The following is a 57671-nucleotide window of genomic DNA, read 5'->3' on the forward strand; positions in this document are numbered from 1 at the left end:
TTCCCCGCGCCCCTTCGGTGCGCACTTCGTGCGCTACCTCTATCGGGGGAGGCTGGGGCGAAGCCCCGCCTCCAGGGGCGCGGGGAACTGCGCGATCAGCCACGACGAGAGTCGAGGATCTCCACCGGCGGAGCCACCCACCTACCTAGGGGCGCGGGGAACTGCGCAACCGGAGGTACAGCGGGGGCTTCGCTGGATGACTCCTCAGGGGCGCGGGGAACTGCGCGAGCGGCCACGACGAGAGTCGAGGAGACCCAGCGGCCGGAGCCACCCACTCACCCGGGGCGCGGGGAACTTACATCAGGGCCGCCCGTTCGACGGCTCGGGGTGCTTGGGGCAACAGGCATGCGCGGCGCGTCGTACGCTGGAGGACCCGGCCCGTGCCACGTGTCGGGCCGTTCGCGTTGCCCCCGCCGCCCCCGCCAAGGGCCCCGCCAGGAAAGGCCAAGGCCCCATGAGCCTGCACGGACTGCTCGACGCCGTAGTCAAGGACGCGGCCCTCGCCGAAGCGGTGAAGGCCGCCGCCGACGGCAACCGGACGCACGTCGACCTGGTGGGCCCGCCCGCCTCCCGCCCCCTGGCGATCGCCGCCCTGGCCCGCGAGACGGACCGCCCCGTCCTGGCCGTCACCGCCACCGGCCGTGAGGCCGAGGACCTGGCGGCGGCGCTGCGCTCCCTGCTGCCCCCGGACACGGTCGCGGAGTACCCGTCCTGGGAGACGCTGCCGCACGAACGCCTCAGCCCCCGCTCGGACACGGTCGGCCGCCGCCTCGCGGTGCTGCGCAGGCTGACGCACCCGAGGGCGGACGACCCGGAGACGGGCCCGGTGTCCGTCGTCGTCGCCCCCATCCGTTCCGTACTGCAACCGCAGGTCAAGGGCCTGGGCGAGCTGGAGCCCGTGAGCCTGCGCACGGGCGAGAGCGCCGACCTGAACGAGACGGTGGAGGCGCTCGCGGCAGCCGCGTACGCGCGCGTGGAGCTGGTGGAGAAGCGCGGCGAGTTCGCGGTGCGCGGCGGCATCCTGGACGTGTTCCCGCCCACGGAGGAGCACCCGCTGCGGGTGGAGTTCTGGGGCGACGACGTCGAGGAGATCCGTTACTTCAAGGTCGCCGACCAGCGGTCCCTGGAGATCGCCGAGCACGGCCTGTGGGCGCCGCCCTGCCGCGAGCTGCTGCTGACCGCCGACGTACGGGCCCGCGCCGCCGACCTCGCCGAGCGCCACCCGGAGCTGGGCGAGCTGCTCGGCAAGATCGCGGAGGGCATCGCCGTAGAGGGCATGGAGTCGCTGGCGCCCGTCCTCGTGGACGAGATGGAGCTGCTGCTCGACGTGCTGCCCGAGGGCGCGATGGCGCTGGTGTGCGACCCGGAGCGGGTGCGGACGCGGGCGGCGGACCTGGTGGCGACCTCGCAGGAGTTCCTGCAGGCGTCCTGGGCGGCGTCGGCGACGGGCGGCGCGGCCCCCATCGACGTGGGCGCGGCCTCGCTGTGGTCGATCGCGGACGTCCGGGAGCGGGCCCGTGAGCTGGGCATGATGTGGTGGTCGGTGTCGCCGTTCGCGGCCGACGCCGAGGGGGACGCGGACACGCTGCAACTCGGGCTGCACGCCCCGGAGACGTACCGGGGCGACACGGCGAAGGCGCTGGCCGACACCAAGGGCTGGCTCGCGGACGGCTGGCGGACGGTGTTCGTCACCGAGGGCCACGGGCCGGCGAGCCGTACCGTCGAGGTGCTGGGCGGCGAGGGCATCGCGGCGCGGCTGGAGAAGGACCTCGGGCAGCTCACGCCGTCCGTCGTCCAGGTGGCCTGCGGCTCGCTCGAACACGGGTTCGTGCACCCCGCGCTGAAGCTCGCCGTGCTCACCGAGACCGACCTGACCGGGCAGCGCAGCGCCGGCAAGGACGGCCAGCGGATGCCGGCCAGGCGCCGCAAGACGATCGACCCGCTGACCCTGGAGTCCGGCGACTACATCGTGCACGAGCAGCACGGTGTGGGCCGCTACATCGAGATGGTGCAGCGCACGGTGCAGGGCGCGACCCGCGAGTATCTGGTCGTCGAGTACGCGCCCGCCAAGCGCGGCCAGCCCGGCGACCGGCTGTACATCCCGACCGACCAGCTGGAGCAGATCACCAAGTACGTGGGCGGCGAGGCCCCCACCCTGCACCGGCTCGGCGGCGCCGACTGGACGAAGACGAAGGCGCGCGCGAAGAAGGCCGTCAAGGAGATCGCCGCCGACCTGATCAAGCTGTACTCGGCGCGCATGGCGGCCCCCGGCCACGCGTTCGCGCCGGACACGCCCTGGCAGCGGGAGCTGGAGGACGCGTTCCCGTACGCGGAGACGCCCGACCAGCTCACGACGATCGCCGAGGTCAAGGACGACATGGAGAAGACGGTCCCGATGGACCGCCTGATCTGCGGCGACGTCGGCTACGGCAAGACGGAGATCGCGGTGCGCGCCGCGTTCAAGGCGGTCCAGGACGGCAAGCAGGTCGCGGTGCTCGTGCCGACGACGCTGCTCGTGCAGCAGCACTTCGGCACGTTCTCCGAGCGCTACGCGCAGTTCCCGGTGAACGTGCGGGCGCTCAGCCGCTTCCAGACCGAGACCGAGGCGAAGGCGACGCTGGAGGGCCTGCGCGACGGCTCGGTCGACATCGTCATCGGCACGCACCGCCTGTTCTCCTCGGAGACCAAGTTCAAGGACCTCGGCCTGGTCATCGTCGACGAGGAGCAGCGCTTCGGCGTCGAGCACAAGGAGCAGCTCAAGAAGCTCCGCGCCAACGTCGACGTGCTGACCATGTCGGCCACGCCCATCCCGCGCACCCTGGAGATGGCCGTCACCGGCATCCGCGAGATGTCGACGATCACGACCCCGCCCGAGGAGCGCCACCCGGTCCTCACGTTCGTCGGCCCGTACGAGGAGAAGCAGATCGGCGCGGCCATCCGCCGCGAACTCCTGCGCGAGGGCCAGGTCTTCTACATCCACAACCGCGTCGAGTCCATCGACCGTGCCGCGGCGCGGCTGCGGGACATCGTGCCGGAGGCGCGGATCGCCACGGCCCACGGCCAGATGTCCGAACAGGCCCTGGAGCAGGTCGTGGTGGACTTCTGGGAGAAGAAGTTCGACGTGCTGGTCTCCACGACGATCGTCGAGTCCGGCATCGACATCTCCAACGCCAACACCCTCATCGTCGAGCGCGGCGACAACTTCGGCCTCTCCCAGCTGCACCAGCTGCGCGGGCGCGTGGGCCGAGGCCGCGAGCGCGGCTACGCCTACTTCCTGTACCCGCCGGAGAAGCCGCTGACGGAGACCGCCCACGAGCGCCTGGCGACGATCGCGCAGCACACGGAGATGGGCGCGGGCATGTACGTGGCGATGAAGGACCTGGAGATCCGCGGCGCGGGCAACCTGCTCGGCGGCGAGCAGTCCGGGCACATCGCGGGCGTCGGCTTCGACCTGTACGTACGGATGGTCGGCGAGGCCGTCGCGGACTACCGGGCGTCCCTGGAGGGCGGCGTGGAGGAGGAGCCGCCGCTGGAGGTGAAGATCGAGCTGCCGGTCGACGCGCACGTCCCGCACGACTACGCGCCCGGCGAGCGGCTGCGCCTGCAGGCGTACCGGGCCATCGCGTCGGCGAACTCCGAGGACGACATCCGGCACGTGCGCGAGGAACTGGCCGACCGCTACGGCAAGTTGCCTGAGCCCGTGGAGAATCTCCTGCTGGTCGCGGGCCTGCGGATGCTGGCGCGGGCCTGCGGGGTGGGGGAGGTCGTGCTCCAGGGCACCAACATCCGCTTCGCGCCGGTGGAGTTGAGGGAGTCGCAGGAGCTGCGCCTCAAGCGGCTCTACCCGGGCACGGTGATCAAGCCGGCCACACACCAGATCCTCGTACCGCGCCCGAAGACGGCGAAGGTCGGCGGCAAGCCGCTGGTCGGGCGGGAACTGCTGGCGTGGGTGGGGGAGTTCCTCACCTCGATCCTCGGCTCCTGACCGCCCCGGGCCCCGCGCGAGCCCTTGTGATCACCCGCCCCCCGGACGCGCGCCGGGGGCGGGTGATCTTGGTTCGGGTACCGTGGTCGGGCCCGGGCGAAGGCCCCGGAACGTGAGCGAAGGGGAGGAAGCGCCGTGCTGCGTGGTGCTGGTCGGATCGCGGGTGCGGTGCTGGTGGCGGTGGTCGCCGTCACCGGGTGCGAGGGGCTCGACGCCGCCGGGCCGGGGGACTCCGGCAGCGGCCCGCAGGGGTCGGCGGGCAGCGCGCTCGCGGCCGTCGACTCCCTGACGGTGAAGGGGCGCGCCCCGAAGACCGGCTATGCGCGGGAACGTTTCGGCAGTGCGTGGGCCGACACCGACTCCAACGGCTGCGACACCCGCAACGACATCCTCAAGCGGGACCTCAAGAGCGTACGGTTCGCGGCCGGCGACGACTGCAAGGTCATCAACGGCCGCCTCGCCCCCGACCCCTACAGCGGCGGCGACGTCACCTACGTACGGGGACGCAGCAAGGTCGACATCGACCACCTCGTCGCCCTCTCCGACGCCTGGCAGAAGGGCGCCTTCCGGTGGGAGCCGAGCAAGCGCATAGCCTTCGCCAACGATCCGCTGAACCTGCTCGCCGTGGACGCCGGTCCCAACCGCAGCAAGGGCGACGGCGACGCGGCGACCTGGCTCCCGCCGAACAAGTCCTACCGCTGCGCGTACGTCGCCGGGCAGGTCGCCGTGAAGAAGAAGTACGAGGTGTGGGTGACGGCCGCCGAGCGCGACGCCATGAAGCGCGTCCTCGGCCGCTGCCCCGACGAGAAGCTCCCCACCGGCGGAAATCCGACTGCGGCCCCGCCCCGCTTCCGTGCACGATGACCCCATGGACACCGCGCCCGCACCAGCTTCCGCGCCCGCCCTCGGCACGCTGACCGTCACCACGCTCGCCGAGCGCCCCGAACTCGCCGGGCCGATGTGGACGATGCCGGACACCTGGCCGCGCTTCATCGGCCACGACCCCGTGGCCGCCTCGCTGCTGCCGCTGGTCGCCGACGTGTGGCCCCGGTACGTGCTCGTCGCCACGGACGAGCGCGGCGAGGTCGTCGCCAAGGGGCTCAGCGTGCCGTTCGCGCTCGCCGCCGAGGGCCGGGGCGAACTGCCAGACGGGGGCTGGGACCAGGTCCTCCAGTGGGCGTTCGCCGACCACGACGGCGGCCGCGAGCCCGACACGGTCAGCGCCATCGAGATCAGCGTGCACCCGGAGTTCCAGGGCCGGGGGCTGTCCGGGCGGATGCTGGCCGCGATGCGCGAGAACGCGCGCGCCGAGGGCTTCTCCACGGTCGTCGCCCCGGTCCGGCCGAGCGGCAAGCACCGGGAACCGGCCGCGTCCGCCGAGGAGTACGCGCGCCGGGTTCGCGCGGCGGACGGTCTGCCGCACGACCCGTGGCTGCGGGTGCACGTGCGGGCGGGCGGCGTCATCGAGAGGGTGGCGCCCGCCTCCATGGCCGTCTCCGGCTCGCTCGCGCAGTGGCGGGAGTGGACCGGGCTGCCCTTCGACACCGCCGGACTCGTCGAGGTCCCGGCCGCGCTCGTCCCCGTGCGCTGCGAGCCGGACGCCGGGTACGCGGTGTACGTCGAGCCGAACGTGTGGGTACGGCACGAGCTGTGAACGGGCCGCTGGCTGCGCGGGCGGGGGCGGAGGCGGGGGCCGGGGTTACAGCTTCAGGTCCCACTGCGTCGCGTCGTAGGAGAAGCTCGGGGTGACCTCCACCGTCAGGTTCTTCGCGTCGGCGGGGGCGTCGAACGCGTAGACGGCGGTGGCCTTCTTGCCCGGCAGGATCGTGCCGTCGAAGCCCGAGCCGACCTTCTCGTCGAAGACCTGCTCCGCGGTGATGTCCTTCTCACCGGCCCGCGCGTTCGCGCTCAGCAGCGAGGTGTCGAACTTCTCCTTGCTGTCGTTGGTGACCGTCACGGTGACCTTGTAGGCGCGGTGCCCGCGCGTGTGGCCGGCGGCGAACTGGCTCGGGCTGTACGCCACCGCGTTCGACACGGTGACGGTCAGGTCGTCGTCGTAGATCACGGAGTCGCCCGCGTCCAGGGCCTTGCCGGTCGGCTTCTTCTCGTCGGCCTTGCCGCCGGAGCCCTTGTCGTCGCTCTTGTCGCCGTCCTTGCCGGACGTGCCCTTGTCGGCCGTGCCCTTGTCGTCCGTCGCGCCCGCGTGCCCGGTGCCCTTGGCCTTGGTGTCCGACACGGACTTGTCGATCTGGTCGACCGCGTCACCGACGACCTTGAACGTGGTCACCGCTCCGAACACCGCGAGGCCCAGCGAGAGCACCGCGAGGATCACGCCGGTCAGCGCCACCCCCTTGTTCGTCGCCTCGCCGCGCCGGGCCCGGGCGTGCCCGGTCAGGCCGAGGATGAGGGCGACGACGCCGAGGATGCCGGCCAGCCAGAACATCAGCGGGATCAGCCCGGACAGGGCGCCGATGACGCCGAGGATCAGCGCGGCCGTGCCCAGCCCGTTGCGCGCGGTGTGCAGCGGCTGCTGCGGGGGGCCCGGCTGGAAGGGCGGGTACTGCGGGTGCTGCTGGGTCTGGGACATGGGTGTTCCTCCGAGATGAGAGACGCCAACCTCCCCCCGGCTTTCCATTGCTCCGGCGGTTGGCTGCGTCAAGAACACCATTGTTTGTGAACCGAGTCAACCCTGTTCACGCGAATCGTGAGGCGCGCGGTTGTGAACGCGGCTCTTACGTGAAAGTCGCTAGGCTCGCCCCCATGGACAACGCGACAGAGGTGACCGCCGCGGGTATCGCCCGGCTGGCCGGTGTCGGACGGGCCGCCGTCAGCAACTGGCGGCGCCGCCACGCCGACTTCCCCAAGCCGGTCGGCGGCACCGAGACCAGCCCCTCCTTCGCGCTCGCCGACGTCGAGGCGTGGCTGCGCGCCCAGGGCAAGCTCGCCGAGGTCCCGCTGCGCGAGCGCGTCTGGCAGCAGCTCGCCGGCCACCCCGCGGGCCCGGTCACCGCACTGCTGCACGCGGGCGCCACCTTGCTCCTCGTCCACGACCGGCCCACCGTGTGGCTCGCCCTCGCCGGTGAGCCCGACGACCAGCTCCTCGCCGAGCGGCTCTCCGGCTCCCTCGAAACCGTCCTCACCCCGCGCTTCGGGCCCGCGCACGAGCGCGCCCTGCCCACCCCGGCCGGGCCCGCCCTGCTGCCGTCCGTGCCCCTTCTGCGCGGCACCGGCGAACTCGCCGCCGAGCTGGGCGCCCGCGCCGCGTTCGCCTTCCTGCTCGGCCGTCACCTCGACGCCAACCCGCGCCAGTACACCCTCACTCCGCCCGGCCCCGCCGACCTCATGGCCGCCCTCGCGGGGCCCGCCGCCGTCGCCCTCGACCCCGCCTGCGGCACCGGCGCTCTCCTGCACGCCGTGCGCGCCCGCGCCGCCCGCCCCGGCCCCGACCTGTACGGGCAGGACGCCACCCCCGAGCTGGCCGCCCTCACCGCCCTGCGCCTCGCCCTGGACGGCGGCGCCGACGACGCGCGGGACGCGCCGCTCATCCGTACCGCCGCCGCCGACACCCTGCGCGCCGACGCCCTCGCCGACGTACGGGCCGACGTGGTCCTCGCGCACCCCCCGTTCAACGAGCGGGGCTGGGGCCACGACGAACTGGCCTACGACCCGCGCTGGGAGTACGGCTTCCCGGCCCGCACCGAGTCCGAACTGGCGTGGGTGCAGCACGCGCTGGCCCGCCTCAAGGACGGCGGCACCGCCGTCCTGCTCATGCCGCCCGCCGTCGCCTCCCGCCGCTCGGGCCGCCGTATCCGCGCCGACCTGTTGCGCCGGGGCGCCCTGCGCGCCGTCGTCGCCCTGCCCGCCGGCGCCGTACCGCCCAACAACGTGCCGCTGCACCTGTGGGTCCTGCGCCGCCCCGCGGCCGGCGCCCCCGCCGCGCCCGAGCTGCTCCTCGTCGACACCACCGCCGCCGTCACCGGCGACCCGCGCGAGAAGCGGGCCTGGGCCGCCGTGCAGGACGCCGTGCTCGACGCGTGGACCGCCTTCGACCGCACCGGCACCCTCGCCGAGCGCCCCGGGCTCGCCCGCTCGGTGCCCGTCATCGAACTCCTCGACGACGAGGTGGACCTCGCCCCCGCCCGCCGCCTGCCGCCCCCCGCGCCCGGCGGTGACGGAGGCGCCGATCTGGCCGCCGTCCGCGAGGAGTTGACGGCCACCCTGCGACTGGCCGCCGAGCTGACGCCGCGCGCCGCCGCCCCGGCCGCCGCCCCCGCCCGCTGGCCCCAGACGACCGTCGGCGAACTCGCGCGCGCGGGCGCCCTCACCCTGCACACCGCCGCGAGCGCGGGCCCCGGCGACCTCGCGGGCGCGGGCGGCCACGCGCGCGTACCGGTCCTCACCGACCACGACGTGCTCAGCGGCGGCGCCCCCTCCGGCGCCCCCACCGACGACGCCCCCGTGCTGCTCGCCGCCGGGGACGTCGTCGTGCCCGTCGCCGGGGGCGGCGCCGCCGTCCGCGTCGTCGACGAGGCCACCGCCGGCGCCGCCCTCGGCCGGGGCCTCGCCCTGCTGCGCCCCGACCCGGCCGCCCTCGACCCCTGGTTCCTCGCCGGGTTCCTGCGCTCCACCGCCAACAACCGGCAGGCCAGCAGCTACGCCTCCACCGCCACCAGACTCGACGTGCGCCGCCTCCAGCTGCCCCGCCTGCCCCTCGCCGAACAGGCGGGCTACGGCGAGCGGTTCAGGACGCTCGCCGCGTTCGAGGACGCCCTGCGCGGCGCCGGACGCCTCGGCGAGCGGCTGGTGCAGGGTCTGCTCGACGGCCTGACGGACGGCTCGCTCGCACCGGAGTGAGACCGCAGGGGGACCGGAGCGGGGCCGCGGGGGACCGGAGTGAGGCCGGAGCGAGACCGGAGTGAGCGCATCCCAGGGCCGGTTGTCCCCGCCTGCCTATACGCTCGTCGGAGCACAGCTTTCTCACGACGGCACGCACCCAGCAGGAGCAGTCATGCACGGCCACGGCTACGCGCCACCGCCCAAGCTCCCCTCCTCCGGAGGGCGCGTGGGCGTGCGCGTCCTGCTCGTCGCCGTCGCCGTGCTCACCCTCGGGTTCCTGTCGTTCGTGCCGGTGCTCAAGCACGCCGTCACCAGCAGCAAGAAGATCGACTGGCAGGTCTTCAGCGGCGTCGCCGCGCTCCAACTCGTCTCCTGGCTCCTGATCTTCACGGACCCCGGCGAGGACGAGTTCATCGCGCAGGGCAACACCGGCATGGTGATCATGATGGTCACCCTGGCGATCTCGGTGACGTACTTCCTCGTCGCCGACATCCGCCAGGCCGCCCTGGAGCGCCGCGCCACCGGCTACGGCACCCACCCGGCGCCCGGCGTCCTCGGCGCCCCCGGCCCCGGCCCCCTCGCCGTCCCGGCACCGCAGCCGCCCGCCTACGGCTACCCGCAGCAACCCGGCCCGCAGCAGCCCGCCCCGGGCCCGGCCGCCCCGCACACCCCGCCCGCGCCGGTGCCGCCCGCGCACACGGGCACGCCCGTGCCGCCCGCGAGCCCGCACACCCCCGCGCCGCACCGCATCGACCAGGTCCGCGCCGAGCTCGACGAGCTGAGCGACTACCTGCGCAAGCGGGACGAAGGCCGGTGACCGGCCGGACCCCGCTGCCCACGACCGGCGGACGCCTGGTCGCGGGCCGCTACGAACTGTCCTCGCTCATCGGCCAGGGCGGCATGGGCCAGGTCTGGACCGCCTACGACCAGCGCCTGGACCGCCGCGTCGCCGTCAAGCTCGTCCGCCCCGACCGCGTCGCGGGCGCCGAGGCCGAGGAGCTGCGCCGCCGCTTCCTGCGCGAGTGCCGCGTCACCGCCCAGGTCGACCACCCAGGACTCGTCACCGTCCACGACGCGGGCACCGAGGGCGAGCAGGACGACAGTGGCGGCTTCCTCTACCTCGTCATGCAGTACGTCGACGGGTCCGACCTCGCCGACCACCTCGCCGAGCACGACCCCTACCCGTGGCCGTGGGCGGTGTCCGTCGCCGCGCAACTGTGCGCCGTGCTCTCGGCCGTGCACGCGGTGCCGATCGTCCACCGCGACCTCAAACCGCGCAACGTGATGGTGAAGAAGGACGGCACGCTCACCGTCCTCGACCTCGGCGTCGCCTCCGTCCTCGACACCCACACCACCCGCCTCACCCACACCGGCACCCCCATCGGCACGCCCGCCTACATGGCGCCCGAGCAGGCGATGGGCGGCGCGGTCGGCCCGTACACCGATCTGTACGCGCTCGGCGTGCTGCTGCACGAACTGCTCAGCGGGGACGTGCCGTTCGCCGGGACGACCGCGCTCGGCATCCTCCACCGCCATCTGTACGAGGCGCCCGTCCCCGTGCGCCGGCTGCGCCCCGAGGTGCCCGAGGCGCTGGAACACCTCGTGCTGCGCCTGCTCGCCAAGGACCCCCAGCACCGGCCCGCCTCCGCGCACCAGACGTACGAGGAACTGCTGCCGCTGCTGCCCCCGCGCGGGGTGCCCAGCGGCCGCCCCCTCGACCCCACACGCCCCTTCCTGCGCCCGCACGCCCCCTGGCCCGACCGCGCCGCCGCCCCCGCCCCGCAGCCCGCGGGCGCCGAGATCCAGGGCGGCCCGGGCGAGCGCCCCGACGTGGCCCGCGCGGTCGACGAGGTCAAGCGGCTGCTCGGCGAGGGCCGCATCACGCAGGCCGTCGACATCCTCGGCGCGATCCTGCCCGCCGCCGCGGCCCAGCACGGCGAGCACTCACCCGTCGTACGGACCCTGCGCAAGCAGTACGCGGCGACCCTCATGGACGACGGCCAGTACCGCCGCGCCCTGCCCGAACTGCGGCGCCTCGCCGACGAGCGGGCCGCGGAGGCGGGCCACGCCGACCCGCAGTCCCTCCAGTTCCGCTACGAGGCCGCCCAGTGCCTCGAAGCCCTCGGCGAGCCCGCCGCCGCGCTCGCCGAGTACCGGGCGCTGCTGCCGTACTACGAGAACCAGTACGCGACCAGCGACCTCAGCCTCGCGCTCGATGTGCGGCGCCGCATCGGGCAGTTGCTGCTCGCGCTCGGCGACCGGGCCGCCGCCCACGACACGCTGCTGCGGCTGCTGCACGACTCCGAGCGGCTGCACGGGCCCGCCCACCCGTTCCCCGCGGAGGTCCGCCGCACGCTCCAGTGGCTCGGCCAGGTCCGAGGCTGACGCGGTCTTTGCGCGCCCTTGGGGCGGCGCCTGCGATGATCGTGCGCGCGTGACACGCTCACGACACACGCACAACAGCGACACACAACGGCACAGCGCGGAAGCAGGGGTGGGGACCATGGCGGGACACAAGCTGTCGAGAGGACGCAGGCGGCTGATCGGGGCCGGGGCGGGCGCGCTCGCCCTCGCGGGTGTCGTCACCGTCCAGCAGTCCCTCGCCACGACGACCGCGTGGCCGGCGGCCGCGTACTACAAGGGCCGCGCGTTCGACACCTGCGCCGCCCCCTCCGCCGCCGCCATGAAGGCATGGCACACCGGCTTCTACGGCGCCGCCGCCGTCTACATGGGCGGCAAGAACCGCGGCTGCGCCCAGGCCAACCTGACCGCGTCCTGGGTCAAGACCGTCACCGCGCAGGGCTGGAAGCTCATCCCCCTGTACGTGGGTGCCCAGCCGCCGTGCGCGAGCGGCTCCAATCCCGAGAAGATGACGTCCGCGACCGCCGCCTCCCTCGGCGCGGCCGACGGCGCCGACGCCGTGAAGAAGGCCGGCGCGCTCGGCATGAAGGCGGGCAGCGCGCTCTACCTCGACGTCGAGGCGTACGACCTGACGAACACCGCGTGCGACAAGGCCGTGCTCGACTACGTGCGCGCGTGGCAGAAGGCCGTCCACGCGCAGTACTACCGCACCGGCATGTACGGCTTCTCGTCGTCCAGCGCCAAGTCCGTCGCCACGACGAGCGACCGGAGCAACCTGCCGGGCAACCTCTGGTACGCCAAGTGGGACAAGGTGAACACGACGACGACCGACTGGCCGTTCAAGGCGACCCTGTGGACCGGGCACCACCGGGGCCACCAGTACATGGTCAACAGCAAGGAGACGCGCGGCGGATACACGATCACCGTCGACCGCGACGCGTGGGACGCGCCGGTCGCCGTCGTCGGCTGACGCGCGCTCGGCGGGGGTCAGTACCTAAGTCGAGGCGAATCGTTGTCGAAGAGGTGGCCGCGCGGGCGGCCACTGCCTAACATCGATCATCGCCGGACTTTGTGCACCGACGCACAAACTGCTCGCAGGGAGGCCCACCTTGCACCGCCGCAACAGCCGCCGCACCGCGCTCGTCCTGTCCGCCGCCGCCATCGCCGCGGCGCCCGCCCTCACCGCCTGCGGTAGCGACGCGCACCCCGGCGCCGCGGCCGTCGTGGGCGGCCAGCGCATCACCGTCTCCCAGTTGGAGAGCCGCGTCGACGAGGTCCGTGCCGCCCAGCAGGCGGCCACCTCGGGCGACGCCCAGTACGCGCAGGTCGTCGCCAAGTCCGGCGGCCTCACCCGCAACACGCTGCACTCGATGGTCCTCGACCGCGTCCTGCACCGGGCCGCCACCGACGCGGGCGTCAGCGTCTCCCGCAAGGAGATGCAGGACATGCGCGCCGGCCTCGAACAACAGGCGGGCGGGGCCCGGCAGTTGGAGACGGCCTGGCTCCAGCAGTACAACATCCCGCCCAAGCGGCTCACCGAGTCGCTGCGCACCGAGATCGAGGCGCAGAAGCTGGCGACCGCGCTCGGCGCCGACATGCAGACGCGCGCGGGGCAGGGCACGTTCTGGAAGGCGCTCGGCAAGGCGTCCAAGGAGCTGAACGTCGACCTGAACCCGCGCTACGGCGCGTGGGACGTCGCCAAGAAGGGCCGCGTCGACGCGAAGACGCCGTGGCTCAAGGAGGTCACCGCCCGCCAGGGCGCGCAGCAGAGCGCGTAGGCGGGCCTCGGGGGCGGGCCTCCGGGGCGGGCGATGTCGGTGGTCTGCGTTACGTTCGAGGCGTGAACGATCGAGAGGCGCCCTCCGCAGCCGCCGGCCCCGCCGGCCGCGTCGTCCTGCTCACCACCAGCCACCGGGTCGCCCCCGGGCTGCTGTCCTGGCAGGCGTGGCAGACCCTGCACGCGGCCGACGAGGTGCTGTGCGCCGACGCCGCGCACCCGCAGGTGCCGTATCTGAAGGAGGCGGGCGTCGCCGTCACCGTCGCCTCGCCCACCGCCCGCGAGCTGGTCGACCGGTGCGCGGCCACCGGCGCCACCGTCGTCGTCCTCGCCGGCGCGGACGGCGACCGGCGCCTGACCGACGGGCTGGCCGCGCTCGCCGGCTCGGGGCGCGAGACGATGCCGGCGCTGGAACTGCTGCCCGGCGCGTACGACCTGCCCGGGGCCCGGCTGCTCGACCTCGTCCAGGTCATGGACCGCATCCGGCGGGAGTGCCCCTGGTCGCGGCTGCGCACCCACGAGGACCTCGCCAAGTACGCCATCGAGGAGGTGTACGAGCTGGTCGAGGCGATCGAGGCGGGGGACCGGGAGGAGCTGCGCGAGGAGTTGGGGGACGTGCTGCTCCAGGTCGTCTTCCACGCGCGGATCGCGGAGGAGGCGGACGAGGACGCGTTCTCCATCGACGACGTCGCCGGGGGCATCGTCGACAAGCTCATCCACCGGCATCCGCACGTCTTCGGCGACGAGGTCGCGGCCTCTGCGGAGGAGGTACGGGAGATCTGGTTGCGGCGCAAGGGGGAGGCGAAGCGGCGGGAGTCCGTGACGGACGGGGTTCCGCTGGGGCAGCCGGGGCTGGCGCTGGCGGCCAAGCTTGGGGCTCGGGCGCGGGCCGGGGGGATTCAGGTTTCCGTTCCCTCGGGGGAGGGGGTCGGGCCCGAGCTTCTTGCGGTGGCCCTTCGGGCGGAGGAGCAGGGGGTTGATCCTGAGGCGGCCCTCCGGGAAGCGGCCCGCGCCTACCGCACGCAGATCCGCGCCGCCGAGGGCCTATAACTCCCTCGACCCCTACTCCCCTGGGCGGGGACGGCCCCGGTAAGTGGTCATCTGCGGGCCGGTGGGGCGTCTCGCGCAGTTCCCCGCGCCCCTAGCGAGTTCTCCAGCCGGAGGCTGCTTGTAGCTGAGGTTGCGCAGTTCCCCGCGCCCCTGACGGGGCGTTGCCCCTGGAGGTTGTCGTTCACCTGCGGGCCGGTGGGGGCTGGTCGCGCAGTTCCCCGCGCCCCTGAGGGAGCGGGGCTTCGCCCCAGCCCCCCAGGGGAGGAGGCGGCGACGCAGTCGCCCCGACAGGGGCGCGGGGAACTGCGCGATCAGCCACGACGAAAGTCGAGGAAATTCACCGGCCGGGGCCACCCACCTGCCTAGGGGCGCGGGGAACTGCGCAACGTTCAGGTCAGCGGGGCTCACCCGGAGAACTCCCTAGGGGCGCGGGGAACTGCGCGAGCAACCACGACGCAGCCGTGAGACGACGAACCCGCCCGAGAAGGCCCCCCGCGGAGCGGCCGGCGCTGGGGTGTAGGCCCGCCAAACAGGGGCCACCGGAGACGTTACCTTCGGAGGGTGACAACGCCCCCCGCCAGCCGAAACACCCCCACCCCCGAACTGTTCACCTGGGAGTTCGCCAGCAACCCGTACCCCGCGTACGCCTGGCTCCGCCACCACGCCCCCGTACACCGCACGACCCTCCCCAGCGGCGTCGACGCCTGGCTGATCACCCGGTACACGGACGCCCGCCAGGCCCTGGCGGACCAGCGCCTGAGCAAGAACCCGGACCACCACGCCGAGCCCAGCCACGCCAAGGGCAAGACCGGCATCCCGGGCGAGCGCAAGGCCGAGCTGATGACGCATCTGCTCAACATCGACCCGCCGGACCACACGCGCCTGCGCCGCCTGGTGTCGAAGGCGTTCACCCCGCGCCGGGTCGCGGAGTTCGCCCCGCGCGTGCAGGAACTGACGGACAGCCTGATCGACGGGTTCGCGGCGAAGGGCGAGGCGGACCTGATCCACGAGTTCGCGTTCCCGCTGCCCATCTACGCGATCTGCGACCTGCTCGGCGTCCCGCGCGAGGACCAGGACGACTTCCGGGACTGGGCGGGCATGATGATCCGGCACGGCGGCGGCCCGCGCGGCGGCGTCGCCCGCTCGGTGAAGAAGATGCGCGGCTACCTCGCCGAACTGATCCACCGCAAGCGCAGCGACCCCGGCGACGACCTCATCTCGGGCCTGATCCGCGCCTCCGACCACGGCGAGCACCTGACGGAGAACGAGGCCGCCGCGATGGCGTTCATCCTCCTGTTCGCCGGTTTCGAGACGACCGTGAACCTGATCGGCAACGGCACGCTCGCCCTGCTCACCCACCCCGAACAGCGCGCGCGGCTCCAGGAGTCGCTGGCGGCGGGGGAGCGGGGCCTGCTGGAGACCGGCGTCGAGGAACTGCTGCGCTTCGACGGGCCCGTGGAGCTGGCCACCTGGCGGTTCGCCACCGAGCCGCTGACCCTCGGCGGGCAGCACATCGCGGCCGGCGACCCGGTGCTCGTGGTGCTGGCCGCCGCGGACCGGGACCCGGAGCGGTTCGAGCGGCCCGACACCCTGGACCTGTCCCGGCGTGACAATCAGCACCTCGGCTACGGCCACGGCATCCACTACTGCCTCGGCGCGCCCCTCGCCCGCCTGGAAGGACAGACCGCGCTCGCCACGCTCCTGACACGCCTTCCGGACCTGCGACTTGCGGGGGAACCGACCGATTTGCGGTGGCGTGGAGGGCTCATCATGCGCGGACTGCGCACGCTGCCCGTGGAGTTCACACCCCACCAGAACTGACGCGGTGTCAAGAATGTGACTTTCACGTGATCTCCGCTGCATCGACTTGTGACGGATGTTCGAAGACCGCTACGTTCACCAGTCACCGCGACACGAGCACCACCGGTACCACCTGTCGCGCGCAGCAACTGTCTCCGCGAAAGGCATCCGCATGCTCTCCGGGAACGGCCGACACCGTCGCCCCCGTCAGGCCCCTGCCCTCGTCGTCGCCGCCGGAGTCACCGGCAGCGCCATAGCGATCCCGCTGCTCGCCGCGTCGAACGCGACCGCCGCGACCACCGCCACCTGGGACAAGCTCGCCGAGTGCGAGTCGGGCGGCCAGTGGAGCCTGGACGCGGGCAACGGCTACTACGGCGGCCTCCAGCTCTCCCAGGAGATGTGGGAGAAGTACGGGGGCCTCGACTACGCCCCGACCGCCGACCAGGCCAGCCGCTCGCAGCAGATATCCGTGGCCGAGAAGGTCCTCGACGCGAAGGGCCCGACCGCCTGGCCGAGCTGCTCGCTCACCGCGGGCCTCACCAAGAGCGACGACTCGGCGGACGTGGACCCGGGCGCGAGCCTGCCGCCGCTGCTGCCCTCCGGCTCCGCCGACCCGACGGGCCTGCCGAGCGGCTCCCCCGACAAGGGAGACAAGGATCACGCCGACGCGGACGCCTCGCAGAGCCCGTCCGCGAAGCCGTCCGCCGACGCCTCCCGGCACCCCTCCGACGACTCCTCCGGCAGCAAGCGGACCGACAGACACGCGGACCGCCCCGACGCCTCCGCCCCGGGCCAGACCTCCGACGACCCGTCAGACGCGCCCTCCGCTGAGGCGGGCGCCCACGGCACCGACGGCACGGACGAGACCTCCCGTACGGGCTCCTCGGCCACGCACGCGCCCACCGCGCCCGGCGCCGACGCCTCCGCCGACGACTCCGCCGGGGGCCGGCACCGCGGGGACCGCGCGGCGGACGACACGGACGCCTCCCGCGAGGGTGAGGGGCGTCACGCCTCGCGCGGCGAGGGGCGCGACGGACAGACGTACACGGTCCGTTCCGGCGACAACCTCTGGGACATCGCGGACGCCCATGACGTCCGTGGCGGGTGGTCCGCGCTGTACGAGCACAACAAGCGGGAGGTCGGTTCCGACCCCGATCTCATCCTCCCTGGTCAGAGTCTGGATCTAGGGCTCAAATCGGGTGAAAAGTAACGACGGTTCATGACCGATTGATGGCCCTTTGTCCGCTTTTGCGAGAATGAGAGATGGGTCTCAAAGGGCCTGATCGTCTTTGAAATCGGGCGGATCGCCTGCTTACGGTCTGACCGCTCGCCAATGCGGGCCCCGATGGACGTCACGCCGAATCCTGCCAACGTCCGTACGGGAACAGTCGACGCGTCAGCGCCGTAGGCAGGAGCGGGGGACCCAGGTAGGTGCCGCACCGGACGAAAGCCGGAGCGGCTTGGGGTGAAGCCGCGCACAAGGATGCGCGGCCGGGCACTCACTGGCCCGAACCCGACAGCTCACCTCGTAGGCGTCGGTGAGGGGATCTCTCCATGCTGTTTTCCAGCAAGGGCAAGCACCGCCGCCCGTCCAAGGCCGTCCGTGTCGCCACGCTCGCCGGTGTCGCCGGCGCCGCTGTCGCCGTACCGCTGATGGGCGCCACCAACGCCTCCGCCGCCTCCACCTCCGAGTGGGACCAGGTCGCGCAGTGCGAGTCCGGTGGCAACTGGTCGATCAACACCGGCAACGGCTACTACGGTGGCCTCCAGTTCTCGGCCTCCACCTGGGCCGCGTACGGCGGTACCGCCTACGCGTCCACCGCCAACCAGGCCTCCAAGGCGCAGCAGATAGCCGTCGCCGAGAAGGTTCTCGCCTCCCAGGGCAAGGGCGCCTGGCCGAGCTGCGGCGTGGGCCTCTCGGGTGCCTCCACGTCCAACTCCGCGCCGGCCCCGGCCCAGCCGAAGCAGCAGGCCCAGCCGCAGCAGCAGGAGCGGCAGGCCGAGCAGCCCGCCAACCGTTCGCAGCAGCGTCAGGCTCCGCAGCCGCAGCAGCAGCCCCAGCAGCAGCCGAAGCCGCAGGCTCAGCCGCAGCAGCAGGAGCGCAAGACCGTCACGACGCCGACCGGCAAGACGGTCAAGAAGGGTGACGGCGAGTACAAGGTCGTCTCCGGTGACACGCTGAGCAAGATCGCTCAGGCGCACGGGACGTCTTGGCAGAAGCTGTTCAAGCTGAACGGTGACATCGTCTCCAACGCTGACCTCATCTACCCGGGGCAGCAGCTTCACCTGAAGTAAGCGGTGCGCTCCGCGTAGGTACTGGAGGCCGGCGGACCCCCAGCACCCCCCCCGAACCCCCTGCCCTTCCCTGGGCGGGGGGTTCGCCACGTCCTGCCTCCGGCGGGTGAGTGGCCGGCCGCGCAGTTCCCCGCGCCCCTGACGGGGCACTACGCGTGCGTGGTCACCTGCGGGCCGGTGGGGCTTCTCGCGCAGTTCCCCGCGCCCCTGGGGAGTTCTCCAGGCGGAGGCTGCTTGTAGCTGAGGTTGCGCAGTTCCCCGCGCCCCTGAGGGAGCGGGCCTGCGCCCCGGCTCCCCAGGGGGGGGGAGGTGGCGACGCAGTCGCCCCTCCAGGGGCGCGGGGAACTGCGCGACCAGCCACGACGAAAGTCGAGGAACCCACCGGGCGGGACCGCCCACTCACCCAGGGGCGCGGGGAACTGCGCGAAACGTTCAGGGCAGCGGGCCTCGGCCTGGTAACTCCTCAGGGGCGCGGGGAACTGCGCGAACCTCAGCCGCAAGCGGCCTCCGCCGGAGGACTCCCCAAACGGCGACGCGGGGCAGCCCCCCGCCCGAAAGATGGCCCGCTCACCCCCGGCGGGACAAGTGGGGGCGGAAGTCCTGGGCGGAAGGCCCACCCCCCTTGGGGGCGCTGGGAAAGCACACGGTGCCTAATTGTTTCGCACGGAAACATTTCGCTCTCGGCGTTGTCCACGAGACGGTCGGTCGGCTGGCCGATGCTCCCGAGCCGGTTAGGCTCAGGGGGAGGCGGGCCCGAACACACGGCCCACCGCAGACCGCGTCACATCCCAGAAGGAGATGCTCGTGCCGTCCATCGACGTCGTCGTAGCCCGGGAAATCCTGGACTCCCGAGGCAACCCCACGGTCGAGGTCGAGGTCGGCCTCGACGACGGAAGCACCGGCCGTGCTGCCGTCCCGTCCGGCGCCTCCACCGGTGCCTTCGAGGCCATCGAACTCCGCGACGGTGACCCCAACCGCTACCAGGGCAAGGGCGTCGAGAAGGCCGTCCTCGCCGTCATCGAGCAGATCGGCCCGGAGCTGGTCGGCTACGACGCCACCGAGCAGCGCCTGATCGACCAGGCCATGTTCGACCTGGACGCCACCGACAACAAGGGCTCGCTCGGCGCCAACGCCATCCTCGGCGTCTCGCTCGCCGTCGCGCACGCCGCGTCCGAGGCCAGCGACCTCCCGCTGTTCCGCTACCTGGGCGGCCCGAACGCGCACCTCCTGCCGGTGCCGATGATGAACATCCTGAACGGCGGGTCGCACGCCGACTCCAACGTGGACATCCAGGAGTTCATGATCGCCCCGATCGGCGCGGAGTCCTTCTCCGAGGCCCTGCGCTGGGGCGCCGAGGTCTACCACACCCTCAAGAAGGTGCTGAAGACCAAGGGCCTGTCCACGGGCCTCGGCGACGAGGGCGGCTTCGCCCCGAACCTGGACTCGAACCGCGCCGCGCTCGACCTGATCCTCGAAGCGATCAAGGAGGCCGGGTACATCCCCGGCCAGCAGATCGCGCTCGCCCTCGACGTCGCCGCCTCCGAGTTCTACAAGGACGGCAAGTACGAGTTCGAGGGCAAGTCCCGCTCGGCCGCCGAGATGACCGAGTACTACGAGGAGCTCGTCTCCGCGTACCCGCTGGTCTCCATCGAGGACCCGCTGTACGAGGACGACTGGGCCGGCTGGAAGGTCATCACGGACAAGCTGGGCGACAAGGTCCAGCTCGTCGGCGACGACCTCTTCGTCACCAACCCCGAGCGCCTCGCCCGCGGCATCGAGGAGGGCTCCGCCAACGCCCTGCTGGTCAAGGTCAACCAGATCGGCTCGCTGACCGAGACCCTGGACGCCGTCGAGCTGGCCCAGCGCAACGGCTTCAAGTGCATGATGTCCCACCGCTCCGGCGAGACCGAGGACGTCACCATCGCCGACCTGGCCGTCGCCACCAACTGCGGCCAGATCAAGACCGGTGCCCCGGCCCGCTCCGAGCGCGTCGCCAAGTACAACCAGCTCCTGCGCATCGAGGAGATCCTCGACGACGCCGCGGTCTACGCCGGCCGCAGCGCCTTCCCGCGCTTCAAGGGCTGACCCGTAACAGGGCGGTAGTTACGTACGTCCCCGCACTCGGTCCCGTACCGTGTGCGGGGACGTACGCACGTGAGGCAGGGGAGGCGGGAGAGGCGATGCCGGGCAAGCTTCGCGACAGGGACGCCGACGGCGGCCAGGCCCGCTTCTCCACCGCGACGCGGCTGCGGGTGCTCGGCGAGCAGACCGCCGAGCGGGTCTACCGCTCGCAGAGCAGGCGCCAGGCCCGCCGCTCCCGGCTCACCGGCCGCGCGGCCCTGCTCGCCCTGGTCCTGTGCACACTGGTCGTCGCGCTCGCGTACCCGATAAGGCAGTACGTGTCCCAGCGCGGCGAGATCGCCGATCTGCGGCGCCAGCAGCAGGAGGCCAAGGAGCGCGTGGACCGGCTCCGCGACGAGAAGGCCCGCTGGCAGGACGACTCGTACGCCGAGCAGCGCATCCGCGAGCGGCTGCACATGGTGAAGCCGGGCGAGACCGGGTACGTGGTGCCCGACCCGCGCGCCGCCGCGTCCGGCCGCACCGACCAGGGCGCGGCCGACCGCCCCTGGTACTCCAACGTGTGGGACGGCGTCGACAAGGCCGACCAGGCCGATCACTGACCCCGCCCCCGCTCCACCCCTCCATCCAGTCACCGACACGGAAGACAGCCGGAAGCAAGGCATGCAGACGCCCCCGCCCCAGACCGAATCCACCGCGCCCACGGACGCCGACATCCACGCGTTCAAGGAGCAGCTCGGCCGCCCGCCGCGCGGTCTGCGGGCCATCGCGCACCGCTGCCCCTGCGGCAACCCGGACGTGGTCGAGACGGCCCCGCGCCTGGAGGACGGCACGCCGTTCCCGACGACGTACTACCTGACGTGCCCGCGCGCGGCCTCCGCGATCGGCACGCTGGAGGCCAACGGGGTCATGAAGGAGATGACCGAGCGGCTCCAGAGCGACCCGGAGCTGGCCCGGCAGTACCGCGCCGCGCACGAGGACTACCTCGCCCGCCGCGACGCCATCGAGGTCCTGGAGGGCTTCCCGAGCGCCGGCGGCATGCCGGACCGCGTGAAGTGCCTGCACGTGCTCGTGGCGCACTCGCTGGCCGCGGGCCCCGGCGTCAACCCGCTGGGCGACGAGGCCATCGCCATGCTGCCGGAGTGGTGGAAGAAGGGCGCCTGCGTGAGCGCCGTCGCCGCCGAGGAGGGCCACCAGTGACCAGGGTCGCCGCCGTGGACTGCGGCACGAACTCCATCCGGTTGCTCGTCGCGGACGCGAACCCGGACACCGGCGAGCTGGTCGACCTCGACCGGCGGATGACCGTCGTACGGCTCGGCCAGGGCGTCGACCGCACCGGGCGGCTCGCCCCCGAGGCGCTGGAGCGGACGTTCGCCGCGTGCCGCGAGTACGCCGAAGTGATAAAGGAGCACGGGGCGCGGAAGCTGCGGTTCGTCGCCACGTCCGCCTCGCGCGACGCGGAGAACCGCGACGAGTTCGTGCGCGGGGTCCTCGACATCCTGGGCGTCGAGCCCGAGGTGATCACCGGTGACCAGGAGGCCGCGTACTCCTTCACGGGTGCGACGAAGGAGCTGGCGGGCCGCCCCGACCTCGACAAGCCGTTCCTGGTGGTGGACATCGGCGGCGGCTCCACGGAGTTCGTCGTCGGCACCGACACCGTCGAGGCGGCCCGCTCGGTGGACATCGGCTGCGTACGGATGACGGAGCGGCACCTCGTCCGGGACGACGGCACGCTCGCCGACCCGCCGGAGCCGGCCCGGATCGGCGCCGTGCGCGCGGACATCGCCGCCGCCCTCGACCTCGCCGCCGAGGCCGTGCCGCTGAAGGAGGCCCGCACGCTGGTCGGGCTCGCCGGTTCGGTGACCACGGTCGCCGCGCTCGCCCTCGGCCTCGACGCGTACGACTCGACGGCGATCCACCACGCGCGGATCTCCTACGACAAGGTCGCCGAGCTGACCGACTGGCTGCTCTCCTCCACGCACGAGCAGCGGTCCCTGAAGCCGGTCATCCACCCCGGCCGGGTCGATGTCCTCGCCTCCGGCGCGCTCGTCCTGCGCATGATCATGGAGCGCACCGGCGCCCGCGAGGTCGTCGTCAGCGAGCACGACATCCTGGACGGCATCGCCTGGTCGCTGGCCTGAGCGGCCGGGTCCTACGGAGGGTACGAGGGGGCCCCGCGGGCCCCCTCGACACGCTTCGGCGACACTCCGTCGGGAAAGTTCGTGAAGTTCTTCACAAGGAAATCGGCCCTCTTGGCGGCTGTTACGCGCCGCTGGGGCCGTCCGGGGGTGCCCCAGGCCACGGGCTCGAGGGGTTTATGAGGTTCCGGGCGTGTTACGCGCCCATGAACCGCGCGAGTGGTCCAGTGCGCCCGAATGCCCGCCGTGGCTGCTCAAGGGGGGTGTGCAACGACTGGGGCGACCCGGTGGTTCCCCTCCACGGCCATGACATGGGTCACGTGGGCGGCGAAGTGTAGCAGAGGGGTTGGCGGACCTTGTGAAGGGGCGCACGAGCGACCCCCTCCAGTCGGGTGGATACTCGATGGCATGAGCACCACGGAGCGTCCCAGGATCCTCATTGTCGGGGGTGGGTACGTAGGCCTGTACGCGGCGCGGCGCATCCTCAAGAAGATGCGCTACGGCGAAGCGACCGTCACGGTCGTGGACCCGCGCTCGTACATGACGTACCAGCCCTTCCTCCCCGAGACCGCCGCCGGCAGCATCTCGCCGCGCAACGTCGTCGTCCCGCTGCGACGCGCTGTGCCGGGCGCCGAGATTCTCACCGGCCGCGTCACCACCATCGACCAGGACCGCAAGGTCGCCACGGTCGCCCCGCTCGTCGGCGAGGCGTACGAGGTGCCCTTCGACTACCTGGTGATCGCGCTCGGCGCGGTCTCGCGCACCTTCCCGACGCCGGGCCTCGCCGAGGTCGGCATCGGTATGAAGGGCGTCGAGGAGGCCATCGGCCTGCGCAACCACGTCCTCGAGCAGCTCGACAAGGCCGAGTCGACCACGGACGAGGAGATCCGCCGCAAGGCGCTCACCTTCGTCTTCGTCGGCGGTGGCTTCGCGGGCGCCGAGACGATCGGTGAGGTCGAGGACCTGGCGCGCGACGCGGCGAAGTTCTACAAGAACGTCAAGCGCGAGGACATGCGCTTCGTGCTCGTGGACGCCGCCGACAAGGTGCTCCCCGAGGTCGGCCCCGACCTCGGCCAGTACGGCAAGAAGCACCTGGAGTCGCGCGGTATCGAGGTCTACCTCGGCACCACGATGCCCTCCTGCGTCGACGGTCACGTCGTGCTCTCCAACGGTCTCGAGGTCGACGCCAACACGGTCGTGTGGACCGCCGGCGTCAAGCCGAACCCGGCCCTCGCCCGCTTCGGCCTCCCGCTCGGCCCGCGCGGTCACGTGGACACGCAGGCCAGTCTCCAGGTCGCCGGCAGCGACTACATCTGGGCCGCGGGCGACAACGCCCAGGTCCCGGACCTCGTCGGCCGCGCCGCGGGCAACCCGAACGCCTGGTGCCCGCCGAACGCGCAGCACGCCATGCGCCAGGCCAAGGTCCTCGGTGACAACGTGGTGTCCGGCATGCGGGGCTTCCCGCAGAAGGACTACAAGCACGCCAACAAGGGTGCGGTGGCCGGTCTCGGCCTCCACAAGGGCGTCGCCATGATCGTCATGGGCAAGATGAAGATCAAGCTCAAGGGCCGTCTGGCGTGGTACATGCACCGCGGCTACCACGGTCTGGCCATGCCGACCTGGAACCGCAAGGTGCGGGTGATCGCCGAGTGGACGATCAACATGTTCCAGAAGCGCGACATCACCGCGCTCGGCGCCCTGGAGACGCCGCGCGAGGAGTTCTACGAGGCCGCGAAGCCGGCCCCGGCCCCCGCCGCCAAGGCGGAGGACAAGGGCAAGGCCGAGGCCGAGAAGGCCAAGGCGTCCTGACCCCGCTGTAGCGTTTCGCCCGAAGGGGCCGCCTGCCATCCGTGGTGCGGGCGGCCCCTTCGGCGTGCCCGCGCCCCTGAACCGGCGTGCCCGCATCTCTAAAAGCATGGCGTCTACACGTATTTTTGCCGTTCCGTGACGCGGCAACGGGACTGCGAGAGCGCCTGGTTGGTGTTTACGTGGTGTTGGACCGTTCCGGGCCCAGAGATCACTGGAGATCACGTCTCGCCACGGAGGTGTGCGCCATGCAGGACGCCGCACAGCGGCTGAAGAACCTGGCCGAGCAGGTGCTCGGCGCCGAACTCCCGGTGCGCCTGCGCGCCTGGGACGGCTCGGAGGCCGGTCCCCCGGACGCTCCCGCCCTCGTCGTGCGCCACCGCCGCGCGCTGCGCCGGCTGCTGTTCAAGCCCGGCGAGCTGGGACTCGCCCGCGCCTGGGTCGCCGGCGAACTGGATGTGGAGGGCGACCTGTACGCCGTCCTCGACGCCATGGCCGGCCTGATCTGGGAGCGCGACGAGGACGCCCCCTCGCTCGCCGCCGCCCTCAGACGCCCCGAGGTGCGGGCCGCCGTCAAGGAGCTGGTCAAGCTCGCCGGGCCGCTGCCGCCGCCCGCGCCGCCCGCCGAGGAGATGCGCCGCAGAGGCCGACTCCACCTGCACACCAAGGGTAGCGACAAGCGGGCCATCAGCCACCACTACGACGTCGGCAACGACTTCTACGCCCTCGTCCTCGGCCCCTCGATGGTCTACTCGTGCGCCTACTGGGACTCCCCGGGCGCCACCCTGGAGGACGCCCAGCGCGACAAGCTCGACCTCGTCTGCCGCAAGCTCGACCTGCGCGCGGGGCAGCGCCTGCTCGACGTGGGCTGCGGCTGGGGCTCCATGGCGATCCACGCGGCCCGCGAGTACGGGGTGAGCGTCGTCGGCGTCACCCTCTCGCAGGAACAGGCCGCGTTCGCCCGCAAGCGCGTCGCCGACGAGGGCCTGACCGACAAGGTCGAGATCCGCGTCCAGGACTACCGCGACGTGCGCGACGGCCCGTACGACGCGATCTCCTCCATCGGCATGGCCGAGCACGTCGGATCAGAGCGCTATCTGGAGTACGCGAGCGATCTGTACGCCCTGCTCAAGCCGGGCGGGCGGCTGCTCAACCACCAGATCGCGCGCCGCCCCCAGCGCGACGAGTCGGCGTACGAGGTGGACGAGTTCATCGACGCCTACGTCTTCCCCGACGGGGAGCTGGCCCCGGTCGGCACCACGGCCGCGCTGCTGGAGCGCGCCGGGTTCGAGGTGCGGGACATGGAGGCCATCCGGGAGCACTACGCGCTCACCCTGCGCCAGTGGGTGCGCAACCTGGAGGCCCGCTGGCCCGAGGCCCTGACCCTGGTCAGCCCGGGCCGGGCGCGGATCTGGCGGCTGTACATGGCGGCCTCCGCGCTGAGCTTCGAGCGCAACCGCATCGGCGTCAACCAGATCCTCGCCGTACGGACCGAGGAGGCCGGGGTCTCGGGCATGCCGCTGCGCGCCCGCACCTGGAACTGACACCCCCGTACGCGGTTCGGGGCGCACCGGTGACGAACCGGTGCGCCCCGAAGGCGTGAGCAGGGGGTGCGGGCCCCCGCGGCTCACTCCGACTTGATGGCCGTCAGCATGTTCAGGCGGGCGGCGCGGCGGGCCGGCCACAGCGCGGCGAGGATGCCGACGACGGCGGCGAGCGCCAGGAAGATACCCATCCGGCCCCACGGCAGGACCAGCGAGTACGTCGACATGCTGTCCCCGATGAGCTGCCCCGCGGCCCAGCCGAAGAAGACGCCGAGACCGATGCCGAGCACACCGCCGAACAGGGAGATCACCAGCGACTCCAGGCGGACCATGCGCTTGACCGCCTTGCGGTCGAGGCCGATCGCGCGCAGCATCCCGATCTCCTGCTGCCGCTCGAAGACCGACATGGCCAGGGTGTTGATGACGCCGAGGACGGCGACGACGACGGCCATGGCGAGCAGCCCGTAGACCATGTTCAGCATCAGCGTGAACGTCTGGGCGGTCTCGTTGGAGATGTCCTGGCGGTCCTGGATCTTGATCGCGGGGTTCTCGCCGAGGGCCTTGGTCAGCTTGTCCTTGGTGGCGGTGGAGGTGCCGCCGTCCGTCTTGACCATGACGCGCCGGTCGGAGACGCCCGAGGTGACGTGCGGGTTCAGGGTGCCGGCGTCGACCATGACGCCGTTCATGAGCTGGTTGCCCTCGTAGACGCCCGCGACGGTCAGGCGCTGCTTCTTGCCGTCCTCGTAGGTGGTCGTGAAGGCGGAGCCGGCCTTCCAGCCGTGGTCCTTCGCGGTCGACTCGTCGACGACGACGTCGGTGCCGCCGATCTTGAACGTGCCGGACTTCAGGTTCAGGTCGGCGAGCTTGTCGATCGTGGCGCCGTCCACGCCGGTCAGGTACTCGGTCGAGCCGTCGATCCGGGAGGCGGCCTGCGACATGCCGCTGGCCGCGGTGATGCCCGGGGTCTTGTCGAGGGTCTTCAGGACCTCGGAGGACAGCGGGTTGCCGTTCGCCATGGAGACGACGTAGTCGGCCTTGAGGGAGTCGGCGGCCATCTTGTTGATCGCGGACTGCACGCTGCCCGCGATCACCGTCAGGCCCGTGATCAGGGTCAGGCCGATCATCAGCGCCGACGCGGTGGTGGCGGTGCGGCGCGGGTTGCGTACGGAGTTGAGGCGGGCCAGCTTGCCGGCGACGCCGAACGAGCGAAGGAGCGGGGCCGCGGCGGCGATCAGGGGGCGCGAGAGCAGCGGCGTCAGGATGAACACGCCGATGACCAGGAGGGCGGCGCCGAGCCCCATGGGGAGCTTGGCGGCGTCGAGCTTCATGCCCGTCGCCGCGATGACGCAGACGAGGCCGGCGGCGCTGATGAGCGAGCCCAGCGTGTTGCGTACGACGAGGGACTTGGCGGTCGGGGCGGCGTGCAGCGCGTTCATCGCGGCGACCGGCGGGATCTTCGCGGCGCGGCGGCCCGGCAGCCAGGCGGCCAGCATGGTGACGACGACGCCGACGACGAGCGCGGAGACGACCGTGCCGACGGTGACGACCAGCGGCCCGTCGGGCAGGACCGCGCCGGTGGCGCCGAGCAGCGAGCGCAGGCCCGCGCCGATGCCGATGCCGGCGACGAGACCGGTGACGGCGGCGACCGCGCCGACCACGAACGCCTCCAGGAGCACCGAGCGGGTGACCTGGCGGCGGGAGGCGCCGACGGCGCGCAGCAGCGCCAGTTCCTTGGTGCGCTGGGCGACCAGCATGGTGAAGGTGTTGGCGATGATGAAGATGCCGACGAACAGCGCGATGCCCGCGAAGACCAGCAGCATCGTCTTCATGGAGCTCATCTCGTCGGCGATCAGACGGGCCTGGTCGTCGGCGAGCTGCTTGCCGGTGGAGCTCTCGACGGAGTCGCCGAGCGCCCGGTCGAGCTGCGTCTTGAGCGTGTTCTCGCTGGTGCCCGCGGCGGCCTTCACGTCGATCTCGTCGTACGCGCCCTGCTTGTGGAACAGCTTCTGCGCGGTGGGCGTGTCGAACAGGGCGAGCGAGCCGCCCGCCGCGACGTTGCCGTCGTCGGTGGTGAAGACGCCGGTCAGGGTCGGGGTGAGGACCGGGCCCTCGACGGACATGCGGACCTGGTCGCCGACCTTGTAGCCGGCGCGCTCGGCGGTCTTCGCGTCGAGCGCGACCTGGCCGGGGCCGTGCGGGGCCTTGCCGTGCGTGATCGGGTAGCGGGCGTCGCGGGCGCCCCAGTAGTTGCCGCCCTGGGTGGAGAAGCCGTTGCCGACGAGCTTGCCGTCCTGGTCGGCGACGGCCGCGTAGCCGCTGACGACACCGGTCGCGGACGCGGCGCCCGGCACCGCGCCGGCCTTCTTCAGCATGGCGTCGGTGAGCTTGACGTCCTTGCCGACCTTGTCGCCGGACGCCTGGGTGTAGCCGGGGGTCAGGGCGACGTCGACGTGGTCGAAGCCCTTCTCGGAGGACTTCGACAGGGCGGAGGAGATGGTGTTGGTGAAGACGAGGGTGCCGCTGACGAAGGCGACGCCGAGCATGACCGCGAGCACGGTCATCAGCAGTCGGGCCTTGTGCGCGAACACATTGCGTAGGGCTGTACGGAACATCGGGGTCTCTTCAGGTCTGGGGCCGGGCGCGGGCGTGTGCGGTGGTACGGCGGTACGAGGGTGCGGCGGCGCGGTGCGGGTGGGCGGCACCGGCGCGGCCGGGTCAGCTCGTGCGGCCCTTGGCGTCGAACCGCTTCATGCGGTCGAGCACCGACTCGGCGGTCGGCTCGCGCATCTCGTCCACGATCCGGCCGTCGGCGAGGAAGACGACCCGGTTGGCGTAGGCGGCGGCGACCGGGTCGTGGGTGACCATGACGACGGTCTGGCCCAGTTCCCGTACGGAATTGCGCAGGAAGCCCAGCACCTCGGCGCCGGAGCGGGAGTCGAGGTTTCCGGTGGGCTCGTCACCGAAGATGATCTCGGGCTGGGAGGCGAGCGCGCGGGCGACGGCGACGCGCTGCTGCTGGCCGCCGGAGAGCTGCGAGGGCCGGTGCCCGAGCCGCCCGGACAGGCCGATCATCTGGATCACGTTCTCCAGCCACTGCTTGTCGGGCTTGCGGCCGGCGATGTCCATGGGGAGCGTGATGTTCTCCAGGGCGGTCAGCGTCGGCAGCAGGTTGAACGCCTGGAAGATGAAGCCGATCTTGTCCCGGCGCAACTTCGTGAGCTGCTTGTCCTTGAGCGAGCCGAGTTCGGTGTCGCCGATGCGCACGGAGCCGGACGTGAAGGTGTCCAGACCGGCCACGCAGTGCATCAGCGTCGACTTGCCGGAGCCGGAGGGCCCCATGATCGCGGTGAACTCGGCGCGGCCGAACTCGACGGAGACCCGGTCCAGGGCGACCACCTGGGTCTCGCCCTGTCCGTACACCTTGGACAGATCCGTGGCGCGGGCGGCGGCCGTGGTGGTGCGGCCGGCGAGCGGGGTGGTGGTCACGGGCGGGTGCTCCTGTCGGTCGGGGGCGCGCAGCCGGCGAGGTGCGCGGCTGGCGGGGACAGATCCATCGTCTCCGCCGCCTGCCCGCGAATCGTCAGACGCAGCTCTCGTTGTGAGGGGCGACTCCGGTCGGACCGCAGACCCCCGGGGTCATACCTGGGTATGACCCCGGCCCCTGAGACGCCGGACGGCACGCGGGGGCTCGGGGCGCCGCGCCGCGGAGGTGAAATCACGTCAATCCGAGGGAACGGTTATGCAGTGGTGAAAGGGCCTCAGGCATGTGCGGAGGGCGTGGGACGTGGCCTGATGCACCCTCAGACGTCAATAAAATAAGACAACATCGGGCTCTTGTTCCGCTGATCGGGGGATGCCGCCGGATAGGCTCGGAAGGTCGATGCGGAGCGCCACAGCCTGCCCGGATGGTGGAATGCAGACACGGCGAGCTTAAACCTCGCTGCCCCTCGCGGGCGTACCGGTTCAAGTCCGGTTCCGGGCACGCCTCCGTTCACCTCTCCGACCAGCGGAGAGGGCCCTCGGGGTCGCCGTGCCGTTTTCCCTTGGGCGCACCGTGGGCGCACGCTTCTTCTACTCGGTCGCCCATGGCCCAGGTGAAGCCGTCGCAGCGGCTTCTGGTCCGTCGTGGCGTTCGTGGATCACCTCGGGCATCAAGGAGCCTCGAGGCCGGCACGGATCATGACGGTGAGGAGCGGGGACGCGGGAGACGGTTGGCTCTGTCCGATGTCCTCGTACCCCCAGGAGCGGTAGAGGGCGTGCACCTTCCCGTCGCCGGCCGCCTTGTTGACCATGAGCGTCACGTACGGCTCGCCGGAGCTGAGGAGCAGTGCGTCGTGGATGCGCCGGGCTGTGCCGGTCTTCCGCCAGCCGGGGCGTACACCGATCTCCTTGATGGCCAGTGCCGGACTCGCGGTGTACTTGTCGGGCGGCTCCGGGGTGGTGCGCTGCCAGTAGCGGTCTCCGTGCTCGATGCGGTTGCCGTACGCATATCCGACGGGGTGGCCGTCCGCGTACGCCAGGACGGCGAGGAAGCCGGGTTCCGCCCCGTGGCGGTCCAGGCGCTCGCCGAAGACGGTGACGGCGTAGTTCGGCAGGTGGAGCAGGGGCGCGCGCACCTCCGCGTAGATGTCGATCAGGTCGCCGCGCGCGGAGTCGAGCGTGGTGAACTTCCGGAGTTCGATGACGGGTGCCGTGGTCATGCGCTGGCCCTCCAGGCGGCGGTGTGCTCAGTCCAAGTCTTCACGGTCGAGACGCCCGGGGCGGTAGCACGCAGAGCTGCCCCGAACTCGTTCAGCATCCTCGATACCCGGGCGTGTTGGGTAGCCGCGGCGACAGGGACCTTCATCGCTGCGGCCACGGCGGCTTCGACCTCGCCTTGGGCGAGCTGAGCGTGCGCGAGCCTGGTCTGCGTGATGGCCCGGGACCGGGCCATATGGGGGCGCAGCCCGGACAGACAGCGATGGGCGTGGGCCTCGGCCGTCTGGTAGTCACCCAGCGCCAAGTACGAGGAGAGGCCCAGGGAGTCCAGCTCGGCCTGGTCGTAGAAGGCGACCAGCCACACCGGCCGGTGTGCCTGCGGGTCGGCGCGATCCATGGCCTCTTGGGCCTGGCCCATGGCCCGCTTCGCGCCGCCTCGTTCTTGGGCTGTTCCGTGGATGGCGGCCTGTCGGGCCAGGCCGAGAGAGGCGAACATGGGGTCGCGGCGGGTGATGTGCAGACCGCGCGCTACATCGTTCGCAGCGAAGGCGTCGGACGGTCGGCCCATGTGCCGGTACATGCTGCCGGCGTGGCTCCAGATGCGGAACTTGATCGCCTGGTCACCCGACATCTCGGCGAGGGCCTGGGCCTCACGCATGTGCTGCTGAGCTTCATCGTATCGGCGGCCGTCGATCGCCGCCCACATCGCCGAGGAGCGGAAGGCGGCAGCAGCGGCGTAGAGGTTGCTCCGCACGCGCTGCGTGGCGCTGCCCGCGTTCTGCAAGTTCAGTGCCGCGTCAGCGAGGGCCGCGGCCCGCTGCTCGATCCCGAGCTGTCCGCCGTGGCGGTGATCACTGGCGACGATCTCGGCGAACCGGTCCTGGAGGCGTTGGATGTCGCTCATACCGATGCGGCGAGGCGCGAGGCCGGGGGCAGCCGCCGCGACGGCGGCGGTAGCGGCCAAGCCGCCCACGAGGGTTCGGCGCTTCATGTCGGGGTCCTCCCGCTTCGGGCTGGGCTGGGATTTGGCCCTGCCCCGTGGCACGAACCCTAGATCGGTGCTCGACAAACCCGTAACGGCTTCAAGGCCCCTTCGGGTAGCTGCATTTGGCCACCGGATCCGGCCGGACTTCCACGCTCGGACCGACGACCCGTCGTGTCCGCCTGGTCGTCCGGTCACCCTCTCCATGGCCGAGTTCACTGCCTCGGCCAGCGTGGCTGAGCTGTGTCCGTGTGCCTGCATCCACGCCGTGAGCCGGGTATTTCGCGTGGCGTCCATTCACGCACCGTAGCGCCGCCGGCTCGCTCAGTCAGGTAAACGGATAGTCAAGTCCTCCTAGGTGACGGGGCCGGATACATCGCTCATCGTCCTAAGCAGATGTCTTGCCGCAGGAGTTGTCTGGTCAGGGGCCGCCGCTTCGGAAGGTGGGTCGGTGGCGGCCCTTGGATTCTGCGTCGGCCCTGCCTATCGAGACAGACCCGGTTGGGAGCAATAAACGATGCCGAGCACACCGACGAGAGATGCCGGAGAGTCTGGTCTCGGCCTCGTCCCTTCCGCCGTAACGACGTCCGCCGAACGGCAGTTGGCGTCCGGGCACTGGCTGCTCGCGGCGGCGCCCTCACCGCCGCGGGCGAGGGCCGAGTGGGAAAAGCGCGGGGCGGCGTGGCTGCGGCCGGGCGTCCTGTTCTGCGCTGTGCAGATTTCCGCCCGCATCCTCCATGCGGCCGTGGGCCGGGGCAGCCCCCAGGAGTGCGCCGCTCCGCTTGCCAGGGTGCTGGAGTCCGGGCCGCTGTTCTACAGCCCGGTCGGCTTTCAGCGTGAAGGCTCGTACACCGCGCTGCTCCCGGCGCGCTTAGCCCGGCTGCGCGATCCGATCCCCGGCGCTGCGACGCTCCCTCAGCGCGCCCTCTTCCTCGTACCCGCGCCGGACGTCACCGAGCCGGCCGATGGAGGCGGCCCTTGGTGGGTGTGGCCGCTCGACGGCCCCGGGCTGCTCTGCCCGCCGGATCGCCTCGCCGCGCTCGTCGGCTTCGGCCGGCACATCCTCGCCGCTTCGAAGGGCTCCCAAGATGCTTGAGACCGCCGCCCGTGCACCGGCCGCCCCTGCGGCAACGCTCCCCGCGAGGGCGGTTTGCCGAGGTCCCGCCCGGCACATCAGGATTGGTTCACTCGTCATGGTCGAGACCGGAACGGGCACGAGGCCCGCCTACACCGAGACGCTGCCGAGGATTTCGGAGGCTGTGGGTCACGCCCGCCGCCTGGTGGGCCTGGCGCTGAGCGTCTGGGGCATGGACGACGGCCTCCTGGACAGCGCCCACCTCGTCGTCAGCGAGCTGCTGACGAACTCCGTCCAGCACGCGCGGCGCGAGTGGGTCCGGGTGACCGTGACGCGGTTGGACGAGGAAGTGGTCCGGGTGGCCGTGGTGGACCTGTCCCGGACGCCCCCGGCGCCCCGTGCCGCCGGCCCGGTCGAGGAGTCCGGGCGCGGCCTGGCGCTCGTGGAAGCGTTGAGTGGCGGGCGGTGGGGAGTTGACCCGCTGCCGTGGGGGAAGCGCGTCTGGGCTGATCTGGGTGCCGGCGAGGGGGCAGCCGGTGAGTGAGCAGACCCGCCAGGTGCTCTACATGGTGGTCCTCGCCGTGCTGCTGGGATCCCTCTGCTTCGGCGTCACGCGCGGGTAGCCGCCAGTGGAAAGAGACTGGATCACTGGTTGGTGCTGGCACTGCGAGGCAACCGATCTGCCGGTGCTGTGGGTTGGGCCCGTCGGCAGCGTGGAGCACGGGGAGGCCCCCCTCCACCTCTGCCTGCTGTGCATCCGCCGGCTCGAAGACCTGATCGTCGCCCACCACCGCGCCTGACGTGCCCGGCGCACCCTCTCTCATCCCGTACGCAGCGTCAGCCGACCGCTCTCGGCGCGCGGCACCCCGAACCTTGGCGGCCTCCGTGCCCCCACGACGAACCCCGAACCGTGCGACCCGCATTCAGAGGCAACGCGATCCCACTAGGAGACGGCCGTGACCCTCACTACGAGCGAAACCACGGCGGTGAGTGCGGCGCTGCTGCACACCGCCAGCCAGCAGATCATCACCCGCGCGGCCACAGAGCTGTGGCCGGACAAGGACGTAGTCCTCGGCCCGCAGTGCCCGAGCGTCACGTCGTACGTCTGCCGGGTCAGGGTGGACGGCGACGAGACGATCGCCAAGCTCAGCTGGCTCGGCATGTCCCTGGTGTCGATCCTGCGGGGCGCCGGAGGCACGTGGGAGCAGGTCGAGGAAGCGCAGCGCGCCTACGTCAGCAGCACCGATCAGCTGACCGCTCGGGAAGCGCAGAACTTGAAGGCCCTGCGCAGGCTCGGCCGGCCGCGGGTGTGCCGGACCGCCGGTCTGCGTGGCGGAGTCCTGTTCACGCACGTCGCGGCGGGCACGCCGTTGGCGGACGAACTGGCCGCCCGCCCGGGGGAGACGGGCGCGTTCCTCGAAGCGGTCTTCGAAGCGCTCGGTAACCTCCACGGCCCGGCAGGAGCTGAGTGCCTGCGCCATACGGCGACGATCGGCGAGCGGTCCATCGCCGGCGTCTTCCGCCGGAAATTCAACGGTGCCAGCTCCGCCGCCTATCTGGGGGCGCTCGGCCGGGATAGCAAGCTCCCGGAGTACGAGCGCCGCGAGACCATCGAGCTGGTACAGAACGCGGTGTGGCGGCTGCTGCGGATGTCGAGCGCGATCTCGCCCCGGCGGGACACTGTCGTCTTCGGAGACCTCAAGCCCGAGCACGTCTTCCTCGACGGCCCGCGCCTGCACTTCATCGACCCGGCCGTGCAGTGGGCCGCCGGTCCCCAGCCGGACATTGCGAAGCTCGCCGGCCGGGCGCTCCTCCTCGCGGTCGGGCACCCGCAGATGCAGGGGAGGCGCCAGATCGTGCAGGGTGTGGCGTCCACGCTCACACGGCACATCACATCGCTGGCCGCGCGGGAAGGGGCGGCGCGGCTCCGGGAGGTCCTGGTCCTGTGGCTCATGGACACCGTGAGCATCCTGAGTACCTGCCTCAGCGCACCGCCGGGGCTCCCTCTGGCACCCCATCAACAGGCCCTCGTCGCGCAGGCTCGCGTGGTCGCCGGCATCGTCGACCGGGTGAGTGCCCTCCTCGTGGGGGCGATGGCCGGGTTCCGGCTCCTGGACGCCGTGTTCTCCGAGGTGGAGGACAGCGTGGGGAGTACGTGGTGAGCGGCCCGGTGGTGGGGATCGTCGGGGCGGGCGCCGTCGGGCAGACCGTCGCCACGAGCCTGGTGACCGCGGGCCTACCGGATCGGCTCTTCGTCGTCTCCCGGCAGCCCAGCCAGGCGCAGGGGTTGACCGCCGACCTCCAGGACCTTGCGCACACAGTGAGGTCGCACTCCCGGGTCGTGGCCGGCGAGGTCGCCGACCTCCACGGCTGCGACGCTGTCGTGATCGCCTTGCGGACCGACTTCAAGAACACGGCCGAGCGGGACATCCGGCGCGGCGGGGTAGCGGCGAACGCGCCCGCACTCGGCGAGCTGGCGAGGGAGCTGCACGGGTACGGCGGCACGGTCCTCGTCGTGACGAACCCGGTCGACCTGATGACCCGCCGGTTCGCCGAAGTGTCGGGCTGTGCCCGGGCCTTCGGGATCGGCTCGAACCTCGATTCGGCCCGCTACCGGCTCATGCTCGCCCGGTACGCCCAGGTCTCGCCGGAGCAGGTGCGCGGCCATGTGATCGGTGAGCATGGCGACCGTGCCGTCGTGTGCGCGTCGACGCACGATCGGCTGTCACCCGTTCCCGGTGCCGGTGCGCGCCGTTGTCGACGACCTCCAGCGGCGCCCGGCGCTGATCCGGGGCGGCATAGGCCGTACCCGCTGCGGCCCTGCGGGCGCGGTGCTCTCCACGCTCCGCAAGACCCTCGGCCTGGTCGACGGCATCGAGGAGCTTTCCGTCCCGTACGGCGACGTCCACCTCGGAATTCCGTTGCGGTTCACCGGCGGCCAGGCCGTCCCGTGCCTGCCTCCCCTCACCCGTTCCGAACGCCTGCGTCTGGACTCTGCGGCCAGCAGTCTCCGCGACGCCTACGCCCAACTGCCCGCCCTTCCCGAGAGGATCGCTACGTGATCACAGCAACTCGACTGGAGGCCGCCGCGGCGGCCGTCACCGTGCTCAGCAACCGGACGGAGGTCACGGACTGGGCGCTGCGCTACTTCGGCCCGTGGTGGAACGCCACGACGGTGGACGCCGACTCCGTGTGCACCGGGGACGTGGTGATCGCCGACGTCAAGCCGGAGGTCTACGAGGAGATCACCCTCCTGGTCCGCGACGGCCGGCGTACCGAAGAGGTGGAGTACGCCAAGCACCCGCTGCTGTTGGCGCGGGACGGTGAGGACATCATCGCCACGTCGCCGGAGGAGGGGATCGCGTACCGCAGCACGCCGTCCTCGGGCCGCCTCGTCCTCGTCGGCTCCGACGCGCAGCCCCTCGCCCTGGCCGCCGCGCGCCTTGCGCGGGAGGCGATCCGTGGCCAGCTCCTCCGTGACGGGTGGGCCGTGCTCCATTCCTCCGCCGTCGTAGGGCCGGACGGTGCGACCCTCCTCACGTTCGGCGACAAGGGGGCCGGGAAGACCACCACGGCGCTGCTGCTCGCCTCGTACGGCTGGAAGCTCCTCGCCAACGACCGGGTACTGGTCCGGCCGACCGGCGAGCGAGATGTCGAGGTCGTGCCCTGGCCGTCCGCCGCCGCACTGGGCCTCGGCCTGCTCCACTCGCTCGGCTGGTTCGAGACGGCGCGCGAGCACGTGCGGTCCGGCGGCAGCTTCCACCCGACGCAGCACGAGTCGGTGACCGAGGCGCTGCTGGTCGGGGATTCCACGCCGCTGTGGGAGAACGCGGGGCGGGAGCGGAAGGTGCAGGTGTTCCCGGACCAGTTCCCGGACCTGTTCGGTGTGCCGCTGGCCACCGGCGGCCGGGCGGCGGGCCTTCTCTTCCCCCAGATCGACGCCGACGCCGCGCCGGACGTCACCGACGGCACCCGGACGCTGGGCGAGGCGGACTTCATGTCCGGGAAAACGGAGGACCGCTACCCCGACGTCTTCGGGCAGGCACAAGGCGTGGACGGCGGCGGCCGCGAGAGCGCGCGAGCCGAGGTCGCGGCCCGGCTCGCGGAGCTGCCGCACCGGGCGGTCCGGCTCAGCCACGACGTCCCGGCGAGCGCTGCCGTGCTGACCAAGGTCGCCGACACGCTCTGACGCGGGTCATCGGGCGACAGCGGGCGGGCCGTCGCGTCGGCGTGACGATTCCCGCCCCTGTCGCCTCGGACTCGCCCTAGGGTGAGGGCGTGATCCCTGATTTCGTCTCAGACCTACGGAAAGCGGTCGGCCCTGACACCCTGCTCTGGCTGCCGGGGGTGGTCGCGGTCGTCCGTGACGACGAGCGCCGGGTGCTCCTGCAACGCCGGTCCGTCAAAGGGTTGTGGACGCCGCTGAGCGGGATTGTGGAGCCGGGTGAGTACCCGGCCGTCGCGGCCGCGCGGGAGGTGGCCGAGGAGACGGGGGTCCGGGTGGTCGTCGAGCGGCTGGTGGCGGTGACGCACTCCCCGCCGGTACGGCACAGCAACGGGCACAGGGCGCAGTACTTCGAGGTCGTGTTCGCCTGCCGACCGGCGGAACCCGGCCAGGAGCCCCGGGTCTGCGACGATGAGTCGGCGGAGGTCGGTTGGTTCCCGTTGGATGCTCTGCCGCCGATGAGCGAGCGGATGCGGGATCTCATCGCGCTGGCTGAGGGGAACGAGCGCGAGGCGTGGTTCACGCCCGCATGACCGCCACCCCGAGCCTTGAGCACGCCCCCGTCGTCGCCCTGGATGACGAAGGGCGCGTCGCCGTCGTCAGCTCCCGGAATGCCGGCCACGGGGAGATGTTCCTGCCCGGCGGGCGGCGTGATCCGGGGGAGGACGCCGAACAGTGCGCCCGGCTGGGCCGCTGGCCCTCCTCCTGGCGGCTCGCCTGGTCTGACCTCGGCGGCGAGCCCGGCGCGGGCGTGAGCGATCTCGCTGAGTCGTACGACGGTTTCCCGCTGTGAGCGGAACATCGGGGAGGCTTCCCACGTTCCTCGTAACAGGATGGGAAAGATCCTCCCTGAGCACTAGGCTCGGGTCTTTGCCAAGCCATTACTCTTGATGGCAAGGCCATACACGGTGGCCATGGAGGAGTGAAATGAGGAGCAGCAACCCGGTCTTCTCGCGACGGGGGTTCAGCCGCGACAACGGCTACGCGCAGTTCAACGCGCAGCCGCAGGCCGGGGGCCCCGCTGTCGGCACGGGCGGCAACCCGTACGCGCAGAACCCGTACGCGCAGACCGACGTCCAGTACGGCGCCCCGGCGCCCGCCACCACCGGCCGCATGACGATGGACGACGTCATCATGCGGACCGCCACCACGCTCGGTCTCCTGATCGTCACGGCGGCGCTCTCGTGGGCGCTGCTGCCCGTCGACGACGCCCACATCGGCAAGTCGTACGGCATCGCCATCGGCGCCGGCCTCGTGGCGATGGTGCTGGGCTTCGTGCAGGCGTTCAAGCGCAAGGCGTCGCCGCCGCTGATCCTCGCGTACGCCGCCCTGGAGGGTGTCTTCCTCGGCGTCGTCTCCAGCGTCGTCGACAACCGCATCGCCAGCGGCGCCGCCATGCAGGCCGTCATCGGCACGATGGCGGTCTTCGCGGCCGTCCTCATCGCCTACAGGGCGGGCTGGATCCGCGTCAACCGGCGGTTCTACGGCTTCGTGATGGCCGCCGCGATGGGCTTCGTCCTGCTGATGGCGGTGAACATGCTGTTCGCCCTGTTCGGCGGCGGTGACGGTCTCGGCTTCCGCAGCGGCCCCCTCGGCATCGTCTTCGGCATCGTCGGCATCGTCCTCGGCGCGGCCTTCCTCGCGCTCGACTTCAAGCAGGTCGAGGACGGTGTCGCGTACGGCGCGCCGAAGGAAGAGGCGTGGCTCGCGGCGTTCGGTCTCACGATGACGCTCGTGTGGATCTACATGGAGTTCCTGCGGCTCATCTCGATCCTGCAGGGCAACGACTAGCCGACCGGCGGTTCCGCCCCGGCGGCCGGCAGTCCAGGGCCCGCGCACCTTCTGGGTGCGCGGGCCTTTGTCGTGTACGGGTTCGCGTGTACGGGGATGTGGGCGCGGGCTAGCTGAAGCGGCGGGCGGCGCGCCTCAGGTCGTACTCGTGGACGATCGCCTTGGCGTGGCCGTGCGAGAGATCGTGCTCCCCGCGCAGCCAGCTCACCTTCTCCTCGAAACGGAGGAAGCAGGGGCCCTCTTCGACGGTGCGCAGCCAGTCGGCGACTTCACGACCGGTGCAGTGGGGGATACGAGCCAGCAGGTTGCGGTGGGTCTCCTCGGAGAAGACTTGGGACATCGGCGCCTCCGGAACGCTTCGATGTGGCCGGTCCTTCACGACACCGTGCCTGAGCGGTGGCCCCTTGTAAACAGCTACAGTCGCCGCGTGCTTGATACGACGCCATTGACTTCAGCGGTGGACCGGTTCGCGGACCGGTTGCGGGCCGCGCCGCAGAGCCGGTTGCAGCGGGGGGCTGCCGCGGCGGCCCTCGAACTGGCGCGGGAGCTGTCCGCGTGGGCTCAGCGGGTGGAGGGGGTTCCCGAAGGGGCGGTACGGGTGATGCCGGAGGCGGGGATGTTCGCCGTCGCGGACCAGGTGACGGTCGCTTCGCGGGATCTGGCGGTTGTTCTTACGGAGCGGGCTGAGGTCGAGCGGGCGGTTGGGCTTGTCGAGGCGGCGATTAAGCGGGCCGGGGTCTGAGGTTCCGCTCCGCTGGAGTGCCGGTCGTCTTTTGGCGGGCGGGGCCTCTTATTGCGCAGTTCCCCGCGCCCCTGGGTCGTATTTCGGCCGCGGGCCGGTGGGGCGTCTCGCGCAGTTCCCCGCGCCCCTGAAGCATGCACTTCGTGCAGCTTCCCCTTGAGGGAAGCGGGGCTTCGCCCCAGCTTCCCCAGGGGGGAGGGTGCGACGTAGTCGCCCCTCCAGGGGCGCGGGGAACTGCGCGATCAGCCACGGCGAGAGTCGAGGATGTCCACCGGGTGGGGCCACCCACTCACCTCAGGGGGCGCGGGGAACTGCGCGAAAGGCGAGGGCGGGACAGTTCAGGCCGCCGCAGACGCTATTACTCGGTCCGCCAAAATGTAGACGTTCGTTCCCGCGCACTGGAACGTGAGTGCGTACGCCCCGGAGACTCCGGACCCCCCGAGAAGGACGGGCGCGTCCCCCTCCCGCAGCGCCGCGGCAAGCCGCTCCGCCGTCTCCCGGTGCCCCGGCGTCATGCACAGCGTCGTCCCGTCGGCGAACACGTACACGTCGAGCGTCCCCAGCGGCCCGGGACGGACGTCACACAGTTCGGTGCGGTCCCGCGCCAGCTCCTCCAGGCACTCCACGGTCCGCTCGTGGTCCCCGACGACCGGCGACTGCACCGGCACGAAGTCCGGGTGCGAGGGATGCCGGCGCCGCGCCGCGGCCAGCTCCGGGGACTCGCCCGCGAACTCGTCCTCCGTCTCCAGCGCCGGCGCCGGCTCGATGACGGGCTCAAGCCCCGCGAAGTCCGCCTGCCGGGGCAGGAAGAACTCCTCCCCGAGCCCGAGCCCGGCGGAGCCCCCGGCGAGGAACGGCGGGAGTTCCGACCCGTCCCGCGCCTCCTGCGCCGCCCAGAACGCCCGCGCCTCCGCCAGCTCCCGCTCCCGCTCCTCGGCGAGCGCGTCGGCGACGGCGGTGCGTATCGCGTCGGTGTCGGTCGTGGCGCGCGCCGCGGGGACACCGGAGTGTGTGGCGACGGCGCGGCTGCGGGCCAGCTCCGCACGCAGGTCCGTGATCTGCCGACGCAGGCCCCGGACGTTGTGCAGGGTGGCGGCGCCGACGGCCGTGGCAGCGGCCGTGGCGAGCAGCAAAGCAAAGGGGATGGCGCTCACTGACGTACTCCCGGTTTCAAGTCGACCCCCGACTTCCTACATCAGCTTGAAGCCTGGACGAACCACCTGTCAGTGCATTACGTCACGAAATGGACAGGTCTTTTGGTCAGGTGTTTAGCCCCGATATGGGCTGGGTACCGCCTGACCTGCGAAAATGGCTCTCCCCCGAGATGCACGTCACATCTTGGGGGAGATTGGATCACGTCTCCGCAGCCGGTTTCCGGCCGACTTCGGTTCCGGGCGTCAGCTCAGGCGCTCGATGACCATCGCCATGCCCTGGCCGCCGCCCACGCACATGGTCTCCAGGCCGAACTGCTTGTCGTGGAACTGGAGGCTGTTGATCAGCGTGCCCGTGATCCGGGCGCCGGTCATGCCGAAGGGGTGGCCGACGGCGATGGCGCCGCCGTTGACGTTCAGCTTGTCCTCGTCGATGCCGAGGTCGCGGGCGGAGGGGATGACCTGCGCGGCGAACGCCTCGTTGATCTCGAACAGGTCGATGTCCGACACCGAGAGACCGGCCAGCTTCAGCGCCCGCTTCGACGCCTCGACCGGGCCGAGGCCCATGATCTCGGGGGACAGCCCGGACACGCCCGTGGACACGACGCGGGCCAGCGGGGTCAGGCCCAGCTCGCGCGCCTTCGTGTCGGACATGATCACGAGGGCGGCGGCGCCGTCGTTGAGCGGGCAGCAGTTGCCGGCGGTGACCAGGCCGTCGGGGCGGAAGACGGGCTTGAGGCCCGCGACACCCTCCAGCGTGACGCCGGCGCGGGGGCCGTCGTCCTTGGCGACGACCGTGCCGTCGGGGGTGGTGACCGGGGTGATCTCGCGCTCCCAGAAGCCGTTCTTGATGGCTTCCTCGGCGCGGTTCTGCGAGCGGACGCCGAAGCGGTCCATGTCCTCGCGGGTGACGCCCTTCAGGCGGGCCAGGTTCTCGGCGGTCTGGCCCATGGCGATGTACGCGTCCGGGACGAGGCCGTCCTCGCGCGGGTCGTGCCACGTGGTGTTCTCCTGCGTGGCGACCTCGGCGGTACGGGCCTCCGCCTCCGCGAAGAACGGGTTGTGCGTGTCCGGCAGGGAGTCCGAGTTGCCCTTCGTGAAACGGGAGACCATCTCGACGCCGGCCGAGATGAACACGTCGCCCTCGCCGGCCTTGATCGCGTGCAGCGCCATGCGGGTCGTCTGGAGCGACGAGGAGCAGTAACGGGTGATGGTGCAGCCCGGGAGGTGGTCCATGCCCATCTGTACGGCGACGATGCGGCCCAGGTTGTTTCCCTGCTCGCCGCCGGGGAGGCCGCAGCCGAGCATCAGGTCGTCGATGTCGCGGGGGTCCAGCTCGGGGACCTTGGCGAGGGCGGCCTGGATGATCGTGGCGGTCAGGTCGTCGGGGCGCAGGTCCTTGAGTGAGCCCTTGAAGGCGCGGCCGATGGGGGAGCGGGCGGCTGAGACGATCACTGCTTCGGGCATCACGGCTCCAGGGGGTGCGTTGCGCGTTGTGGGCGGACCGTCTGGGAAGTTACCTGTACGTAGCGCTGGGGTCATCGGGGTTGGTGTGTGATGCCTGACGCATTCTTCTAAGCGTTTGCTTTGGTGGGCCGGTTTTTGGGTGAACGGGGTTGTCTTCTTGGAGGGGCTGGGGTTTTGTGCGGGGGGTTTCTCGGTTCTGGAGCTGGCCTTCACGACTCGGGGCTCCGCCCCGGAACCCCGCTCCTCAATCGCCGGAGGGGCTTGATCGGGGGGTATTCCCGGGGGTGTTGAGGGGTGGGCGGGGCTGGCCTCCTCGTCTCGGGGCTCCGCCCCGGAGCCCCGCTCCTCAATCGCCGGAGGGGCTTGATTTGGGGGTTGATGGGGTGGAGTTGGGGGTGTGGGGGTGCCAGGGGAGGGTGTGGCCGGCGAAATGGTGGTGGTGGGGCGGGGTCGGGTCCTGGGTCGGGACGCGGCGGCGGCGCCGGCGCTTGAGGAGGGCCCAGGGGCCGCGCGGGCCCGTCGGCATCGCGGCGGCGACCTCCGTGCCGCCTTCCTGGACCGCGCGGGCGGCGGCGCGGGCGACCGGGTAGAAGCCCTCGGCGCGGGAGACGTCGGGGCGTTCCTCCTCGGGCCAGACGCCTAGGGCCGCGCAGAGCGTGGGCAGGACGGCCATGGCGGCGGTGGCGTAGCCCTCGGCGGAGGGGTGGTAGTTGTCGGGGCCGAACAGTTCGCGGGGGTTCGCCGCGAACTCCGGGCCGAGCAGATCGCCGAGGGAGACCGTACGGCCGCCCTGCTCGATCGTGCCGATGGTCTGCGCCGCCGCCAACTGGCGCGAGGCCCGGCGCGCCAGCCAGCGCAGCGGCTGCTGCACAGGCTCGACCGAGCCGAGGTCGGGGCAGGTGCCGACGACGACCTCGGCGCCCGCGGTACGCAGCCGCCGTACGGCCGCGGAGAGGTGCCGTACGGAGGTCGTGGCGGGCATGCGGTGGGTGACGTCGTTGGCGCCGATCATGAGCACGCAGACGTCCGGCTGCCACCGCGGGTCCGCGAGGATCAGCGGGACCTGCCGGTCGAGGTCGTCGGAGCGGGCGCCGGGCAGCGCCACGTTCCGCAGTTCGACCGGGCGCTCGGCGACCGCCGCGAGGCCCGACGCGAGCAGCGCGCCCGGCGTCTGCCGCGCCCGGTGCACGCCCTGGCCCGCGGCCGTGGAGTCGCCGAGGACCGCGAAGCGCAGCGGCTCGGCGCCCGCGCTCCCGTACGCGCTGCCGTACAGGCCGTCGGCGGACGGGACGCGCACGGGATCGGGGCCGTGGTGACCCACTTGGCGGCGGGCCATCTGGACCTCCGCCACCAGCACCCCGACCGCGGCGGCGCCGAGGAGTCCGATCCCGCCGCCGCCGTACGCCGCTCCCGCGGCGATCCGTCGTGCCACCCTCGCCCTGCTCGACATGTTCCGCGGCCACCTGCCTTCGCGCTGCGCCCATCGACTGGTTCTCTTTTACGGCTTCATGAACTCATTGCCCCGTAATCACCGTCGGCCAATCGCAACGGGGGATGAAGGCCCGGCGCGCGGCATACGCTGGCCGCATCCATAAGTAGGAGACCGGAGACAACGGTGCAGATCCACGACTCGATGATCAGCCTCGTCGGCAACACCCCGCTGGTGAGGCTCAACAAGGTGACCGAAGGCATTCAGGCGACCGTCCTGGCCAAGGTCGAGTACTTCAACCCCGGCGGCAGCGTGAAGGACCGCATCGCGCTGCGCATGATCGAGGCGGCCGAGCGCAGCGGCGAGCTGCGCCCCGGCGGCACGATCGTCGAGCCGACCAGCGGGAACACCGGGGTGGGCCTCGCCATCGTGGCGCAGCAGAAGGGGTACAAGTGCATCTTCGTGTGCCCCGACAAGGTGAGCACCGACAAGATCAACGTGCTGCGCGCGTACGGCGCCGAGGTCGTCGTCTGCCCCACCGCCGTGGACCCCGAGCACCCGGACTCGTACTACAACGTCTCGGACCGGCTCGTGCGCGAGACGCCCGGCGCGTGGAAGCCGGACCAGTACTCGAACCCGAACAACCCGCTGTCGCACTACCACTCGACCGGCCCCGAGCTGTGGGAGCAGACCGAGGGGCGGATCACACACTTCGTGGCGGGCGTCGGCACCGGCGGCACGATCTCCGGCACCGGCCGCTATCTGAAGGACGCGAGCGAGGGCCGGGTCGAGGTCGTCGGCGCGGACCCCGAGGGCTCGGTGTACTCGGGCGGCTCGGGACGCCCGTACCTGGTCGAGGGCGTGGGCGAGGACTTCTGGCCGAGCGCGTACGACCGTGAGGTCGCCGACGAGATCGTCGCGGTGTCCGACAAGGACTCCTTCCAGATGACGCGGCGGCTCGCCAAGGAGGAGGGGCTGCTCGTCGGCGGCTCCTGCGGCATGGCGGTCGTCGCCGCGCTGCGCGTCGCGGAGCGGCTCGGCCCGGACGACGTGGTCGTCGTGCTGCTGCCGGACAGCGGGCGCGGCTACCTCAGCAAGATCTTCAACGACGAGTGGATGGCCGACTACGGCTTCCTCGACGACTCCGGGCCGAGCGCCCGCGTCGGTGACGTGCTGCGCCACAAGGAGGGCGGCGCGCTGCCCGAGCTGGTGCACATGCACCCCGAGGAGACCGTCGGCGAGGCGATCGACGTGCTGCGCGAGTACGGCGTCTCGCAGATGCCGATCGTGAAGCCGGGCGCCGGTCACCCCGACGTGATGGCGGCGGAGGTCATCGGCTCGGTCGTCGAGCGGGAGCTGCTGGACGCCCTGTTCGCGCAGCGCGCCTCGCTCGGCGACCCGCTGGAGAAGCACATGTCGGCGCCGCTGCCGCAGGTCGGCTCGGGTGAGCCGGTCGCGGACCTGATGACGGTCCTCGGCACGGCGGACGCGGCGATCGTGCTGGTCGAGGGCAAGCCGACCGGTGTCGTCAGCCGGCAGGACCTGCTGGCGTTCCTCGCCAAGGACGCCGGCAAGTAGCGGCGGCCCCGGGGTTCGCGCAACCGGTACGCGCGCGTCACGTGCGCGCAGCACCGGCTTAACACGCGTCCGGCACAGTGGTGGGTGTCGGCAGGGGAGAGCGGCTCTCGACCCCGCCGGCGCCCGGGGTCTTTCCCTGCGTCCCGTAGGGGAGGCCCTCGCGGTGTCAAGGTCTCCGGAGCGGCTCCCGGACCCCTGGACGCCCGGACGCGATGAGCCCCGGCCCTGACCCGGAGGCGCGTCCCTCGCGGGGACCGCCGTCGTCCCGCCCCCCGTTCACGGGGGTGCGGCGGTCCCCGCGCCACCTTCTTCGGCGCGGGTGCGCCTCACGCTTGGGCGCAGGTGCGCGTCATGCTTCCGCGCGGGTGCGCCCCCCGGCACGGGTGCGCGTCAGGCTTCCGCGCGGGCGTGCCTCACTCGACGAACAGGCCGCGCTCCGCCGCCCGTACGTCGAACTCCTCCAGGCGCGCCTGCGCCTGCGGCAGCCCGTCGCACATGGCCTCCAGGAGCACCCGGCCCAGCAGCATCGGCGCGCACGCCGTGTCGAAGGCGAGGCCGGTGCCGACGGCCGCCGGGATGAGCAGGTCGGACTCGCGCGCGACCGGCGCGAACGCCGAGTCCGCGACCGTGACCACCGTCAGACCGGCCTCGCGGGCGTGCGCGAGGGCGTCGACGACCTCGCGCGGATGGCGCGGCAGCGCGAAGCAGAGCAGGGTGGACGCCCCGGCCCTGACCGCCGCGTCGATGCGGTCGGTGAGCATCGAGCCGCCCTCGTCGAGGAGCCGTACGTCCGGGTGGACCTTCGCCGCGAAGTACGCGAAGCCGTACGCCTGGGAGGCCGCCGCCCGCAGTCCGAGCACCGGCAGCGGGCGGGACGCGGCGAGCAGCCGGCCGGCCTCCTCGACGGGCGCGGGGTCGGCGAGGAGTTCCGCGAGGTGGCGCAGGTTGGCGATCTCGGACTCGACGGCCTGCTGGTACTCGTTGGCCTTCGTGGCGGCCGGTTCGGCGGGGGCGACCTCGCGCAGATGGCGGCGGAGCGCCGGGTAGCCGTCGAAGCCGAGGGCGACCGCGAACCGGGTCACCGACGGCTGGCTGACCCCGGCCAGCTCGGCCAGCTCCACCGACGACAGGAACGGCACGTCGGCCGCGCGGCGCACCATGCAGTGCGCGATGCGGCGCTGGGTGGGGGTGAGGCGGTGGCCTTCGAAGAGGCTCTGGAGGCGGGCGGCGGGGCTGCCCGCCGACCGGCTCCGGTCCTCGCCGGCGCCGCCCTCGTCGGTGGTGTGCTCGCTCATCTCTCCCCGTCCGCGTCCGTGCCGGCCGCCGCCCTTCGCGCGGCGCCGGCTCTGCATGATGCTATGTCCAGGGTATTGACAAAAGTATTCAGCGGCGAGAACCCTGCATGACACTATGCAGGGAGGATCGCCATGGCAGCGGTAGTGGAGAAGCACTCCATCGACGTCGTACCCGACAGCGAGCGCCACGGGCGCGCCTTCAACCAGTTCACCCTCTGGCTCGGGGCCAACCTCCAGATCACGGCCGTCGTCACCGGCGCCCTCGCCGTCGTCTTCGGCGGCGACGTGGTCTGGTCCCTCGCCGGGCTCGTCCTCGGCAACCTCCTCGGCGGCGCCGTCATGGCCCTGCACTCCGCCCAGGGGCCCCGGCTCGGCCTGCCGCAGATGATCCAGTCCCGGGCGCAGTTCGGCGTCAAGGGCGCGGTCGTCCCGCTGCTCCTCGTCATCCTCATGTACGTGGGCTTCTTCGCCAGCGGCAGCGTGCTCGCCGGCGAGGCCACCGCCCGCCTCACCCACACGAGCGACACCACCGGCATCGTCGTCTTCGCCGCCGTCACCGCCGTCATGGCCGCCGTCGGCTACCGCGTCATCCACGCCCTCGGCCGCGTCGCCTCCGTCGTGTGCGCGCTCGCCTTCCTCTATCTCGGCATCCGGCTCCTGGACCGCGTCGACCTCGGCGCGCTGCTCGGCAAGGCCCACTTCTCGCTGCCGATGTTCCTGCTCGCGGTCTCCCTCTCCGCGTCCTGGCAGCTCGCCTTCGGCCCGTACGTCGCCGACTACTCGCGCTATCTGCCGCGCACGACCAGCGCCAAGGCCACGTTCTGGTGGACGCTGTCCGGGTCGGCGCTCGGCGCGCAGTGGTCCATGACGTTCGGTGTGCTGGTCGCGGCGAGCGCGGGCGGCGCCTTCCTCGACGACCAGGTCGGTTACGTCGTCTCCCTCGGCGGCGCCGGGCTCGTCGCGTCCTTCTTCTACTTCGTCATCGCGCTCGGCAAGCTCACCATCAACGTCCTCAACACCTACGGCGGCTTCATGTCGATGGTGACCGGCGTCAGCGGCTTCCGGGGCCAGCGCGTCCTGTCGCGGCGCGGGCGGGCCGTGTACATCGCCGTCATCATGGTCGCGGGGACGGCCGTCGCCCTCGCCGGCAAGGACAGCTTCCTCGCGTCGTTCAAGGACTTCCTGCTGTTCCTGCTGACGTTCTTCACTCCGTGGTCGGCGATCAACCTCGTCGACTACTACCTCATCTCCCGCGAGCGCTACGACATCCCCGCGCTCGCCGACCCCGCCGGCCGCTACGGCGCCTGGCGCTGGGACGCGCTCACCGTGTACGGGATCGGGCTCCTCGCCCAGCTCCCGTTCCTCGCCACCGCGTTCTACACCGGGCCGCTCGTCGGACCGCTCGGCGGCGCGGACATCTCCTGGATCGTGGGGCTCGTCGTCCCGGCCGCCCTGTACTGGGCGCTCGCCCGCCGCGACACCTCCCACGTCCCGCACGAGACCATCCTCGGGCTCCCCGATCAGCGCCCGCTCCCGGCGGCCGAGGGCGCCGTCCCGTAGGGGAAAGAGGGGGGTTAGCCCCACTGCCCGCGGTACCCGGCGCCCGTACCGTGGTGGGCTATGGAAGCCCGCGAACGCGCACGTGACGCCGAACTCAAGAAGGAACTCGACGCCGCCCTGGACGCCCGCAGGGAGCTGGGCGAGGAGTACGAGTCCGCGCTCGTGGACTCCTTCCTGGACAAGGTCGAGCAGCGCCTCGACTCCGTCGTCGACCGCCGGGTGCGCCGGCGCCTCGCCGAACAGCAGATGGTCGTCGCCCGGGGCGGGCGCGGGGCGCGCGGGAGCGGCGGTGACGGCTGGGGCGAGCGCTTCGGTTTCGCCGTGATCTCGCTGGTGCTCGCGGTGCCGCTGTCGGCCATCGCCGTCGTCAACGCCCATCTGCCGGGCCTGCTCATCGCCTGGGGCGGCATCGTCGGCGTGAACGCGCTGCACACCGGCCATCTGTGGCCCCGCCGACGCGAGCGCGCCACCCGCGACGAGAGCGAGTGGCGCGACTAGTGGTACGTGTGGTGGACCGGCGGCTCAGACCTCCAGTTCGGCCTCGATCTTCTTGAGCTGGTGGCGGGCCATCGCCAGGTTCGAGCGCGAGGCGTCGAGCACGAGGTAGAGGAACAGGCCGTTGCCCCCGCGCCCCTTGAGCAGCCGGATCAGGTGGTACTGCGTGCCGAGCGTGATCAGGATGTCCTCGATCTCGTCCTTGATGCCGAGGTGCTCCATCGTGCGCAGCTTGGCGCGCACCACGTCGGTGTTGCCCGCGGCGGCGACCTCCAGGTCGAAGCTCTTGGAGCCGCCGATGGTGCCAAGAGCCATGCCGCTCGTGTAGTCGACGAGCGCGGCGGCGGTCGCCCCCTCGATGGAGGAGAGGGCGTCCTTGAGGGCGGTCTCGGTGTTGGCCATGGTGCTGGGTCCTTCCTTGGCGTTGCCGGTGGTACTACGACGGGTGTTCCGTTTTTCCTGACTGGTACGGGGGGTGCCGCCGACGCCCGTCGAACGGGCGTGGCGCGAGCGGGCCGGGGGCGTCAACGCGCCGTCCCGGCCTGCGGATCGGTCCGCTCGGGGAGCCTCGGCGTACGGACGGGCAGGGCGGCGGAGCCGGGCAGCGTACGGGCGCGGGCCCGGCCGCGCTGGCGTGCGGCGGCCTCCCGCGCGGTGGCCAACCCGCCCGCCGCCGCGACGAGTTCCCCTATCCGCACGCTAGCCCTGCGGCCCTCCAGATGGAGCCGGCCCACGTTGACCCGGTCCTCGGCGAGCAGCGTGAGCACCGCCGCGTCGCCGGCCGCGTACGTGGCGACGTACCCCTCGGTGCCGCGCACCAGCAGCTCGCGGAACGCGCCCTGCTCCGTCGCGTCCGACAGGCGCTGCGCCACGCCGAGCGCGGCGGCGGTCAGCGCGGCGACGCCCTCGGGTTCGACGCCGGGGGTGTCGTGGGCGAGGACGAGGCCGTCGACGCTGGCCGCGATGGCGCCGGTCACCTGCGGCACCTGGACTCTCAACCGGTGCAGTTCGGCGCGGAGTTCGGCCTCGTCGGCCATCGGAAGTCTCCTCTCGGCAGGCTGGCGGCGGCGTCTCACAGCGCCTCCAGCGCGGCACGCAGCCGGCGCAGCAGGGCCACGTCCGGGTCCTCGACGGCGGTCTGCGCGACCCATGCGGGCACGGGCGTGGTGTGGGCGGGCAGCGGCGGCGCCGTCGTGACAAGCCCGGTCGCGGCCAGGCGGCGCAGGTCCACCAGCGTGTGGAACGCGGGCCGGCCGAGCGCCAGCGCGATCTGCGAGGCGGTCCGCACGCCGTCCACCAGGTCGAGCACGCGGCGGCGCCTCGGCGGCACGCGGCTGTCCCGGGCGGCGGCGCGGGCCAGGGGCGCGGTGTCGGTGTCCGGCTCGGGCCAGATCCGCTGGAGCAGATCGCGGCGGCGCAGCGTCTCCCGTTCGACGGCGGCGACCGGCACCGGGCGCACCGCCCCGAACCAGTGCGCGACCCCGTACCGGAAACGGGTCGGGCCGCTGCTCGGGGCCAGCGTGAAGTACGCGGCGTCGAACAGCGCGCCCAGATGGCACAGTTCGAGCGCGCCGTCGGTCAGCTTGCCCTGCTCGACGAGGTAGCGGCCGACGCTGTGCCGCGCGCCCGCCCGGTCCACCGCCTCCCACCAGCCCTCGGCCTTCAGCGCGCCGCCCGCCGTGAGCAGGACGTCCATGCCGGGGGTCGCGGGCGACTCCGCGTGCGTGATCCGGCCGTCCTGGAGGTAGAGCGTGCCGTGCTCGCGGATCAGGGCGCCCGTCGCGTGCTCCTCGGCGAGCCGGTTCAGCATCGGGGAGAGCGCGTTCATCCGAGCACCAGCCGGTCGGCGAGGTCCGCGAGGCGGATGCGGGCCAGGGCGAGGTTGCCTTCGGCGCGGTCCAGCCACAGGTGCAGGAAGACGCTGCTGTCGAACGCCGTCGGTACGAAGCGCAGCAGGTGGTAGCCGTCGCGGCTGGTGACGATGACGTCCTCGACGGGCGGGGACTTCTCCCCTGCCGGGTCCGGGGCGCGGTCCTGGGTGTCGGCGGGGGCGAACGCGCGGTGTTCCGCCGCCATCCGGGCCAGTTCCGCGGCTTCTACGGCGGTGGCCTCGTGGTCGCCGTTGGGGGAGTCCCCCACGGTGCCGAGGGCCAGGCCGCTGGTCCAGTCGACGACGGAGGCGCCTCGGGCGCCTGGTAGCCGCATGGCCTCCAGGAGGCACTCGTCGATTCCGGGCACGCCTGGGACTCCCCATCTCGTCGTCATGGCACGGGTGTACGTATTCGTGTGACGGTGAGGCTACGCATTGTGGGGCGGGCCGGTGAGCGTTCTGGCATTTTCCAGTGGAACATGCGTCCCCCTACTAGACTCCGCGCCACTCGTCCGAGGCTGAGGCCCGCTGCCCTGAACGTTCTGCGCAGTTCCCCGCGCCCCTGGGTAGTCGATCACCTTTCGGCCGGTGGGGCTTCTCGCGCAGTTCCCCGCGCCCCTGAGGGAGCGGGGCTTCGCCCCAGCTCCCCAGGGGAGGAGGTGGCGACGCAGTCGCCCCGACAGGGGCGCGGGGAACTGCGCGATCAGCCACGACGAGAGCTGAGGCTCAAGACCACGGGCTGGCCCACCTGCCTAGGGGCGCGGGGAACTGCGCGATCAGCCACGACGAAAGGCGAGGGCGCCCACCGGGCGGGACGGGCTACAGGGACGTCAAGGCGTTGGCGTGGGCGCCGCCTGATTCCGCTACTACGTCCGGGACGGACTGCGCATCCCGCACGACAGCGAACCGCACACCCCCCACCCCGTCGGAGACGAACCCGTACACCCCGGGCCGCACAAGGGAGTTGTACGAGTAATGCTGCGCGAAGTAATACGCCCCGGTGTCCAGCGCAGCGACCACGTCCCCCGCGTCCAGCAACGGCACCTCCCGCCCCTCGGCCAGCAGATCCCCCGAGAAGCAGGCGGGCCCGGCGATGTCCTGGAGGACGGGGGGCCCGCTCTTGGGCCGCCCGTCACCCCCGTACGCGGCGATCCGCAGCGGCCAGGACGAGGGCGCGTACACGGTCCGCGTGGCGACCTGGACGCCCGCGTGCGTGACGGCGATGGGCCGCCCGCCGCTGTGTTTGGCGTACTCCACGAGCGCCAGCGTCGTCCCGTGCTTGGCGAGCAGCGACCGCCCGAACTCGGTGACGAGCCCGTACCGCCCGTCGAACAGCCCGGGGACGGTCGCGGCCAGCAGTGAGGCGTACTCGGCGTAGGAGGGCGTCGTCTCGTCGGAGCCGAAGTCGACGGGCAGGCCGCCGCCGATGTCGAGGGTGTCGATCTGCTGCCGGCCGGCCGCCGCGTTGATCTCCTCGGCGAGTTCGTACGCCTCGCGCACCCCGCGCGCCATCAGCTCCAGGGGCACGCCCTGCGATCCGGAGTGGGTGTGCAGGCGGGTCAGCCAGGGCCGCGTGCGGTACGCCTCGACGACCCACGCGCGGGCGCCCTCGTCCCGCAGCGCCACCCCGAACTTGGAGGTCGCGGTCGCGGTGGAGAGCGCGCCGATGGTGCCCGCGCCGATCTGCGGGTTGACGCGCAGGCCGAGCGGCGACGTGGTGGGCGCGGAGGCGACGAGCGCGTCGAGGCGGGCGAGTTCCTGCGGGTTGTCGGCGTTGACGGCGATGCCGAGGGCGAGCGCCTCGCGCAGTTCGGCGCGGGTCTTGGCGGGGGAGTCGAGGACGGTCGCGGTGGGCGGGACGCCGGCGGCGCGGGCGAGGGCGAGTTCGCCGGGGCTCGCGACCTCGGCGCCGATCCCGGCCTCGCGCAGCAGCCGCAGCACGGGCACGAGCGGGGTCGCCTTGACGGCGAAGGCGTGCAGGACGGGCGTGCCGGGCGCGGTGACCGCGTCGAACGCGGCGTGCAGCGCGGCGGCCGAGGCGCGGATGCCGGCGATGTCGAGCAGGCCCGCGACGGGCGCGCCGGGACCGATGAGGCGCTGCTCCACAGCGGCGCGTACGGCCTGGTCGCGGCGGGTGGTGAGGTCCTGGGCAGAGAGCGGGGAAGCGTCCGTGGATGCCATGGGTGCCACACAACCATCCGGGCCGCGCCGAAGGGAACGTATTGACTAGCTCTATTCAGAAAGCCAGGATGTGAATATCTGCATCCGCCGTTCCTTCCTGGAGGCTCACATGTCCGGTCCCCGCCCCGTACGCGCCCCGCGCGGCACCGAGCTGAACACCCTCGGGTGGCAGCAGGAAGGCGCCCTGCGGATGCTCATGAACAACCTGGACGCCGAGGTGGCGGAGCACCCCGACAAGCTCGTCGTCTACGGCGGCACCGGCAAGGCGGCCCGGTCCTGGGAGGCGTACGACGCGATCGTGCGCACGCTCAAGACGCTGAAGTCCGACGAGACGCTCCTCGTGCAGTCCGGCAAGCCGGTCGGCGTGCTGCGCACCAGCGAGTGGGCCCCGCGCGTCCTGCTCGCCAACTCCAACCTCGTGGGCGACTGGGCCAACTGGGAGGAGTTCCGCAAGCTGGAGGCCGCGGGCCTGACCATGTACGGCCAGATGACGGCCGGTTCGTGGATCTACATCGGCTCCCAGGGCATCGTCCAGGGCACGTACGAGACCTTCGGCGCCGTCGCCCGCAAGAAGTTCGGCGGCACCCTCGCCGGGACGATCACGCTGACCGCGGGCGTCGGCGGCATGGGCGGCGCCCAGCCGCTCGCCGTCACCATGAACGAGGGCGTCGCCCTCTGCGTCGACGTCGACGAGACCCGTATCGACCGCCGCATCCACACCCGCTACCTCGACGTGAAGGCCGACAGCCTCGACCACGCCCTGGAGCTGGCGGTCAAGGCCCGCGACGAGCGCCGCGGCCTGTCCATCGGCGTCGTCGGCAACGCCGCCGAGGTCTTCCCCGAACTGCTGCGCCGCGACGCCCCCATCGACATCGTCACCGACCAGACCTCCGCCCACGACCCGCTCGCCTACCTGCCCGTCGGCATCTCCGTCGCGGACTGGGACAAGGAGCGCGAGGCGGACCCGGCCGGCTTCACCGACAAGGCCCGCCACTCGATGCGCCTGCACGTCGAGGCCATGGTCGGCTTCCTCGACAAGGGCGCCGAGGTCTTCGACTACGGCAACTCCATCCGCGACGAGGCCCGCAAGGCCGGCTACGACCGCGCCTTCGACTTCCCCGGCTTCGTGCCCGCGCACATCCGGCCGCTGTTCGAGGAGGGCCTCGGCCCGTTCCGCTGGGCCGCGCTCTCCGGCGACCCGGAGGACATCCGCAAGACGGACGCCGCGATCAAGGAACTGTTCCCGGACAACAAGCACCTGCACCGCTGGCTCGACATGGCCGGCGAGCGCATCTCCTTCGAGGGCCTGCCCGCCCGCATCTGCTGGCTCGGCTACGGCGAACGCCACCTCGCCGGGCTGAAGTTCAACGAGATGGTCGCCTCCGGCGAACTCTCCGCGCCCGTCGCCATCGGCCGCGACCACCTCGACTCCGGCTCGGTCGCCTCCCCGTACCGCGAGACCGAGTCCATGAAGGACGGCTCCGACGCCATCGCCGACTGGCCGCTCCTGAACGCCCTCGTCAACACCGCCTCCGGCGCCTCCTGGGTCTCCCTGCACCACGGCGGCGGCGTCGGCATGGGCCGCTCCATCCACGCCGGCCAGGTCTGCGTCGCCGACGGCACGGAGCTCGCTGCCGCGAAGATCGAGCGGGTCCTGACGAACGACCCGGCGATGGGCGTCATCCGCCACGTTGACGCGGGCTACGAGCACGCGGCCGAGGTCGCCGCCGAGCGCGGAGTCCGCGTGCCCATGACGGAAGGTGACAGCAAGTGACGCGCCCTGAAGGGGCGCCGGGAACCGCGCGGCCGGCCACGGCCGGCCCGCAGTCGCCGACAACCCCGGACTTCACGGCGATGTGGCGCGACCTGCGGCCCATCGGCCGTGACAAGGACACACGCGGCTACCGCCGCCACGCCTGGACCGAGGCTGACGCCGACTGCCGGGCCTGGTTCAAGGAGCAGGCGGAGAACCGCGGCCTGACCTACGAACTGGACCGCAACGGCAACCAGTGGGCCTGGCTCGGCGACCCGGAAGCCGGCGGAGCCGTCGTCACCGGCTCCCACCTGGACTCCGTACCCGACGGCGGCGCCTTCGACGGCCCGCTCGGCGTCGTGTCGTCCTTCGCCGCGCTCGACGAACTCCGCCGCAGGGGAGCGGAGTTCACGAAGCCGCTCGCGCTCACCAACTTCGGCGACGAGGAGGGTGCCCGCTTCGGCCTGGCCTGCGTCGGCTCCCGCCTCGCCACCGGCGCCCTCACCCGCGAACAGGCGCACGCGCTCACCGACGGCGACGGCGTCACGCTCCCGCAGGCGATGGAGCGCGCGGGACACGACCCGCAGGCCATCGGCGCCGACCCCGAACGCCTGGACCGCATCGGCGCGTTCGTCGAACTCCACGTCGAACAGGGCCGCGCCCTCGACCTGTCCGGGGACGGGGTGGGCGTCGCCAGCTCCATCTGGCCGCACGGCCGCTGGCGCTTCGACTTCCGCGGCGAGGCCAACCACGCCGGCACCACCCGCCTCGTGGACCGCAGGGACCCCATGCTGTCCTACGCGGAGACCGTCCTCGCCGCCCGCCGCGAGGCCCGCGCCCTCGGCGCCGTCGCCACCTTCGGCAAGATCGCCGTCGAGCCCAACGGCGTCAACGCCATCCCCTCCCTCGTACGGGGCTGGCTCGACTCGCGCGCCGCCGACCAGGACACCCTGGACGCCACGGTCACCGCGATCGAGGACGCCGCCCGCGCCTACGGCGAGGAACACGGCATCGACGTCGCCCTCACCCGCGAGTCGTTCACGCCGGTCGTCGAGTTCGACCACGCCCTGCGCGACGAGCTGACCCGCATCCTCGGTACGGACACCGACCTCAAGGTGCCCGTCCTCGGCACGGGCGCGGGACACGACGCCGGCATCCTCGCCTCCCGCGTCCCCACCGCCATGCTGTTCGTACGCAACCCCACGGGCGTCTCGCACTCCCCGGCCGAGTTCGCCGCCGAGGACGACTGCCTGGCCGGGGTGCGCGCACTGGCCGACGTACTGGAAGGACTGGCCTGCACGTGACGCAGACGACGACGTACTGGCTGGAGCACGCCTGGCTCGACCCCCACGTCGAACCCGGCGTGGTCATCGAGACGAGCGGCGAGCGCATCACCGCCGTCCGCACGGACGTGCCGACGCCCCCGCCGGGCGCCGTCGTCCTGCGCGGACTGACCCTGCCCGGCCTCGCCAACGCCCACAGCCACGCCTTCCACCGGGCGCTGCGCTCGACCGTGCAGGTGGGTTCCGGCACGTTCTGGACGTGGCGGGAGGTCATGTACGGGGTCGCCGACCGGCTCACCCCCGACTCGTACCACGCGCTCGCGCGGGCCGTGTACGCGGAGATGGCGCTCACCGGCATCACGGCCGTCGGCGAGTTCCACTACGTGCACCACGCGCCCGGCGGGACGCCCTACGCCGATCCCAACGCGATGAGCGAGGCGCTGATCGCCGCCGCCGAGGACGCGGGCGTACGCCTCACCCTCCTCGACACCGCCTATCTCTCCGCCGGCTTCGGCAAGGAGCCCGACCACCACCAGCGGCGCTTCAGCGACGGGGACGCGGTGGCCTGGGCCGAGCGCGTCTCCCGGCTCAAGGAACGGCCCGGGCTGCGGATCGGCGCCGCGATCCACTCCGTACGGGCCGTGCCGGCCGAGCAGCTCGCCACCGTCGCCGCATGGGCCCGCGACCGGGGCGCCCCGCTCCACGTGCACCTGTCGGAGCAGACCGCCGAGAACGACGCCTGCCAGGCCGCCCACGGGTGTACGCCGACGCAGCTCCTCGCCGATCACGGGGTGCTGGGGGCGGCGACCACGGGCGTCCACAACACGCACCTCACGGACGGGGACATCGCGCTCATCGGGGGTTCCGGGACCGGCACCTGCATGTGCCCGACCACCGAACGCGACCTCGCCGACGGGATCGGCCCCGCCGTCGCCCTCCAGCGGGCCGGATCGCCGCTCAGCCTCGGCTCCGACAGCCATGCCGTGATCGACCTCTTCGAGGAGGCGCGGGCCATGGAGCTGAACGAGCGGCTGCGTTCCCGTACGCGGGGCCACTGGACCGCTTCGGCGCTCTTGCGGGCGGCCACCGTCGACGGGCATCGGGCGCTCGGCTGGTCCGACGCGGGTGTCTTCGAGGCGGGGGCCCTCGCGGATCTGGTCACCGTGGACCTGCGTTCCGTACGGACCGCTGGGGCCGCGGGGCGGTTCGGGGCGGAGGTCGCGGTGTTCGCGGCGAGCGGGGCGGATGTGACTGACGTCGTCGTGGCGGGGCGGAGGGTCGTCCGCGCGGGTTCGCATGCGCGGGTGCCGGATGTCCCCCAGGCCCTCATCACCGCGCTGCCCCTCTGACCGGACGCTGCCCCTCGCGGCATGCCTGTCACCTGCGGCCCGGTGGGGCTTCTCGCGCAGTTCCCCGCGCCCCTGAAGCATGCACTCCGTGCAGCTTCCCCTCCGGGAAGCGGGGCTCCGCCCCAGCTCCCCTCCCTCCGGGGGGGGAGGGTGCGACGCAGTCGCCCCGACAGGGGCGCGGGGAACTGCGCGACCAGCCACGACGAGAGTCGAGGATCAAGACCACGGGCAGGCCCACCCACCTAGGGGCGCGGGGAACTGCGCGATCAGCCACGACGAGAGTCGAGGCCAAGGAAACCGCCCGGAGGGGCACTCACCCAGGGTGAAGCGCGCCGGCGACGAAGAACCCGGATTTAAAGGAGAACGTCGACTTGACCAGTACCGCCATTCTCAACATCGGGACGTTGGTCACCAACAGCCCCGCCCACGGCCACGGCCCCGGCCCCCTCGGCCAGATCGAGAACGCCGCCCTGGTCGTGGAGGACGACACGGTGACCTGGGTGGGCCCGGGCAAGAACGTCCCGCCCACCGACACCACGTACGACGCCCAGGGCCGAGCCCTGATCCCCGGTTTCGTGGACTCGCACTCCCACCTCCTGTTCGCCGGCGACCGAACCGCCGAGTTCAACGCCCGCATGTCCGGCCAGAGCTACGCCGCGGGCGGCATCCGCACCACCGTCGAAGCCACCCGCGCGGCAAGCGACGAAGCCCTGGAGGCGGGCCTCACCCGTTACCTCGCGGAAGCGCTCCGCCAGGGCACGACGACGTTCGAGACGAAATCGGGCTACGGCCTGACGACGGCCGACGAGGAACGCGCCCTGCGCATCGCCGCCGCCCACACGGACGAGGTCACGTACCTCGGCGCCCACATCGTCGCGCCCGACTTCGCCGACGACCCGGCCGCGTACGTCGACCTCGTGACCGGCGAGATGCTGGACGCCTGCGCCCCGCACGCCCGCTGGATCGACGTGTTCTGCGAGAAGGGCGCGTTCGACGGCGACCAGGCGCGGGCCATCCTCACGGCGGGCCGCGCCAAGGGCCTGCACCCGCGTATCCACGCCAACCAGCTCTCCTAC

The 57671-nt window shown here is 72.1% G+C and carries 49 protein-coding genes, 1 tRNA gene, 1 pseudogene and 1 riboswitch (1 of these 52 running past the window's edge); of the genes and pseudogenes, 36 read left to right on the forward strand and 15 right to left on the reverse strand.

All coding sequences use genetic code 11. From position 1 onward, the window contains the following. Window positions 1-454 precede the first annotated feature (454 nt). From mfd to ACZ7LY_RS27505, 3 genes are all read left to right on the forward strand, one after another. Window positions 455-3985: a transcription-repair coupling factor gene (mfd, locus tag ACZ7LY_RS27495; protein WP_471627411.1), complete on the forward strand. Its 3531-nt coding sequence runs from the start codon at window positions 455-457 to the stop codon at window positions 3983-3985. 135 nt (window positions 3986-4120) lie between these two features. Further along, the gene (locus tag ACZ7LY_RS27500) at window positions 4121-4849 is read left to right on the forward strand and encodes an HNH endonuclease family protein (protein WP_471627412.1); all 729 of its coding nucleotides are present in this window, start codon (window positions 4121-4123) and stop codon (window positions 4847-4849) included. Between the two features lie 4 nt (window positions 4850-4853). Beyond that, entirely contained in the window at window positions 4854-5639 is a 786-nt protein-coding gene (locus ACZ7LY_RS27505; protein WP_471627413.1) for a GNAT family N-acetyltransferase, read from the forward strand. Between the two features lie 45 nt (window positions 5640-5684). On the opposite strand, the gene ACZ7LY_RS27510 is transcribed toward ACZ7LY_RS27505, so the two are convergent. Continuing rightward, a complete protein-coding gene (locus tag ACZ7LY_RS27510; protein ID WP_471627414.1) occupies window positions 5685-6572 on the reverse strand; it encodes a DUF4190 domain-containing protein in 888 nt (295 codons plus the stop codon). A gap of 173 nt (window positions 6573-6745) precedes the next feature. Here ACZ7LY_RS27510 and ACZ7LY_RS27515 point away from each other — a divergent pair, with 173 nt between their 5' ends. The 15 genes from ACZ7LY_RS27515 (at window position 6746) to ACZ7LY_RS27585 (ending at window position 25671) form a co-directional block, all read left to right on the forward strand. Then, the gene (locus tag ACZ7LY_RS27515) at window positions 6746-8839 is read left to right on the forward strand and encodes an N-6 DNA methylase (RefSeq protein WP_471627415.1); all 2094 of its coding nucleotides are present in this window, start codon (window positions 6746-6748) and stop codon (window positions 8837-8839) included. 154 nt (window positions 8840-8993) lie between these two features. After that, the gene (locus ACZ7LY_RS27520) at window positions 8994-9638 is read left to right on the forward strand and encodes a hypothetical protein (RefSeq protein ID WP_471627416.1); all 645 of its coding nucleotides are present in this window, start codon (window positions 8994-8996) and stop codon (window positions 9636-9638) included. Further along, a complete protein-coding gene (locus ACZ7LY_RS27525; RefSeq protein WP_471627417.1) occupies window positions 9635-11206 on the forward strand; it encodes a serine/threonine-protein kinase in 1572 nt (523 codons plus the stop codon). Before ACZ7LY_RS27520 ends, ACZ7LY_RS27525 begins: the two co-directional genes overlap by 4 nt. Before the next feature lie 118 nt (window positions 11207-11324). Then, window positions 11325-12152: a glycoside hydrolase domain-containing protein gene (locus ACZ7LY_RS27530; protein ID WP_471627418.1), complete on the forward strand. Its 828-nt coding sequence runs from the start codon at window positions 11325-11327 to the stop codon at window positions 12150-12152. Between the two features lie 139 nt (window positions 12153-12291). Further along, on the forward strand, window positions 12292-12960 hold the full coding sequence (locus tag ACZ7LY_RS27535) for a SurA N-terminal domain-containing protein (RefSeq protein ID WP_471627419.1): 669 nt from the start codon (window positions 12292-12294) through the stop codon (window positions 12958-12960). Window positions 12961-13022: 62 nt separating this feature from the next. Continuing rightward, window positions 13023-14009 carry a nucleoside triphosphate pyrophosphohydrolase gene (locus ACZ7LY_RS27540; protein ID WP_471627420.1) on the forward strand — a complete coding sequence of 329 codons (987 nt, stop codon included), beginning with the start codon at window positions 13023-13025 and terminating at the stop codon, window positions 14007-14009. Window positions 14010-14570: 561 nt separating this feature from the next. Continuing rightward, window positions 14571-15830 carry a cytochrome P450 family protein gene (locus ACZ7LY_RS27545; RefSeq protein ID WP_471627421.1) on the forward strand — a complete coding sequence of 420 codons (1260 nt, stop codon included), beginning with the start codon at window positions 14571-14573 and terminating at the stop codon, window positions 15828-15830. Window positions 15831-15981: 151 nt separating this feature from the next. After that, window positions 15982-17019 (forward strand): transglycosylase family protein, encoded by a 1038-nt coding sequence (locus ACZ7LY_RS27550; protein WP_471627422.1) that lies wholly within the window; start codon window positions 15982-15984, stop codon window positions 17017-17019. Between the two features lie 180 nt (window positions 17020-17199). Beyond that, window positions 17200-17359, forward strand: a riboswitch (cyclic di-AMP (ydaO/yuaA leader). 4 nt (window positions 17360-17363) lie between these two features. After that, complete coding sequence (locus ACZ7LY_RS27555) at window positions 17364-18104, forward strand: transglycosylase family protein (RefSeq protein ID WP_471627423.1); 741 nt, start codon at window positions 17364-17366, stop codon at window positions 18102-18104. Window positions 18105-18902: 798 nt separating this feature from the next. Beyond that, the gene (gene eno, locus ACZ7LY_RS27560; RefSeq protein WP_471627424.1) at window positions 18903-20189 is read left to right on the forward strand and encodes a phosphopyruvate hydratase; all 1287 of its coding nucleotides are present in this window, start codon (window positions 18903-18905) and stop codon (window positions 20187-20189) included. Between the two features lie 95 nt (window positions 20190-20284). Beyond that, the gene (locus ACZ7LY_RS27565; protein ID WP_471627425.1) at window positions 20285-20785 is read left to right on the forward strand and encodes an FtsB family cell division protein; all 501 of its coding nucleotides are present in this window, start codon (window positions 20285-20287) and stop codon (window positions 20783-20785) included. Window positions 20786-20846: 61 nt separating this feature from the next. Then, complete coding sequence (locus ACZ7LY_RS27570) at window positions 20847-21383, forward strand: DUF501 domain-containing protein (protein ID WP_471627426.1); 537 nt, start codon at window positions 20847-20849, stop codon at window positions 21381-21383. Further along, a complete protein-coding gene (locus tag ACZ7LY_RS27575; protein ID WP_471627427.1) occupies window positions 21380-22324 on the forward strand; it encodes a Ppx/GppA phosphatase family protein in 945 nt (314 codons plus the stop codon). Before ACZ7LY_RS27570 ends, ACZ7LY_RS27575 begins: the two co-directional genes overlap by 4 nt. 405 nt (window positions 22325-22729) lie before the next feature. Then, window positions 22730-24130, forward strand: a complete 1401-nt coding sequence (locus ACZ7LY_RS27580) for an NAD(P)/FAD-dependent oxidoreductase (RefSeq protein WP_471627428.1) — start codon at window positions 22730-22732, stop codon at window positions 24128-24130. Between the two features lie 245 nt (window positions 24131-24375). Continuing rightward, entirely contained in the window at window positions 24376-25671 is a 1296-nt protein-coding gene (locus ACZ7LY_RS27585) for a class I SAM-dependent methyltransferase (protein WP_471627429.1), read from the forward strand. A gap of 83 nt (window positions 25672-25754) precedes the next feature. On the opposite strand, the gene ACZ7LY_RS27590 is transcribed toward ACZ7LY_RS27585, so the two are convergent. Both ACZ7LY_RS27590 and ACZ7LY_RS27595 read right to left on the reverse strand, forming a co-directional pair. After that, entirely contained in the window at window positions 25755-28283 is a 2529-nt protein-coding gene (locus tag ACZ7LY_RS27590; RefSeq protein WP_471627430.1) for an ABC transporter permease, read from the reverse strand. A gap of 103 nt (window positions 28284-28386) precedes the next feature. Next, the gene (locus tag ACZ7LY_RS27595) at window positions 28387-29157 is read right to left on the reverse strand and encodes an ABC transporter ATP-binding protein (protein ID WP_471627431.1); all 771 of its coding nucleotides are present in this window, start codon (window positions 29155-29157) and stop codon (window positions 28387-28389) included. A 413-nt stretch (window positions 29158-29570) separates the two neighbouring features. Here ACZ7LY_RS27595 and ACZ7LY_RS27600 point away from each other — a divergent pair. Further along, window positions 29571-29653, forward strand: a tRNA-Leu gene (locus ACZ7LY_RS27600). 169 nt (window positions 29654-29822) lie between these two features. Here the strand turns inward: ACZ7LY_RS27600 and ACZ7LY_RS27605 are convergent. Beyond that, window positions 29823-30371 carry a GNAT family N-acetyltransferase gene (locus ACZ7LY_RS27605; RefSeq protein ID WP_471627432.1) on the reverse strand — a complete coding sequence of 183 codons (549 nt, stop codon included), beginning with the start codon at window positions 30369-30371 and terminating at the stop codon, window positions 29823-29825. Further along, entirely contained in the window at window positions 30368-31360 is a 993-nt protein-coding gene (locus ACZ7LY_RS27610) for a hypothetical protein (protein ID WP_471627433.1), read from the reverse strand. Before ACZ7LY_RS27610 ends, ACZ7LY_RS27605 begins: the two co-directional genes overlap by 4 nt. Window positions 31361-31868: 508 nt before the next feature. On the opposite strand from ACZ7LY_RS27610, the gene ACZ7LY_RS27615 reads away from it, so the two are divergent. The 9 genes and pseudogenes from ACZ7LY_RS27615 (at window position 31869) to ACZ7LY_RS27655 (ending at window position 38442) form a co-directional block, all read left to right on the forward strand. Then, window positions 31869-32447, forward strand: coding sequence for a hypothetical protein (locus tag ACZ7LY_RS27615; protein WP_471627434.1), 579 nt, complete (start codon window positions 31869-31871; stop codon window positions 32445-32447). Window positions 32448-32544: 97 nt separating this feature from the next. Further along, entirely contained in the window at window positions 32545-32970 is a 426-nt protein-coding gene (locus ACZ7LY_RS27620) for an ATP-binding protein (RefSeq protein ID WP_471627435.1), read from the forward strand. A gap of 412 nt (window positions 32971-33382) precedes the next feature. Next, the gene (locus ACZ7LY_RS27625) at window positions 33383-34588 is read left to right on the forward strand and encodes a phosphotransferase (RefSeq protein ID WP_471627436.1); all 1206 of its coding nucleotides are present in this window, start codon (window positions 33383-33385) and stop codon (window positions 34586-34588) included. 62 nt (window positions 34589-34650) lie between these two features. After that, window positions 34651-35073, forward strand: a pseudogene (locus ACZ7LY_RS27630) (lactate/malate family dehydrogenase); the annotation flags it as partial. Between the two features lie 34 nt (window positions 35074-35107). Further along, window positions 35108-35488, forward strand: coding sequence for a hypothetical protein (locus ACZ7LY_RS27635; RefSeq protein WP_471627485.1), 381 nt, complete (start codon window positions 35108-35110; stop codon window positions 35486-35488). Further along, complete coding sequence (locus ACZ7LY_RS27640) at window positions 35485-36615, forward strand: phosphoenolpyruvate carboxykinase (ATP) (protein ID WP_471627479.1); 1131 nt, start codon at window positions 35485-35487, stop codon at window positions 36613-36615. Before ACZ7LY_RS27635 ends, ACZ7LY_RS27640 begins: the two co-directional genes overlap by 4 nt. Window positions 36616-36704: 89 nt before the next feature. Then, window positions 36705-37184: an NUDIX domain-containing protein gene (locus tag ACZ7LY_RS27645; protein WP_471627437.1), complete on the forward strand. Its 480-nt coding sequence runs from the start codon at window positions 36705-36707 to the stop codon at window positions 37182-37184. Beyond that, window positions 37181-37444, forward strand: coding sequence for an NUDIX hydrolase (locus ACZ7LY_RS27650; RefSeq protein WP_471627438.1), 264 nt, complete (start codon window positions 37181-37183; stop codon window positions 37442-37444). The genes ACZ7LY_RS27645 and ACZ7LY_RS27650 overlap by 4 nt, the downstream gene beginning before the upstream one ends. 134 nt (window positions 37445-37578) lie before the next feature. Continuing rightward, on the forward strand, window positions 37579-38442 hold the full coding sequence (locus tag ACZ7LY_RS27655) for a Bax inhibitor-1/YccA family protein (RefSeq protein ID WP_471627439.1): 864 nt from the start codon (window positions 37579-37581) through the stop codon (window positions 38440-38442). A 109-nt stretch (window positions 38443-38551) separates the two neighbouring features. On the opposite strand, the gene ACZ7LY_RS27660 is transcribed toward ACZ7LY_RS27655, so the two are convergent. Continuing rightward, complete coding sequence (locus ACZ7LY_RS27660) at window positions 38552-38782, reverse strand: DUF4287 domain-containing protein (protein WP_471627440.1); 231 nt, start codon at window positions 38780-38782, stop codon at window positions 38552-38554. Window positions 38783-38869: 87 nt separating this feature from the next. Here ACZ7LY_RS27660 and ACZ7LY_RS27665 point away from each other — a divergent pair, with 87 nt between their 5' ends. Continuing rightward, window positions 38870-39184 carry a hypothetical protein gene (locus tag ACZ7LY_RS27665; protein WP_471627441.1) on the forward strand — a complete coding sequence of 105 codons (315 nt, stop codon included), beginning with the start codon at window positions 38870-38872 and terminating at the stop codon, window positions 39182-39184. Window positions 39185-39522: 338 nt separating this feature from the next. On the opposite strand, the gene ACZ7LY_RS27670 is transcribed toward ACZ7LY_RS27665, so the two are convergent. The 3 genes from ACZ7LY_RS27670 to ACZ7LY_RS27680 all read right to left on the reverse strand — a co-directional run bounded on the left by ACZ7LY_RS27670 (window position 39523) and on the right by ACZ7LY_RS27680 (window position 43234). Beyond that, window positions 39523-40338 carry a hypothetical protein gene (locus tag ACZ7LY_RS27670; protein WP_471627442.1) on the reverse strand — a complete coding sequence of 272 codons (816 nt, stop codon included), beginning with the start codon at window positions 40336-40338 and terminating at the stop codon, window positions 39523-39525. A 243-nt stretch (window positions 40339-40581) separates the two neighbouring features. Then, window positions 40582-41802, reverse strand: a complete 1221-nt coding sequence (locus ACZ7LY_RS27675) for an acetyl-CoA C-acetyltransferase (protein WP_471627443.1) — start codon at window positions 41800-41802, stop codon at window positions 40582-40584. A gap of 346 nt (window positions 41803-42148) precedes the next feature. Continuing rightward, a complete protein-coding gene (locus ACZ7LY_RS27680) occupies window positions 42149-43234 on the reverse strand; it encodes an SGNH/GDSL hydrolase family protein (RefSeq protein WP_471627444.1) in 1086 nt (361 codons plus the stop codon). Between the two features lie 183 nt (window positions 43235-43417). Between ACZ7LY_RS27680 and ACZ7LY_RS27685 the strand changes: the two genes are divergently transcribed. Then, window positions 43418-44809, forward strand: a complete 1392-nt coding sequence (locus ACZ7LY_RS27685; protein ID WP_471627445.1) for a cystathionine beta-synthase — start codon at window positions 43418-43420, stop codon at window positions 44807-44809. Between the two features lie 413 nt (window positions 44810-45222). Here ACZ7LY_RS27685 and ACZ7LY_RS27690 read toward each other — a convergent pair whose 3' ends face one another. After that, window positions 45223-46104 carry a MurR/RpiR family transcriptional regulator gene (locus tag ACZ7LY_RS27690; RefSeq protein WP_471627446.1) on the reverse strand — a complete coding sequence of 294 codons (882 nt, stop codon included), beginning with the start codon at window positions 46102-46104 and terminating at the stop codon, window positions 45223-45225. Between the two features lie 132 nt (window positions 46105-46236). On the opposite strand from ACZ7LY_RS27690, the gene ACZ7LY_RS27695 reads away from it, so the two are divergent. Beyond that, complete coding sequence (locus ACZ7LY_RS27695; protein ID WP_471627447.1) at window positions 46237-47664, forward strand: purine-cytosine permease family protein; 1428 nt, start codon at window positions 46237-46239, stop codon at window positions 47662-47664. 60 nt (window positions 47665-47724) lie between these two features. After that, window positions 47725-48162, forward strand: coding sequence for a hypothetical protein (locus ACZ7LY_RS27700; RefSeq protein ID WP_471627448.1), 438 nt, complete (start codon window positions 47725-47727; stop codon window positions 48160-48162). 24 nt (window positions 48163-48186) lie between these two features. On the opposite strand, the gene ACZ7LY_RS27705 is transcribed toward ACZ7LY_RS27700, so the two are convergent. The 5 genes from ACZ7LY_RS27705 to ACZ7LY_RS27725 all read right to left on the reverse strand — a co-directional run bounded on the left by ACZ7LY_RS27705 (window position 48187) and on the right by ACZ7LY_RS27725 (window position 52210). Then, entirely contained in the window at window positions 48187-48561 is a 375-nt protein-coding gene (locus ACZ7LY_RS27705; RefSeq protein WP_471627449.1) for a roadblock/LC7 domain-containing protein, read from the reverse strand. A 122-nt stretch (window positions 48562-48683) separates the two neighbouring features. Further along, on the reverse strand, window positions 48684-49196 hold the full coding sequence (locus ACZ7LY_RS27710) for a roadblock/LC7 domain-containing protein (RefSeq protein WP_471627450.1): 513 nt from the start codon (window positions 49194-49196) through the stop codon (window positions 48684-48686). A gap of 35 nt (window positions 49197-49231) precedes the next feature. Continuing rightward, window positions 49232-49987, reverse strand: a complete 756-nt coding sequence (locus ACZ7LY_RS27715; protein WP_471627451.1) for a transcriptional regulator — start codon at window positions 49985-49987, stop codon at window positions 49232-49234. Then, window positions 49984-50397, reverse strand: coding sequence for a hypothetical protein (locus ACZ7LY_RS27720; protein WP_471627452.1), 414 nt, complete (start codon window positions 50395-50397; stop codon window positions 49984-49986). Before ACZ7LY_RS27720 ends, ACZ7LY_RS27715 begins: the two co-directional genes overlap by 4 nt. 451 nt (window positions 50398-50848) lie before the next feature. Then, complete coding sequence (locus ACZ7LY_RS27725; RefSeq protein ID WP_471627453.1) at window positions 50849-52210, reverse strand: type III PLP-dependent enzyme domain-containing protein; 1362 nt, start codon at window positions 52208-52210, stop codon at window positions 50849-50851. A 109-nt stretch (window positions 52211-52319) separates the two neighbouring features. On the opposite strand from ACZ7LY_RS27725, the gene hutU reads away from it, so the two are divergent. The 4 genes from hutU to hutI form a co-directional block, all read left to right on the forward strand. After that, a complete protein-coding gene (hutU, locus tag ACZ7LY_RS27730; RefSeq protein WP_471627454.1) occupies window positions 52320-53984 on the forward strand; it encodes a urocanate hydratase in 1665 nt (554 codons plus the stop codon). An 80-nt stretch (window positions 53985-54064) separates the two neighbouring features. Further along, window positions 54065-55267, forward strand: coding sequence for an allantoate amidohydrolase (locus tag ACZ7LY_RS27735; protein ID WP_471627480.1), 1203 nt, complete (start codon window positions 54065-54067; stop codon window positions 55265-55267). After that, on the forward strand, window positions 55264-56595 hold the full coding sequence (locus ACZ7LY_RS27740) for a formimidoylglutamate deiminase (RefSeq protein WP_471627455.1): 1332 nt from the start codon (window positions 55264-55266) through the stop codon (window positions 56593-56595). The genes ACZ7LY_RS27735 and ACZ7LY_RS27740 overlap by 4 nt, the downstream gene beginning before the upstream one ends. Window positions 56596-56966: 371 nt before the next feature. Then, window positions 56967-57671, forward strand: partial view of an imidazolonepropionase gene (gene hutI, locus ACZ7LY_RS27745; RefSeq protein ID WP_471627456.1) — the 5' portion only. It continues 471 nt past the right edge of the window; the window shows 705 of its 1176 coding nt (coding positions 1-705); it begins with the start codon at window positions 56967-56969; the stop codon falls past the right edge of the window.

The sequence above is a fragment of the Streptomyces sp. NPDC107550 genome (genome assembly GCF_055639095.1).

Bases quoted from the DNA above. Each gene is read 5' to 3' on its own strand.
- ACZ7LY_RS27735 (WP_471627480.1), top strand. From the start codon at position 54,065: ATGTGGCGCGACCTGCGGCCCATCGGCCGTGACAAGGACACACGCGGC.
- hutU (WP_471627454.1), top strand. From the start codon at position 52,320: ATGTCCGGTCCCCGCCCCGTACGCGCCCCGCGCGGCACCGAGCTGAAC.
- ACZ7LY_RS27520 (WP_471627416.1), top strand. From the start codon at position 8,994: ATGCACGGCCACGGCTACGCGCCACCGCCCAAGCTCCCCTCCTCCGGA.
- ACZ7LY_RS27725 (WP_471627453.1), bottom strand. From the start codon at position 52,210: ATGGCATCCACGGACGCTTCCCCGCTCTCTGCCCAGGACCTCACCACC.
- ACZ7LY_RS27515 (WP_471627415.1), top strand. From the start codon at position 6,746: ATGGACAACGCGACAGAGGTGACCGCCGCGGGTATCGCCCGGCTGGCC.
- ACZ7LY_RS27605 (WP_471627432.1), bottom strand. From the start codon at position 30,371: ATGACCACGGCACCCGTCATCGAACTCCGGAAGTTCACCACGCTCGAC.
- ACZ7LY_RS27610 (WP_471627433.1), bottom strand. From the start codon at position 31,360: ATGAAGCGCCGAACCCTCGTGGGCGGCTTGGCCGCTACCGCCGCCGTC.
- ACZ7LY_RS27550 (WP_471627422.1), top strand. From the start codon at position 15,982: ATGCTCTCCGGGAACGGCCGACACCGTCGCCCCCGTCAGGCCCCTGCC.
- ACZ7LY_RS27690 (WP_471627446.1), bottom strand. From the start codon at position 46,104: ATGAGCGAGCACACCACCGACGAGGGCGGCGCCGGCGAGGACCGGAGC.
- mfd (WP_471627411.1), top strand. From the start codon at position 455: ATGAGCCTGCACGGACTGCTCGACGCCGTAGTCAAGGACGCGGCCCTC.
- ACZ7LY_RS27650 (WP_471627438.1), top strand. From the start codon at position 37,181: ATGACCGCCACCCCGAGCCTTGAGCACGCCCCCGTCGTCGCCCTGGAT.
- ACZ7LY_RS27715 (WP_471627451.1), bottom strand. From the start codon at position 49,987: ATGAACGCGCTCTCCCCGATGCTGAACCGGCTCGCCGAGGAGCACGCG.
- ACZ7LY_RS27530 (WP_471627418.1), top strand. From the start codon at position 11,325: ATGGCGGGACACAAGCTGTCGAGAGGACGCAGGCGGCTGATCGGGGCC.
- ACZ7LY_RS27620 (WP_471627435.1), top strand. From the start codon at position 32,545: ATGGTCGAGACCGGAACGGGCACGAGGCCCGCCTACACCGAGACGCTG.
- ACZ7LY_RS27700 (WP_471627448.1), top strand. From the start codon at position 47,725: ATGGAAGCCCGCGAACGCGCACGTGACGCCGAACTCAAGAAGGAACTC.
- ACZ7LY_RS27710 (WP_471627450.1), bottom strand. From the start codon at position 49,196: ATGGCCGACGAGGCCGAACTCCGCGCCGAACTGCACCGGTTGAGAGTC.
- ACZ7LY_RS27705 (WP_471627449.1), bottom strand. From the start codon at position 48,561: ATGGCCAACACCGAGACCGCCCTCAAGGACGCCCTCTCCTCCATCGAG.
- ACZ7LY_RS27505 (WP_471627413.1), top strand. From the start codon at position 4,854: ATGGACACCGCGCCCGCACCAGCTTCCGCGCCCGCCCTCGGCACGCTG.
- ACZ7LY_RS27565 (WP_471627425.1), top strand. From the start codon at position 20,285: ATGCCGGGCAAGCTTCGCGACAGGGACGCCGACGGCGGCCAGGCCCGC.
- ACZ7LY_RS27510 (WP_471627414.1), bottom strand. From the start codon at position 6,572: ATGTCCCAGACCCAGCAGCACCCGCAGTACCCGCCCTTCCAGCCGGGC.
- ACZ7LY_RS27655 (WP_471627439.1), top strand. From the start codon at position 37,579: ATGAGGAGCAGCAACCCGGTCTTCTCGCGACGGGGGTTCAGCCGCGAC.
- eno (WP_471627424.1), top strand. From the start codon at position 18,903: ATGCTCGTGCCGTCCATCGACGTCGTCGTAGCCCGGGAAATCCTGGAC.
- ACZ7LY_RS27585 (WP_471627429.1), top strand. From the start codon at position 24,376: ATGCAGGACGCCGCACAGCGGCTGAAGAACCTGGCCGAGCAGGTGCTC.
- ACZ7LY_RS27635 (WP_471627485.1), top strand. From the start codon at position 35,108: ATGGCGACCGTGCCGTCGTGTGCGCGTCGACGCACGATCGGCTGTCAC.
- ACZ7LY_RS27660 (WP_471627440.1), bottom strand. From the start codon at position 38,782: ATGTCCCAAGTCTTCTCCGAGGAGACCCACCGCAACCTGCTGGCTCGT.
- ACZ7LY_RS27570 (WP_471627426.1), top strand. From the start codon at position 20,847: ATGCAGACGCCCCCGCCCCAGACCGAATCCACCGCGCCCACGGACGCC.
- ACZ7LY_RS27615 (WP_471627434.1), top strand. From the start codon at position 31,869: ATGCCGAGCACACCGACGAGAGATGCCGGAGAGTCTGGTCTCGGCCTC.
- ACZ7LY_RS27580 (WP_471627428.1), top strand. From the start codon at position 22,730: ATGAGCACCACGGAGCGTCCCAGGATCCTCATTGTCGGGGGTGGGTAC.
- ACZ7LY_RS27555 (WP_471627423.1), top strand. From the start codon at position 17,364: ATGCTGTTTTCCAGCAAGGGCAAGCACCGCCGCCCGTCCAAGGCCGTC.
- ACZ7LY_RS27695 (WP_471627447.1), top strand. From the start codon at position 46,237: ATGGCAGCGGTAGTGGAGAAGCACTCCATCGACGTCGTACCCGACAGC.
- ACZ7LY_RS27590 (WP_471627430.1), bottom strand. From the start codon at position 28,283: ATGTTCCGTACAGCCCTACGCAATGTGTTCGCGCACAAGGCCCGACTG.
- ACZ7LY_RS27675 (WP_471627443.1), bottom strand. From the start codon at position 41,802: ATGCCCGAAGCAGTGATCGTCTCAGCCGCCCGCTCCCCCATCGGCCGC.